Here is a 54,792-nt window from a genome sequence, read left to right as displayed (position 1 = left end):
CCCTGCTGTACGGCTTCGGGGCGCCCGTGGAGGTCACGCTGCCGGACCGCCGGGACCTCTACGACGGGAAGATCGAGGCCTGACCCCGCCGGTGGTGGTGCGGACCATCGGCAAATGGTCCGGACGTGTCATGCGCGGTGCGTGCCGCCGTCCCTACGCTGGGGGACCGCTGGGAGACCGACGCCGGCAGGAAGAGGTGGATGCGCGTGGCCCCGCCCGGTACAGCGACCGTGCCCACGGACACGGAGTGCGTCGCCCTCGCCGAGATAGAACTCTGCGGCGAACTCATCATCGCCGCCTCGGCCGCCGACGGGGAGCGGCTCAGCGCCGACCGGATAGACGAGGTGCTGAGGGTGGCGGCGGGGAAGCGGGCCGCCCGCGACGGCGCCCGCTGAACGAAGGCCCCCGGGCGCGGGGACCCGTACGGGGGGCATCCGTACGGGAGGGGGCGTGGGGGAGGGGACGTACGGGAGGACCCCCGTACGGGAGAGCCCGGTGCCGTGCGCGGGGCCCTCCCGGACGGCTCAGGTGCGCAGCATGCGGGCGATGGCCTTCGTGGCCTCCTCGACCTTGGCGTCGATGTCGTCGCCGCCCCTGGCCGCCGCGTCCGCGACGCAGTGCCGCAGGTGCTCCTCCAGGAGCTGGAGCGCGAAGGACTGGAGCGCCTTCGTGGAGGCGGAGACCTGCGTGAGTATGTCGATGCAGTAGACGTCCTCGTCCACCATCCGCTGGAGGCCCCGGATCTGGCCCTCGATCCGGCGCAGGCGCTTGAGGTGTTCGTCCTTCTGGTGGTGGTAGCCGTGCACGCCGTGCCCGTGGTCGGCCGTCCCGGCGGCCTCGGGGGTGACCTGGTCCGTCTCGGTCGTCGTCATCGCGTCCTCCCGTTGTGCTGCCGTCGTCCGGGGATCCGGAAGGGATCCGGAGAGGGGATGCATACCCCTCGCGGGTATATGGTACCGATCCTCGCCGCACCGGGCGGGGGTCCGTGCGGTTCACTGTGCCTGATGGGCGACACTGAGAGGACGCCGGTTAGCCGTGGCCGGATGATGCGCCTAGCATCAGCCTGACCCAACCCAGCACCCCGAGGACCTCACGTGCGATTTCGTCTGACCCCCAGGGAGACGAGCTTCTACGACATGTTCGCCGCGTCCGCGGACAACATCGTCACGGGCTCGAAACTCCTGATGGAACTGCTCGGAGCGGAACATTCCGCCCGGGCCGAGATCGCGGAGCGGATGCGGGCAGCGGAACACGCCGGTGACGACGCCACCCACGCGATCTTCCACCAGCTGAACTCCTCCTTCATCACGCCGTTCGACCGCGAGGACATCTACTCCCTCGCCTCGTCGCTCGACGACATCATGGACTTCATGGAGGAGGCCGTCGACCTGGTCGTCCTCTACAACGTCGAGGAGCTCCCCAAGGGCGTCGAGCAGCAGATCGAGGTCCTGGCCCGGGCGGCGGAGCTGACCGCCGAGGCCATGCCGAACCTGCGGACGATGTCCAACCTCACCGAGTACTGGATCGAGGTCAACCGGCTGGAGAACCAGGCGGACCAGATCCACCGCAAGCTGCTCGCCCAGCTCTTCAACGGCAAGTACGACGCCATCGAGGTGCTGAAGCTCAAGCAGATCGTGGATGTGCTGGAGGAGGCGGCCGACGCCTTCGAGCACGTGGCGAACACGGTGGAGACCATCGCGGTCAAGGAGTCCTGAGGCTTCGTGGACACCTTCGCCCTGATCGTGACCATCGGTGTCGCGCTCGGATTCACGTACACGAACGGCTTTCACGACTCCGCCAACGCCATCGCCACCTCGGTGTCGACCCGGGCGCTGACCCCCCGGGCGGCGCTCGCGATGGCGGCGGTGATGAACCTCGCGGGCGCCTTCATGGGCAGCGGGGTCGCCAAGACCGTCAGCGAGGGGCTCATCGCGACCCCGACCGGCGACAAGGGGATGGGGATCCTCTTCGCCGCCCTCGTCGGCGCGATCATCTGGAACCTGGTCACCTGGTACTTCGGCCTGCCGTCCTCCTCCTCGCACGCCCTCTTCGGCGGCATGGTGGGCGCGGCCCTGGCCGGCGGCACCGAGGTGATCTGGGGAGGCGTGCTCGACAAGGTCGTCATCCCGATGTTCGTCTCGCCGGTGATCGGCCTGATCGCGGGCTACCTGGTCATGTGCGTGATCCTCTGGCTGTTCCGCAAGTCCAACCCGCACAAGGCCAAGCGCGGCTTCCGCATCGCGCAGACGGTGTCGGCGGCCGGCATGGCGCTCGGCCACGGCCTGCAGGACGCGCAGAAGACGATGGGCATCGTGGTGATGGCCCTGGTCATCGCCGACGTGCAGGACGCCGGCGACGACATCCCGGTGTGGGTGAAGATCGCCTGCGCCATGATGCTCTCCCTCGGCACGTACGCGGGCGGCTGGCGCATCATGCGGACGCTCGGCCGGAAGATCATCGAGCTGGACCCGCCGCAGGGCTTCGCGGCGGAGACCACGGGCGCGTCGATCATGTTCGGTTCGGCGTTCCTGTTCCACGCGCCGATCTCGACCACGCACGTCATCACCTCCGCGATCATGGGCGTGGGCGCGACGAAGCGCGTCAACGCGGTCCGGTGGGGCGTCGCCAAGAACATCATCCTCGGCTGGTTCATCACGATGCCGGCGGCGGCGCTGGTCGCCGCGGTGAGCTACTACGTGGTGCGGCTGGTCTTCGGCTGACGGACGGCCGTACGGAAAAGGGCCCGGTTCCCCTCGCGGGGAGCCGGGCCCTTCGTCGTGCGGTGGCACCGCCATGCAGCACCGCAGGACGGCCACGCGGCGCAGCCGCGTGGGGTCTGGGTTATCCGAAGCGGCCGGAGATGTAGTCCTCGGTCGCCTGGACGCTCGGGTTGGAGAAGATGCGCTCGGTGTCGTCCAGCTCGATCAGCTTGCCGGGCTGGCCGACGGCCGCCAGGTTGAAGAAGGCCGTGCGGTCCGAGACGCGGGCGGCCTGCTGCATGTTGTGCGTCACGATGACGATCGTGAAGCGCTCCTTCAGCTCGCCGATCAGGTCCTCGATCGCGAGGGTCGAGATCGGGTCGAGGGCCGAGCAGGGCTCGTCCATCAGCAGGACGTCGGGCTCGACCGCGATGGCGCGGGCGATGCACAGACGCTGCTGCTGGCCGCCGGAGAGGCCGGAGCCCGGCTTGTTGAGGCGGTCCTTGACCTCGTTCCAGAGGTTGGCGCCCTTGAGGGACTTCTCGACGACGTCGCTCAGCTCGGACTTCTTGTAGCTGCCGTTGAGGCGCAGGCCCGCCGCCACGTTGTCGAAGATCGACATGGTGGGGAAGGGGTTCGGGCGCTGGAAGACCATGCCGACCGTGCGGCGCACGGCGACCGGGTCGACGTTCGCCCCGTACAGGTTCTCGTCGTCCAGCAGCACCTTGCCCTCGACGCGGCCGCCGGGGGTGACCTCGTGCATGCGGTTCAGGGTGCGCAGGAAGGTGGACTTGCCGCAGCCGGACGGGCCGATGAAGGCCGTCACGGAGCGGGGCTCGACGGTCATCGAGATGTCGTCGATCGCCTTGTGGGCGCCGTAGTAGGCGGAGAGGCCGCTGACGTCGATGCGCTTGGCCATGTGAATCACTTCCAATTGCCGCTGGTCAGCGGGCGGTCTTCGGGGCCTTCCAGCGGGCGATGCCGCGGGCCACCAGGTTGAGGATCATGACGAAGGCGATCAGGACGAGCGCGGCGCCCCAGGCGCGGGCCACGGCGGCGTCGGTGCCGACCGAGTACTGCTCGTACACGTAGAGCGGCAGGGAGGACTGGGCGCCTTCGAAGGGGTTCGGGTTGATGAGCTTCGTGCCGAACACCAGGAGCAGGACGGGGGCCGTCTCGCCGGTGATGCGGGCGACCGCGAGCATGACGCCCGTGGTGATGCCGCCGATCGCGGTGGGCAGGACCACCTTCAGGATCGTGCGCCACTTGGGGATGCCGAGGGCGAGGGACGCCTCGCGCAGCTCGTTCGGGACGAGCTTGAGCATCTCCTCGGTGGAGCGGACCACGACCGGCACCATCAGGATGGCGAGGGCCATCGCGCCGGCGAAGCCGGAGGGGCCGAAGCCCAGCATCAGGTTCCAGGTGGCGAGGACGAAGAGGCCCGCGACGATCGACGGGATGCCCGTCATGACGTCCACGAAGAAGGTGACGGCCTGGGCGAGCTTCCCGCCGCCGTACTCCACGAGGTAGACCGCGGTCAGGAGGCCGATCGGGGCGGCGATCAGGGTCGCGATGCCGACCTGCTCGACGGTGCCGAGCAGCGCGTGGTAGACGCCGCCGCCGGCCTCGGCGTCGAGGACGCCGTTCATCGAGTGGCTGAGGAAGTAGCCGTCGAGGACGGCGGCGCCCTTGCTGATCGTGACCCAGGCGAGGGAGAGCAGCGGGACGACGGCGAGGACGAAGCAGACCCAGACGAGGCTGGTGGCGACGCGGTCCTTGGCCTGCCGGCCGCCCTCGACCTTGGTGGTCAGGGCGTAGGTCACGAGGACGAAGAGCAGGGCGGAGACCAGGCCCCACTGGATCTTGCTGTGCCAGCCGGCGGCGAGGCCGATGCCGGTCCCGCCGACGACCGAGCCGGCGGCGACGGCCGCCGGGGTCCAGCGGGGCAGCCGGGCGTGGGAGAGGGATCCGCTGCGCGGGACCACCGCGAGCGGGCGTTCCTGAATGGCGTGGCTCATGCCGCTGCCCCCGAGTACTCCTTGCGGCGGCCGATGATCCAGCGGGCCGCGCCGTTGACGAGCAGGGTGATGGCGAAGAGGACGAGACCGGACGCGATGAGGGCGTCCCGGCCGTACTCGTCGGCCTCGTTGAACTTGGCGGCGATGTTCTGGGCGAAGGTGCCGCCGCCCGGGTCGAGCAGGTGGCCCGAGACGAGGAAGCTGGGGGAGAGGACCACGGCGACGGCCATGGTCTCGCCGAGCGCGCGGCCGAGGCCCAGCATGGAGGCGGAGATGATGCCGGAGCGGCCGAAGGGCAGCACCGACATGCGGATGACCTCCCAGCGCGTGGCGCCGAGGGCGAGGGCGGCCTCCTCGTGCATCTTCGGGACCTGGAGGAAGACCTCGCGGGTCACGTTGGTGATGATCGGGAGGATCATGATCGCCAGGAGGATGCCCACGGTGAAGAGGTTGCGGGCGACGCCGTCCTGGGACTTGTCGAAGACGTACGTCCAGCCGAGGTACTGGTCGAGCCACTTGTTGAGGCCGGCCAGGTACGGGACGAGGAAGATCGCGCCCCAGAGGCCGTAGATGATGCTGGGCACGGCGGCGAGCAGGTCGACGACGTACGCGAGCGGCTTGGCCAGCCGGCGCGGGGCGTAGTGCGAGATGAACAGGGCGATGCCGATCGCGACCGGCACGGCGATGACCATCGCGACGACCGACGAGACGAGGGTGCCGAAGGCGAGGACGGCGATGCCGAAGACCGGCGGGTTGCCGGCCGGGTTCCACTCGAAGGTGGTGAAGAAGTTCGTGCTGTCCTTCGAGACGGCGAGGACGGCGCGGTAGCTGAGGAAGACCGCGATCGCGGCCATGACGACGAGGAGGGTGATGCCGGAGCCTCGGGAGAGACCGCTGAAGACGCGGTCCCCGGGGCGGGTGGCGCCCTTGGCGTCCCGGCTCCTCTTGAGCTCTGGTGTGGTGGTGGCCATCTGCTTCTCCGGTCTGCGGGGCCGGTACGGACGTACCGGCTCCTGGCGGCGGTGCACCGGATGCCGGGTCCGGTCCTCCGGAGCGGGAGGACCGGACCCGGCCGGGATCAGGACAGGGTGGGGACGATCGCGCGGACCTTGGCGGCGATCTCGGCAGGCATCGGGGCGTAGTCGGCGTCGGTGAGGACCTTCTGGCCCTCCTCGCTGATCGCGTAGTTCAGGAACGCCTTCAGGGTCGGCAGGGTCTCCGCCTTGTTGCCCTTGTCGCAGGCGATCTCGTAGGTGACGAGGACCAGCGGGTAGGCGCCCTCGGCCTTCGTCGCGTAGTCGAGGGAGAGGGCGACGTCGTTGCCGGTGCCCTTGACCTTGGCGGCGGCGATGGCCTTGGAGGCGTTCTCCGTGGTGGCGGCGACCGGGGCGGAGGCGCCGGTGGCGATGCTGACCGTGGAGATCTTGCTGGCGGAGGCGAAGGAGAGCTCGAAGTAGCCGATGGAGCCCTCGGCGTCCTTGACGGCGGCGGCGAGGCCGGAGGAGCCGTTGGCGGCCTGGCCGCCCTGGGCGGGCCACGACTTCGTCTTCGGGTCGTGCTTCCAGTCGGCCGGGGCGGCGGTCGAGAGGTACTTGCCGAGGTTCTGGGTGGTGCCCGACTCGTCCGAGCGGTGGAACGCCTGGATGGTGGAGTCGGGGAGCTTGGCGCCCGGGTTCAGCTTGGCGATCGCCGGGTCGTTCCACTTGGTGATCTTGTTGTCGAAGATCTTGGCGATGGTGGAGGCGTCCAGGACGAGGTTGTCCACGCCCTCCAGCTTGTAGCCGATGGCGATGGGGCCGCCGACCATGGGCAGGTTGACGCCCTTGCCGCCCTTGCAGATCTTCTGGGACTCGGCGACCTCTTCGTCCTTCAGGGCGGAGTCGGAGCCCGCGAGGGCGACCTGGCCCTGGTTGAACTTGGTGATGCCGCCGCCGGAGCCGATGCCCTGGTAGTTGATCTCGACGCCGGAGCAGGCGGCCTGGAAGTTCTTGACCCACAGGTCCATCGCGCCCTTCTGGGCGGAGGAGCCGGCGGCGAGGAGCTGGCCCTTGGCGCCCGCGCAGGCGATGTTGGAGGCGGCGGCCGAGGCGGAGGACTTGGCGCCGTCGCCCTTGGCCGGGGTCTCCGTGTTGTTGTCCGAGCCACACGCCGAGAGGACCAGGGCGCCGGAGACGACGAGGGCACCGATCGCGGAGGCGCGAAGCCCGTTCTTGCGCGAAAGCTTCACTTTCGGGTGTTCCTTCCAGAAGCCGCCCTGTCGCGGACCGTGTGTCCCGAACGTTCTGTGGCGGCGTGTGTCGGTTGGGCGGGTGCTTCACTCTGCGCCGAGCACCTCGTAAGGCCGAAATTAGGCAGAACAGGTGACGTGGTCTGCGGGGAAGGGTGAACGGGAAGTGAACCGTGCCGTAAGCCCGGGTGCGGGGCTCCGGGCGGGCTGCGCCGGGCGGGACCGCGGGCCCGGACGGCCGGGGACGGCGTGTTCCCGGGCCGGGCCCCGGCCCGGGGACGGACGGTGGTCCTCCTGGGCCGTTGGCCGGGAAACGCCGGTGGCCCCGGGGCGCGGGTCCGCCGCCGGGGCCGGGATCGGGGCAGGGACCCCGCCGGTCAGGTGACCGCGGCGGCCGTTCTGCGCCAGGCGCGCTGGAAGGCGAAGCGGGACGCCTCCACCTCGTGGCGCTGGTCGGCGTGGAGGACGCCGAGCGCGTAGGCCGTCGCCGGGGCGATGCGGGGCGTGCGGGCGGCGGTGGCGGCGGCCGTCGCGGCCTCGGCTGCGTCCCGGTGCCGGTCCAGGGCGCGGGCCGCCTCGTACAGGACGGGGTCCGGTTCGCCGCCCGTGCGCAGGGCCTCGGCGGCGTACCGGTGGAGGCGGAGCAGGAGCCGGGTGTGGTGCCAGGGCGCGTCCTGGGACTCGCCGGCGGCGAGGGCGAGGGCCTCGGCGTTGTACGGGTGGGCCGCCCGGTGCAGCGGGAGGGCGGCGACCGCGTCCAGGAGGCGCCGTTCGGCGACCCCGGCGGAGGCGTCCAGGACCTCGGCGGCGGGCGCGGTGGCGGCGGGCCCGAGCGGCACCTCGGAGGCGAGGAGGGCGACGGCGTCCGCGACCGCGTGGAAGCGGGAGGAGCCGAGTGCCTGGAGGGCCGTCGAGTGGGCGCGCGTACGGGCCAGGGTGAGCCGGCGTTCGAGCAGGGCCCCGGCGCGGGCCGCGCCCACCGAGAGCCCGGCCGGTTCGCCGCCCCGGGCGGCGGGGACGGGCCCGCCGCCCGGGGCGTTCGACAGGCGGGACAGCGCGTCCACCAGCCTGACCAGCCGGGAGGTGCATGCCTGCTCCACGGCCAGGGTCCCGGAGAGCCAGGCCAGCTCGGTGCGGAGCTGGTCGGCCCAGGCGGCGTCGAGCAGCGGCCGGAAGGTGTGGAGGGTGGCGCCGATCCGGCGGGCGGCGGCCCGCAGCGCCCGGGCCGCCTCCTCCGCCCCGGCCGTGTCGGAGCCGCTCTCGCCGTGCAGGCGCAGGCCGCGGAGGAAGTCCGCGGCGCGGGCGTGGAGGTACGGGGCCAGGACCTCGCCCGCCGTGACGTCCTGCGTGTGGTCAGGGTTGTGCACGCCTGCGCCTCCGCGCGTCGATGAGCATCTCCTGGACGTGCCGCAGGGGCCGGCCCTCGGGGTCGGTCGCGTGCCGCGTCCAGTTGCCGTCCGGGCCGAGGTGCCAGGAGGAGGTGGTGTCGGACATGCCGGTCTCCAGGAACCGGATGAGGGCCGCCCGGTGCGCCGGGTCGGAGACCCGGACCAGGGCCTCGATCCGGCGGTCCAGGTTGCGGTGCATCATGTCGGCGCTGCCGAACCAGACTTCGGGCTCGCCGCCGTTGCAGAAGGCGAAGACCCGGGAGTGCTCCAGGAAGCGGCCGAGGACCGAGCGGACCCGGATGTTCTCGGAGAGGCCCGGGACCCCGGGGCGCACGGCGCAGATGCCGCGGACCCAGATGTCGACGGGGACGCCGGCCCGCGAGGCCCGGTAGCAGGCGTCGATGACCGCCTCGTCCACCATCGAGTTCACCTTGATCCGCACGTACGCGGGCCGTCCGGAGCGGTGGTGGGCGATCTCCTTGGTGATCCGGGAGACCAGCCCGTCCCGCAGCGACTTGGGGGCGGTCAGCAGCCGCCGGTAGGTCTCGCGGCGGGAGTAGCCGGAGAGCCGGTTGAACAGGTCGGAGAGGTCCGCGCCGACCTGCGGGTCGGCGGTGAGCAGGCCGAGGTCCTCGTAGAGCCGGGCCGTCTTGGGGTGGTAGTTGCCGGTGCCGACGTGCGAGTACCGGCGCAGGAGTTCGCCCTCCTGACGGACCACCAGGGAGAGCTTGCAGTGGGTCTTGAGGCCGACGAGGCCGTAGACGACGTGGCAGCCGGCCTCCTCCAGCTTGCGCGCCCACTTGATGTTGGCCTGCTCGTCGAAGCGGGCCTTGATCTCGACGAGGACGAGGACCTGCTTGCCGGACTCGGCGGCGTCGATGAGGGCGTCCACTATCGGGGAGTCGCCGGAGGTCCGGTACAGCGTCTGCTTGATCGCCAGGACGTCCGGGTCGGCCGCCGCCTGCTCCAGGAACGCCTGGACGGAGGTGGAGAACGAGTCGTACGGGTGGTGCAGGAGGACGTCCCGCTCGCGCAGCGCGGCGAAGACGTCGGGCGCGGACGCGGACTCGACCTCGGCGAGGTCGCGGTGGGTGCCGGCGACGAACGTCGGGTACTTCAGCTCGGGCCGGTCCTGTCCGGCGATCCTGAAGAGCCCGGTCAGGTCGAGGAGGCCGGGCAGCGGGTAGACCTCGGCGTCGGAGACCTTCAGCTCGCGGACGAGCAGGTCGAGGACGTACGGGTCGATGGACTCCTCGACCTCCAGGCGGACGGGGGGCCCGAAGCGCCGCCGCATCAGCTCCTTCTCCAGGGCCTGGAGGAGGTTCTCGGCGTCGTCCTCCTCGACCTCCAGGTCCTCGTTCCTGGTCACCCGGAACATGTGGTGCGCCAGCACCTCCATGCCCGGGAACAGCTCCTCCAGGTGGGCGGCTATGACGTCCTCCAGGGGGACGTACCGCTGCGGGGACGCCTCCAGGAAGCGGGAGAGCAGTGGGGGGACCTTCACGCGCGCGAAGTGGCGGTGGCCGCTGACCGGGTTGCGGACGACGACGGCGAGGTTGAGCGAGAGCCCCGAGATGTACGGGAAGGGGTGCGCGGGGTCCACGGCCAGCGGGGTGAGGACGGGGAAGATCTGCTGGCGGAACAGGGTGAACAGCCGGGCCTGTTCCTTCTCGGTGAGTTCGGGCCAGCGGATCAGGTGGATGCCCTCGTCGGCCAGGGCCGGGGCCACGTCCTGCTGGTAGCAGGCGGCGTGCCGGGCCATGAGCTCGCGCGAGCGGGTCCAGATGAGGTCGAGCACCTCGCGGGGCTGGAGGCCGGAGGCGGAGCGGGTGGCGACGCCGGTGGCGATGCGGCGCTTGAGGCCGGCGACCCGGACCATGAAGAACTCGTCCAGGTTCGAGGCGAAGATCGCGAGGAAGTTCGCCCGTTCGAGGAGGGGGGTCGTGGGGTCCTCGGCGAGTTCGAGGACGCGTTCGTTGAACGCGAGCCAGCTGCGCTCCCGGTCGAGGAAGCGGCCCTGCGGCAGCTCGTCGCCCAGGGGGGCGTCGTCCTCGTAGGCGTGGGGGCCCGCGTCCGTGCCGGAGTCGGGGCCGTTCGCGACGGCCTCGCCGGCCGTCCGGGGGCGGTGCGCGGCCATGGAACCGAGCGGGGGTGCGGCGGGCGGGGACGACGGCGTGGCGGAGGGCTGGACCGGGACCTCTGCGGGCTGCTGGCTCATGACCCCATTCTTCCGCGCGGGAGGCGGCTCGGGCGCGCCGGGACGGGCCGCGCCGGGGCGGGCCGCGGGGGAGGGCAGCCTCCCCTTGGGAAGGCCGGACACGGAGCGCTTCATTGCGTGAGCGTCGCAAGCGCGTCTGAATGGCCGGTAACGACGACATGACGTCCGGGAATCGGGGGCGGGGCCGTGCGGGCCCCGCCCCGGCCTCTTCCGCTCCCCTTTCACTGATCAAGCGGTGAAAGAGGGGAAAGAAGAGGGGGCGGTGCCAACCGCCCCCGGAAAACCGGTGTTACGACTCCGTGCGGTACATCAGGTCCACCTCGTGCGTGGCGAAGCCGAGCCCCTCGTACACCCGCACCGCCGCCGAGTTGTCCCCGTCCACGTACAGCATGGCCGTCGGCAGCCCCTGTGCCGCCAGGTGCCGCAGGCCGATCGCGGTGAGCGCCTTGCCGAGTCCGCCGCCCTGGGCCTCGGGCAGGATGCCGACCACGTACACCTCGCCGAGCCGCTCCTCGGCGTGCGTCTTCGTCCAGTGGAAGCCGATCAGCCGGCCGTCCTTCTCCGCGAGGAAGAAGCCCTTCGGGTCGAACCACGGCTCGGCGGTGCGGTCGTCCAGGTCCCGCCGGGTGAGCGAGCCCTGCTCGGGGTGGTGGGCGAAGGCGGCGGCGTTGACGGCGAGCCAGGCCGCCTCGTCCTGGCCGGGGACGAAGGTGCGGACGGTCACCCCCTCGGGCAGCACCGGCTCCGGCAGGCCGAGCGGGACCAGGGGCCGCCGCAGCTGGCGCAGCTCGCGGAAGAGGGTCAGGCCGAGGACCTGGGCCAGGTGGCGGGCGGCCGGCTTGCCGCCGTGCGCCCAGACGCGCAGCCGCTTGCCGGAGGCGTCGAGCAGGGCGGTGCCGAGCGCCCGGCCGTGCCCGCGTCCGCGCCGGTCGGGGTGGACGACCAGCTCGGCGGCCGGGGCCTCGATCGGGTCGGTCTCCTCCAGCTGGGCGTAGCCGTAGAGCCGGGGGCCGGCGGTCAGCAGGAAGTGCCGCACCCCCTCGCGCCCGCCGTTGCGCAGGTAGAGCCGCCCCTGTTCGGACACGGCGTGCAGGCCGTCGGCGCGGTCCGCGGCCTCCAGGAGCTCCTGTACGTCCCGGACCTGCCCGGGGGTGAGCTCGTCGTACGTGTGGATCTGCCGTCCGGGTTCGAGGCCCGGTGCCGCGTCGGAAGTCATGGGAACGAGCCTACGGCGACACTTCGTCAGCCGACGGCAACTGTCTTGTAACCGGCCACCCCCTGTTGCGCTACGCGCGTTGACTCTAGGCTGCACGCGCAACGGGGAAGCAGATCAACGCCGCGAAACGGGGCAAGGGGACGAGTGGGAGAGATGGCAGCGACACCGAGGAAGAACAAGACGGCACGGCGCTTTCTGGCCGCCGGGGCGGGGCTCGCGACGGTCGGGGCGCTCGTCGCCGCGATGCCGTCGTCGGCCGGTGCCGCCGGGGGAGAGGCCGCCGCCGGGTACGGGAACGGCAAGGGCTGGGGCCGGATGGTCGACGTCCAGCTGCTCTCCTTCAACGACCTCCACGGCAACCTGGAGCCGCCGGCCGGGTCGTCCGGCCAGGTCGTCCGGGCCAAGGAGGACGGCACCACCGAGAAGATCGACGCGGGCGGTGTCGAGTACCTGGCCACGCACCTGCGCCAGGCGCGCGAGGGGAACCGCTACTCCGTCACGGCGGCGGCCGGCGACCTCATCGGCGGCTCCCCGCTGCTGTCCGGGCTCTTCCACGACGAGCCGACCATCGGGGCCCTGAACAAGCTGGACCTGGACGTCACCTCGGTCGGCAACCACGAGTTCGACGAGGGCGCCGTCGAGCTGGCCCGCATGCAGAACGGCGGCTGCCACCCGACCGCCGGCTGCTTCGTCGAGGGCGAGAAGTTCAAGGGCGCCGACTTCCCGTACCTCGCCGCGAACGTGACGCGGGAGAAGACGGGCAAGCCGCTGCTCGACCCGTACTTCGTCTGGGAGAAGGACGGCGTCCGGATCGGCTTCATCGGCGTGACCCTGGAGGGCACCCCGAACATCGTCACCGCCGAGGGCGTCAAGGGCCTGAAGTTCGGCGACGAGGTCGAGACGATCAACAAGTACGCGAAGGTCCTGGAGCGCCAGGGCGTCAAGTCCATCGTCGCCCTGGTCCACGAGGGCGGCGCGCCGGCCTCGTCCTCGTACAACTACGACTGCGACAGCCCCGGTCCGGGCGACGGGATCTCCGGTCCGATCACCGAGATCGCCAAGAACGTCTCGCCGCAGGTCGACGCACTGGTCACCGGCCACACGCACCAGGCGTACGTGTGCACGATCCCGGACCCGGCGGGCAAGCCGCGCCTGGTCACCTCGGCGTCCTCGTTCGGCAAGGTGTACACGGACACGACGCTGACGTACGACCGCGCCACCAAGGACATCGTGCGCACGGCCGTCGCCTCCGCCAACCACGTCGTCACCCGCGACGTGCCGAAGGCCGCGGACATGACGAAGCTGATCCAGGACTGGACGGCGCTCGCGGCCCCGGTCTCCAACCGTCCCCAGGGCTTCATCGCCGCCGACATCAACGGCCGCGGTTCCACGGCGTACGAGAAGCCGCTCGGCGACGTGATCGCCGACGCGCAGCTGGAGGGACTGGCCCCGGCGGACAAGGGCGGCGCGCAGCTGGCCCTGATGAACCCGGGCGGCATCCGGTCCGACCTGGTGTACAAGGCGTCCGGCACCGAGGGCGACGGTGTGGTGACGTACGGCGAGTCCTTCACCGTGCAGCCCTTCACCAACATGATGAACGTGGTCGACCTGACCGGCGCGAACCTGATCGCCGCCCTGAAGCAGCAGGTCAGCGGGGCGAACCTGAACTCCGTCAAGATCCTCCAGGTCTCGAAGGGCCTCACGTACACGCTCGACCTCACCAGGACGGGCGCGGACCGCGTCGTCGAGGGCACGATCCGGCTGAACGGTGAGCCGATCGACCCGTCGAAGACCTACCGGGTCGCGATGAACGAGTTCCTCGCGGGCGGCGGCGACGGCTTCCCGGCCCTGGCCACCGGCACGAACAAGCTGGTCGGCGCCTCGGACCTCGACGTCTTCAACGCCTACCTGGCGACCCGCTCGTCGGCGGCGGCGCCGCTGCCGGTGCCGGCCGCGAACCGCATCACCGTCATCAAGTAATCCGTACGGGAGGGGCGGCGAACCGTTTCGGCGGGGCGTCGCCCCTTTCGCTTTTTTCGGCGTTTGCGTTTCTTTCGTTTTGGCCGGATGCTGGAGGAAGTCGCGAAGGAGGCACGTATGAACAGCAGGGTGGAAGACACCGTGCTCCTGCCGGAGCACCGTGCGGAGGTCGCGGAGCTGCGCGATTGGCTGGCCGGGACGCCGAGCGCGCCCGAGCGCGCTCTTCTGCGCGGCCCCGACGGCAGCGTGAGGGCCCTGCCGCCCGAGGTGTACGAGGCCCTGCTCGTCGTCGTCCGTGCGCTGTCCGAGGGGAAGGCCGTCTCCGTCGTCCCCCGGGAGACCACTCTCACCACCCAGCAGGCCGCGGACATGCTCGGCGTGAGCCGGCCGACCGTGGTCAAGCTGCTGGATCAGGGGGACATCCCCTTCACGCGGCCAGGCAGGCACCGACGGGTGCTCCTGACGGACGTCCTCGCCTACAGAGACCGGCGCCGCTCCCGCAGGCGGCGCGGTCTGGACGAACTGGTCGAACTGACCGAGGACGCCGGACTGTACGGCGATTGATCACGTGGGAGTGAAGTGCAGCGCGTTGTTCTGGACACCTGTGTCCTGTTCCCGAACTACCTCAGGGACACCCTGCTGAGGCTCACCGAGGAGGAGCTCTACGAGCCGCTCTGGTCGGCCGGCATCCTCGACGAGCTCCGGCGCAACATCGCGGAAAGGGTGGGGGACGACAAGGCCGCGCGTCTTGTCACCGGCATGGAGGACGCCTTTCCCGACAGCGCGGTGACGGGGTACGGCGCGCTCGTGCCCGTGATGACGAACGATCCCAAGGACCGGCACGTTCTCGCCGCGGCCGTGCACGGGCAGGCGCACGCGGTCGTGACGCTGAACCTGTCCGACTTCCCGCCGGAGTCGGCCGCCCCGTACGGCATCGACGTCCTGTCCCCCGACGACTTCCTGCTCGACATGCTCGACCTCGCGCCGGTCGCCGTCCTGTCGGTGCTCCGGGCGCAAGCCGCCCGCTACCGGCGCGAACCGCGTGATCTGCACGGCCTGCTCGACCGGCTCGCCGCCGGAGGGGCACCGCAGTTCGCGGAGGAAACGCGGCGCAGGGTGTGACGCGGGGCGTCGCCCCTCCGCCGTTCCGGGGTGGCGCCCCTTTCCGTTTCCCCGTGCCGCACCCTGGCCATGGTTGAAGTGGACCTGTCATAGTGCGGTGCCATGGACCGACGACGATTCCTCGTGGGAACCGCGGCCGCCGGGGCCGCCCTGCTCGTCGGGGCGCCCGCCGCCTCGGCCGTGGACGTACGGGCGTGGATGGCCGCGCACGGGGACGGGACCGAGCTGAGCCGGCTCACCATCCCCGGCACGCACGACTCCGGCGCCCGGTTCGGCGGCCCCTGGAGCGAGTGCCAGAACACCACGATCGCCCAGCAGCTGGACAGCGGCGTCCGGTTCCTGGACGTGCGGTGCCGGGTGACCGGCGGGTCGTTCGCGATCCACCACGGGTCCTCGTACCAGAACATGATGTTCGGGGACGTGCTGGCCGCCTGCTGGGACTTCCTCGCCGCGCACCCCTCCGAGACCGTCCTCATGCGGGTCAAGCAGGAGTACTCCGAGGAGTCCGACGCCGCCTTCCGGGCCGTCTTCGACGACTACCTGGACCGCCGCGGCTGGCGCCCCCTCTTCCGCATCGGGGACCGGCTGCCGCTCCTGGGCGAGGCCCGCGGGAAGGTCGTCCTCATCGCCGACAACGGCGGTCTCCCGGGCCTCAAGTGGTGGGACGGGGAGCAGATCGCCCTCCAGGACGACTGGAACGCGCTGCCCGACGCCAAGTACCCCAGGATCCAGGACCACTTCCGCGCCGCCGTCGCCCGGCCCGGAAAGCTCTACGTCAACTTCGTCAGCACCTCCGCGTACCTCCCGCCCCGCTGGAACTCCGACCGGCTCAACCCCCTCGTCCACGGCTTCCTCGACGGTGCCGAGCTGGCCGGCCGGACCGGGCTCGGGATCGTCCCCCTGGACTTCCCGAACACCCGGTCAGGGCTGGTCGAGGCCCTCCTCCGGCACAACTGAGGCGCCGCCCGGCGGCGGCGTCGGCGCCCCCGGCAGCCGGACCGTCGCCACCGTGCCGCCGCCCTCCGCCGGGGCCAGCGCGACCGTGCCGCCCGCCTGCCGGACCGTGCGCGCCACGATCGACAGGCCCAGGCCGGACCCGGGCAGGCTGCGGGCCGACGGCGAGCGCCAGAAGCGCTCGAAGACGTGCGGCAGCTCGTCGGGCGGGATGCCGGGCCCGTGGTCGCGGACCGTCAGCTCGCCCCGCATCAGGGTCACCTCGACCGTGCCCCGGGGCGGCGAGAACTTCACCGCGTTGTCCAGGACGTTCACCAGGGCCCGTTCGAGCGTCGCCCCCTCCGCCCGCACGTACCAGGGCGCCAGGTCCGTGACGAAGACCAGCTCCGGGCCCCGCAGCCGCACCCGGTCCAGGGCCGCGCGCAGGATCGTGTGCAGCGGGACCACCTCCAGGGGCCCCGGCCGCACCGCGTCCGGCCGGGCCAGCTCCTGGAGGTCGCCGATCAGCGACGCCAGCTCCGTCATCTGCGCCTTCACCGACGCCATCAGCGCCCGCCGGTCCTCCGGCGGGATCGCCCGGCCCGTCTCCTCGCTGCGCGCGAGGAGTTCGACGTTCGTCCGGAGCGAGGTCAGCGGCGTCCGCAGCTCGTGCCCCGCGTCCGCGATCAGCCGCGCCTGCCGGTCCCGGGAGGTCGCGAGCGCCGCCGTCATCGCGTTGAACGAGCGCGACAGGCGGGCGATCTCGTCCTCGCCCTCCACGGGGATGCGGACGGTCAGGTCCTCGGTCGCCGCCACGTGCTCGACCGCCCCGGTCAGCCGGTCCACCGGCGCCAGGCCCGTCCGCGCCACCCACAGGCCGGCCGCGCCCGCGCCGACGACCCCGATCCCGGAGACCAGGAGCAGCACCCAGCGCAGCGTGGACATCGAGTTGTCGATCTCGGAGAGCGGCCGGGCGAGGGAGACCGCGATCCCGGGCGTGCTCTCCTGCGGATAGGTGTAGACGCGCATCTCGCGTCCGCCGGCGTCCTTCACCGTGTGCAGGACGTCCGCCAGGCGCCCCTGCGCCACCGCGAGGTCGCCGCTGCCGACGGGGATCGCCGCCTCTCCCGAGGTGCACACGCTCCCGTCGGCGAGGATCACCCGCACCGTGTACGAGCCCGCCACCGACGGCGGCGCGGTGCCCTGGCGGCAGAACGACAGGATGTTCTGCGCCCCGCCCGGGTCGAGCCGGGTGGAGCTCAGCGAGGAGTCCAGTTCGGCCTCCAGCTGCTCCCGCGTCACGAACCAGCACGCCAGCGACACCGCCGCCACCGCCACCGCCACCGCGACGGCGGTGAGCAGGGCGAGCCGGGACCGCAGCGGCCGGGAGCGGAACCAGGCCAGGGGGGCGAAGCGGGCGCCGGAGGGCTTCGGGTGCGGCGGCCGCGCCGGAGGAACCGCCGTCACTCCCCGCCCCCTCCGCGCAGCACGTACCCCACGCCCCGCACCGTGTGCACCAGGCGCGGCTCGCCGCCCGCCTCCGTCTTGCGCCGCAGGTACATCACGTACACGTCCAGGGAGTTCGAACTCGGCTCGAAGTCGAAGCCCCACACCGCCTTGAGGATCTGCTCCCGGGTCAGCACCTGGCGCGGGTGCGCCAGGAACATCTCCAGGAGCGTGAACTCGGTCCGCGTCAGCTCCACGCTCCGGCCGCCCCGGGTCACCTCGCGGGTGACGAGGTCCATCCGCAGGTCCTCGAAGGACAGCGCGTCCTCCCCGGCCGGGGAGGCGGCCGCCGACGCGTACGAGCTGCGGCGCAGCAGGGCCCGGATGCGGGCGAACAGCTCGTCAAGGTCGAAGGGCTTCACGAGGTAGTCGTCCGCGCCCGCGTCGAGCCCGGTGACCCGGTCGCCCACGGCGTCGCGGGCGGTGAGCATCAGGATCGGCACGGTCGACCCCGACGCCCTGATCCGGCGGGCCGCCGTGAGCCCGTCCATGCGGGGCATCTGGACGTCGAGGACGACGAGGTCGGGGGCGTACGACTCCACGGCGGCGAGCGCGTCCAGGCCGTCCACGGCCTCCCGCGTCCCGTACCCCTCGAAGGCGAGGCTGCGGCGCAGGGCCTCCCGCACGGCGGGCTCGTCGTCCACGACGAGGACGCGCTCGCCCCCGTCCCGCTGTCCCGTCACGTGTCCGGTCGTGTGTCCCGTCATGGGGGCAGCGTCCCACGCGTTCAGCCGGCACCGCCCGCGCGCAGCCCCGCCAGGTCGGCCTTGACCGTGTCGACCGGGATCGCGAACCCCAGGCCGACGCTCCCGGCCGTGGAACCGCTCGGGGAACCGGGCGCGTACATGGCCGAGTTGATCCCGATGATCTCGCCGTCCATGTTGATCAGCGCGCCGCCGGAGTTCCCCGGGTTGAGCGAGGCGTCGGTCTGGAGCGCCTTGTACGTCGTCTTCGACGCCCCGGTGTCGCCGTTGAACCGCTGTCCGCCGAACTCGAACGGCCAGCCCTGCCGGGAGTCGTACCCCTGTCCCTGGTCCCGGCCCTCGTCCTTCGCCACGGTCACGTCCCGGTCCAGGGCGGAGACGATGCCGCTGGTGACGGTTCCGGTCAGGCCCTCGGGGGAGCCGATCGCCACCACCTGGTCACCCACCCGCACGTCCTTCGAGTTCCCGAGCGCGGCGGCCCTCAGGCCGGAGGCGTCCTTCACCCTGATCAGCGCCAGGTCCTTGCCGGGGTCGGTGCCGACGACCTCGGCCGGTCGGGTGCGGCCGTCGCCGAGGCGCACGGTGACCGACGAGGCGCCCGCGATCACGTGGTTGTTGGTGACGATCTCGCCGCCGGAGGTGATGACCACGCCCGAGCCGGTGGACCCGCCGGAGCCCGAGTCCGCGGAGATCTCCACGATGGACGGGGAGACGGCGGCGGCGACCCCGGCGACCGTGCCCGTGCCGCGCGCCGCCACGTTCGTGCCGGCCACGGGGGCGGAGGCCGCGACGGGCGCTCCGTCGGAGGCCAGCCGCCCGACCAGCGTCGCCGTGCCGCCGCCGACCGCCGCGGCGGCGACGGCGACGGCCACGAGGAGCCCCGTGCCGCGCCCCGCCCGGCGGCGGGGGCCCGGGGCGGGGGAGGTGGCGGCGGAGGGTCCGGTGCCGTACGGCGGCGTCGGCCCGTACGGCACCGGCGCGTACGGCGGCCTCGGCGGGTGGGCGGGCTGCGGCTGCTGCTCGTGGTGGTCCGTCATGGGAACGACTCTCGGAGCCGTCCATGAGAATGGTCTGAGGACCGGCTGAGAAGCCCGACAGAAGACTGTATGCCCGATATAAGGACCGATACGGGGAGGCCGGGGCAAGGGCCTCGGCCCCTGTCGCTCCGCCCGGGAGACCGGGAGACCGGGGGCGCGGGGACACCGGCCCCCTGTCGCGTCCGCCCGGGGAGGCCGGGCGCGGGCCCGTCAGCCTCCGTCGCACCCGCAGGAGCGCCGCACGATCAGGGCCGACGGGAAGAGCCTCACCCGCTCGCGGCGCGAACCCGTCACCCGCAGCGAGTCGTCCAGGACCAGGTCCACCGCCGCCCGGGCCATCGCCGGACGGTCCGAGAAGACCGTGGTCAGCGGCGGATCGGTGAGCGCCGCCTCCTTCACGTCGTCGAAGCCCGCCACCGCCAGCTCCGCGGGCACCTCGATCCGCAGCTCGCGCGCCGCCCGGAGCACGCCGAACGCCTGGTCGTCGGTGGAGCAGAAGATGGCCGGGGGCCGGTCGGGACCGGCGAGCAGGTCGAGGGCGATCCGGTAGGCGTCGTAGCGGTTGTACGGGGCCTCGAAGAGCCGGCCCTCGACGGAGCGGCCCGCCTCCAGCATGGCGCGCCGCCAGCCCTCGACGTGGTCCGCGACCGGGTCGCCGATCGCCGGGGTGGTCGGGACGCCGCCGAGGCACGCCACGTACGGGTGGCCGTGCTCCAGGAGGTGCCGGGTGGCGAGCTGGGCGCCGCCGATGTCGTCGGTGACCACGGCCACGTCGTCGATCGCCTCGGGCCGCTCGTGCAGCAGCACCACGCGCGCGTCCCACGCCTCGATCTCGCTCGCGGCCTGCTCGCTCATGCCCTGGCTGACCAGGATCAGTCCGGAGACCCGCATGCCGAGGAAGGCGCGCAGGTAGTGGATCTCGCGCTCGGTCCGGTAGTCGGAGTTGCCGACGAGGACCATCTTGCCGCGCTCGGCCGCGGCCTGTTCGACCGCGTGCGCCATCTCCGCGAAGAAGGGCTGGCGGGCGTCCGGGACGATCATGCCTATGAGGTCGGTGCGCCGGGAGGCCATCGCCTGGGCCACCCGGTCGGGGCGGTAGCCCAGCTCCTTGATGGCGGCGAGGACACGCTCGCGCGTGGCCGGGGCGACCGGCCGGGGTCCGTTGTTGATGACGTAGCTCACGACCGCGGTCGAAGTACCCGCCAGTCGAGCTACGTCATCCCGCGTCACCTTGGCCACGCGCGGAAGTCTACGCGGGGGGACCTACCTGCCGGCAGGCCGTACGGTGGCGCCCGTCACGTTCCCGTCCTCCAGGGGGGTGATGTCCTCCGTGGCTCCCTTGACGGGGGCGTCCGCGCGGCCCCCCTTTCCGGCGCGGCCGGCCGCACGGGCCTCCTCCGCCGCCCGCTCCACCTTCTCGGGCGCGACGAAGCGGTAGCCGACGTTCCGGACGGTGCCGATCAGGGACTCGTGCTCGGGACCGAGCTTCGCCCGCAGCCGCCGCACGTGGACGTCGACCGTACGGGTGCCGCCGAAGTAGTCGTACCCCCACACCTCCTGGAGGAGCTGCGCGCGTGTGAAGACCCGGCCCGGGTGCTGGGCGAGGTACTTGAGCAGCTCGAACTCCTTGAAGGTCAGGTCCAGGACCCGGCCCTTCAGCTTCGCGCTGTACGTCGCCTCGTCCACCGACAGGTCGCCGTTGCGGATCTCCATGGGGGAGTCGTCGGAGACGATCTGCCGCCGGCCCGTCGCGAGCCGCAGCCGCGCCTCGACCTCGGCCGGTCCCGCCGTGTCGAGGAGCACGTCGTCGACGCCCCAGTCGGCGGTGACGGCCGCGAGGCCGCCCTCCGTGACGACCAGGATCAGCGGACAGCCGGGCCCGGTGGAGCGCAGCAGCTGGCAGAGCGAGCGGATCTGGGGGAGGTCGCGCCGGCCGTCGACGAGGATCACGTCCGCGCCGGGGGTGTCCACGAGGGCCGGGCCCTCGGCCGGGGCCACCCGGACGTGGTGCAGCAGCAGACCGAGTGCGGGAAGCACCTCGGCCGACGGCTGGAGGGCGTTGGTGAGAAGGAGCAGAGAACTCATCGCCCACCACCTGCCCGGATCGTCGTCGTGCAGTCGTGCTCGGTTCGCTCGCCCATAAGGTCGGTTCCTCCTCGGTCCCTGCGAGGTCGTCGTGGCACTGCTTCGTACGGCTCGCGCGCTGCTGGTCGCCGGTTGCTCCCACGCCCTGAGAGCTTCTGTTCACCCCTCCGTAACAACGACCCGAAAACGCAAAAGGACCCGGCGGCTGCGTCGCCCGGTCCTCTGTCCAGCAGGATAACCCACATGTCTTCCGGGCGGGGGGCGGACGTCACGCGGAGGATGTCTTCCCGCTCACTTCCGGTCCCCGGACCGGCCCGCGCGCGCATGGCCCATCATGGGGAGCGGCGCGCACACGAACGAAGGGAGCGCCGCTGTGGCAGCGGGAACCATCCGCTACTGGGCCGCGGCCAAGGCCGCCGCCGGTGTCGCCGAGGAGCCGTACGCCGCCGAGCACCTGGCCGAGGCCCTGGACGCGGCCCGCGCGAAGCACCCGGGCGAGTTCGTCCGGGTGCTCCTGCGGTGCTCGTTCCTGGTCGACGGCGATCCGGTGGGCACCCGGAGCCATGAGACGGTACGGCTTGCCGAGGGCGGCACGGTCGAGGTGCTCCCCCCGTTCGCAGGAGGGTGAACCCCAGAGCATGAGCAACGACCAGCACGACGACCCGTACGCGCACGGGCAGCAGGGCCCCGACGTCGCACAGACGTGGGAGGGCCAGACCTGGGACACCCAGTACCAGCCGGCGGTCCGGCCCCGGCCGCAGCACCCGGAGCCGGCGCCGTCCCCGTACGACACGGGGCACGGGGCCCCTCGGGAGGGGTACGCGCCGCAGCCTTACGGGGCCGAGTCGTACGGGGCCCAGCCTTACGGGACCGAGTCGTACGGGTCCCAGTCGTACGGAGGCCAGGTCCACGATCCGCAGCCGTACGGAGCCCAGGGCCACGACCCGCAGGCGTACGGGCAGCACACCTACGGGCAGCAGCCCCCCGCCCCGCAGGCGTCCGCCCCGCAGGGGGAGGCCCCGTACGGGTCGGCCCCGCAGGCGTACGAGCCGTACGCGGGCGCGTACCAGCCTCAGCCCCAGCCCCAGCCGGTCGCGGTCCCGGCCGCCGCCTCCGCCCCGGACCCCGCCGTCGTCCCGGCCCCGGACCCCGCCGCCGTTCCCGCCCCGGCCCCGGGGCTCGCGGGGGCGTCCGCCCCCGTGGCCGATGCCGGGCCCGCCTACTCCTCGCCCACCACCTCCGGGAACACCCGGATCACCGACGCCCAGCGCGCCCGGGCCGAGGGCCGGTCGCCGGTCATCGAGCCCGGGATGCGGCCGGCCGCGCTGACCGCCGTGCTCGGCCTGCTGCTGGCCGGCGGCGCCGCCCTCGGCCCGTACGGACTCCTCCTCCCGCTGGTTCTGCTCCAGGGCCTCACCGCCGCCGGCTGGTTCCGGCTCAACGGCATGTGGCCCGCCCGGCAGGGCATCGCCCTCGCCTTCGCCGGCGGCCTCGCCGCCGACGCGGCCCTGCTCGTCACCGGCCGGGAGCACACGGCCGCCGCGGTCCTGGGCACGCTCGGCGTCTGGGTGCTGCTCTGCCTCGTCCTCCAGTTGCGCAGCCACGCCGACCCGGACGAGCGGATGTACGGCCTGACGGCGACGGTCACCTCGGCGGCGCTGACCGTCATGGCGGCCGGACACCTCGGTGCCGTGCCGGACGCGGTGGCCGTGGGCGGGGCAGCGGTCGCCGCCGCCGTCCTGGCCAAGGCCCTTCCGCTGCCCGGACCGGTGTCGTTCGCCGCCGCGCTGCTCGCGTCGGCGGGTGCCGGGTTCGCGGCCGGCGCCCTCACGGGCACGGGGGCGCCGGGGGCGCTGCTCGGTCTCGGCGCCGGGGTCTGCGCGCTGATCGGCCTGCGGGTCGCCAGTTACGACTACCCGTCCCGTTTCGTCCACATGACGGCGGGCGTCGCGCTGCCGCTGACCGCCGCCGTGCCCGCCGTGTACCTGCTCGGCCGCGTCCTGGTCTGAGACCCTGAGGTCACCCGGAGAGCGTCCGGGTGCGGGAACCAACCGGCCCCCCGGCACGTCGATCTTCGTGTCGGGGGGCCGAAATCTTCACGGGGGGTCGTACAGCCCATGCGAGCACTGCGGATTCTGCTGGTCCTGGCCGTCGTCCTCGGCGGGATCTTCGTCGGGGTGGACCGCCTGGCCGTGGCGTACGCGGAGTCGGAGGCGGCGGGCCGGGTGAAGCTCTCCGGCGCGCGGAGCGAGTCGATCGAGGTCGACATCAAGGGCTTCCCCTTCCTCACGCAGGTCGCGGCCAAGCGGCTCGACGAGGTCGACGTGCGGGCGACCGGCATCCAGGCGCAGGCGGGCGACCGGAAGATCCGGGTCGGCGAGCTGGACGTCACCCTGCGGGACGTGACGGTGACCGGCGACTGGACGGGCGCGAGGGCGGGCTCCGCGCACGGCACCGCCCTCATCTCGTACGCGGACCTCACCGCCGCCTCCGAGCGCGAGGCCACCGTCGCCTACGGCGGCGACGGCAAGGTGAAGGTCACCGGCAGCGTGAAGGTCCTGGGCCGCTCCCTGACCCGTACGGTCCTCTCGACGGTGTCCGTGGTGAACGGCGACACGATCCGGTTCCACGCCGACGAGGTGCCCGGCGAGGGCATCCCGGGCGTGGAGGACCTGGTCCGCACCCGCACCGACTTCGAGAGCACGCTGCGCGTGCTGCCGGGCATGAAGGTGGAGAAGGTCGAGCCGCGCCCGGAGGGCCTGGCGGTCGCCGTGACGGGCACGGACATGGCCCTGGCGGGCTGACCCGCCGCGCGTCCCTCTCCGCCGGGCCCCTTCCGTCCGGCCCCTTCCGTCCGGCCCCTTCCGTCCGGCCCCTTCCGTCCGGCCCCTCTGCCCGGCTCCTCCGTCCGGCCCGTGCGCTCTCGCGCGCCCCCGGCCGGCCACATGTTGAGACGACACCGTCCGGCCCGCAGAAACAAGAGGTGGACACCCCCGCGCGGAGGGGTCCGGAACCGCTCGGCCCGGGGACCGAATCCCACATCTCGGACGATCGAGTCTCAAAATGCGACACACCGGTGACACGGCCGCCTGTCCGTCCCTACGATCGAGGGCATGAAGCGACAGGCGGACCTCACGGAGCGGCGGGCAGTGGACCTGTGCCGCGTCGCCGCCATGCTCTGTCGCCCCTTCTGAGCGGGACGCCGACCCCGCCCTTCCTCACGGCCCGCCGACCGACGTCGGGGCCACCCCTGTGGAGCCGTACGCCGTCGTCCGCACGGTCCGACGCGCAGCCGCACCACTCGCACCGCACCGCCGCACACTGCCCCGGAGGAGAACAACATGGCTCGCAGCGACGTCCTGGTCGACGCGGACTGGGTCGAGGCCAACCTCGACAACCCGCAGGTCGCCCTCGTCGAGGTGGACGAGGACACCTCGGCCTACGAGAAGAACCACATCCGCAACGCCATCCGGATCGACTGGACCAAGGACCTCCAGGACCCGGTGCGCCGCGACTTCATCGACCAGGAGGGCTTCGAGAAGCTCCTCTCGGCCAAGGGCATCGCGAACGACACCACGGTCGTCCTCTACGGCGGCAACAACAACTGGTTCGCCTCCTACGCCTACTGGTACTTCAAGCTCTACGGCCACCAGGACGTGAAGCTCCTCGACGGCGGCCGCAAGAAGTGGGAGCTGGACTCCCGCGACCTGGTCGACGGCTCCGAGGTCCCGAACCGCCCGGCCACCGCCTACAAGGCCAAGCCCCAGGACGCCTCGATCCGCGCCTTCCGCGACGACGTCGTGGCCGCGATCGGCACCCAGAACCTGGTCGACGTCCGCTCGCCCGACGAGTTCTCCGGCAAGCTGCTCGCCCCGGCGCACCTCCCGCAGGAGCAGTCGCAGCGCCCCGGCCACGTGCCGAGCGCCCGCAACATCCCGTGGTCGAAGAACGCCAACGACGACGGCACCTTCAAGTCGGACGACGAGCTGAAGGCCCTCTACGAGGCCGAGCGGGTCGACCTGGCGAAGGACACCGTCGCCTACTGCCGCATCGGCGAGCGCTCCGCGCTCACGTGGTTCGTCCTGCACGAGCTGCTCGGCGTCCCGAACGTCAAGAACTACGACGGCTCGTGGACCGAGTACGGCTCCCTCGTGGGCGTGCCGATCGAGCTCGGCCCCGCCAAGTAACCCCTCCGGACCTCCCTTCACCCGGACCCCTCGACCGTAAGGACGGAAACACCATGTGCGGAGCGCAGCCCGGCGGCCCCGACGCCTCGACGATCAAGCCCGGCGAGACCACCATCCAGGGCTTCGTGACCAAGGACGGCGAGCCCGTCACCGGTTACGTCCGCCTCCTGGACTCGACCGGCGAGTTCACGGCCGAGGTCCCGACCTCCGCCACCGGACAGTTCCGCTTCTACGCGGCCGAGGGCACCTGGACCGTCCGCGCCCTGGTCCCGGGCGGCACCGCCGACCGCCAGGTCGTGGCGCAGAAGGGCGGCCTGGCGGAGGTCGCCATCGCGGTCTGATCCGCTGACACCGTCCCCCGCGCCGACCGGCGCCGGGGACGCCCGCGGGCCTCGCGGCGCCGGGCCGGCCACCGGAAGGGCCGGGACGGCGCGAAGCCCCGCACACCGGCCGGAGGGCCGTGCTTCCTGGGGGGTTGGACGCCGTTCCCGGACGTGAGGCACGGCCCTCCGGTCCGTCCGCGCGCGCCCTGCCGCGCGCGGACCGCCGGACGTACGCTGAGGGTGTGTACGCACGCCGCCGGCACGTCTACTTCTGGCTGATGGCCGCCTGCCTGGTCCTCTTCGTGGGCGCCTGGGCCGTCGTACGCCTCTTCTCGACGCCGGCCGCCGTCGCCATGTGCGTCGTCGCCATGGTCATCCCCCCGGTCGCCGCGGTGGTCGCCAACCGCCGGGGCCCCGAGGACCGCTGGTGGGACGACCCCTCCGGGGACCCGAAGTCGGACGAGTGGTGGGACGAACTGGACGGCCGGAAGCGCCGGGGGCGCTAGGACCAGACTCTCCCGACACGGCTCGGAGCGCGTGCCGGACCGCGTCGGACGGCGGCCCTCCGCCCGCGTCGTTCGCGGACGGTGAGGTGACAGGCCAGGAGCAGGGCGAGGGTCGGTCCGACGATCACGGCCAGCGGCGTCGCACCCCCGGCCAGGCACGCCACGAGCGTCACCGCCTGGGCGGCCGCGGCGCGCCCGAGCGCCGTGCGCGGCGGCAGGGCCCCGATGAGCGCCCGCCCGAGCTCGTGGCACACCCAGGCGTTCACCGCGGCCCCCGCGATCCCGCAGGCGATCGAGAAGGCCACGGTCCGGGCCTCGGCGGCAGCCCCCGCGCCCTCCAGGTCGTCGGGACCGAGCCCGCCGGCGAGCAGGGGGACGACGAGGAAGCAGAACAGCGCCAGCGCGACCGTCTGCCCGGCCATGAGCACCAGGGCCCCGATCAGGGAAGCACGGTGACCGGTTCTCACGACTCTCCTCGAAGCGGGTGGACGCCGTCCGTCCGGAGCCTGCTCCGGTCCGGTGCGGCGTCCGTACGGGTGTGCCGGGGCCGTGCCTCAGTAGACGAGTGCCTGCGTCCCGTCCGCCATCGCCTCCTGGACGAAGACCTGCGCGCCGGCGATGCGGACGCCGTCCAGGACGTCCCGCTCCGTGATCTCGCGGCGGGCCGCGCACTGGGTGCAGAGCGTCACGCGTCCGGCCGCCAGGATCGAGTCGATCAGGTCCGGAAGCGGCGCCGCGTGCGGGAGGTCGAACTCGGCGGCCCGGCCCGGGAGGGCGAACCAGGAGGACTCCCCGGTCAGCCAGAGCGACACCTCGACGCCGCTGGCGACGGCGACGGCGGCCACCGTGAAGGCCTGCGAGCAGCGTTCGGGGGCATCGGCCCCCGCGGTCACCTTGATCACGAGCTTCTTCGCCATGCGCCGAACTGTAATGCGAAGCACCACCACCTCGTGCGTCCCTCGCGTGCCGGCCGGCGGCGGTGTCGCGTACACCGCCGTCACGATCGACCGCGCCGACCGGACCGCCCCCGCCCCTTCACCGAGGTCAACTTCACCGAGGGCGACGAGGGCGACGAGGGCGACGAGGGCGAGACCCACCACGCCGACGTGCGTGCCCTGCTGCTGCCCGCCCCCGTCGGCGCGACGCCCGGCCCGAAGGCCCTGCCGGACGGGGCGCGGGGCGCCGACCCGGAGGACTTCGCGGACGACGTCGACGTACCCGGCACGAGCCCGTGCGGCTTCCGGGAGGAAAAGTCGTACGGACCCGAGCAGACCCGCTGGGCCCACGTCCGGGCCGGGGACGCCCTCGCGCCGATCACCCGGACCCGCCGGGGGCGAGGCGCTCGCCGTGCCGTTCCGGCAGACGGTGACCCCGCGGAACCAGCTGCTCGGCCGACCGCCCCGCGCGAGACCCACCTCGCCGAGAGGGCCGGGCCCCGGCGCACTAAGCTGGGGTCCGGCCCGTTCCGCCTTCACACCTCAGTCGAGGAGCACCCCGTGATCGTTTTCTTCGAAGCTCTGCTGGTCCTGGTCTGCGTCGGCGTGCTCGCCTTCGCGGGGCTGACCGTGAAGAAGCTGTACCAGGGCCAGCGGTAATCCCCTCTAGAGAACGCCAGAGCTGCTCATGATCGAGATCCCGTCCGACCTCAATCCGGACCTCGTCCCCCTCGCGTTCCTGCTCGGTACGTGGGAGGGCGCGGGCGTCTCCGACTTCCCCGGCGCGGAGAAGTGCAACTTCGGCCAGTCCGTGACCTTCAGCCACGACGGCCGGGACTTCCTGGAGTACCACTCGCACTCCTGGGTCCTGGACGAGAAGGGCGAGAAGGTCCGCCCGCTGGAGAGCGAGAGCGGCTACTGGCGGATCGACAAGGACCGCAAGGTCGAGGTCGTCATGGTCCGTGACCAGGGCGTCGTGGAGATCTGGTACGGCGAGCTGGCCGACCAGAAGCCGCAGATCGACCTGGCCACCGACGCCGTCGCCCGGACGGCCGCCTCGGGCCCGTACAGCGGCGGCAAGCGGCTGTACGGCTACGTCAAGAGCGACCTGATGTGGGTGGGCGAGAAGGCGACCCCCGAGGTCCCGCTGCGGCCGTACATGTCGGCGCACCTGAAGAAGGTCGTCACGCCGGAGGAGGTCGCGGAGATGGCCCGCAACCTGCCGGACATGCCGGACGACGGCATCGCCTTCTTCCGTTAGGAACGGCCGGAGGCATGGGTCGGCGCGCCGCGCCCTCCTACACTGGGGGGCGTGGTGAGCACCGACTGGAAGAGCGACCTGCGGCAGCGCGGCTACCGGCTGACGCCCCAGCGCCAGCTTGTCCTGGAGGCCGTCGACGCGCTGGAGCACGCGACGCCCGACGACATCCTCTGCGAGGTCCGCAGGACCGCCTCCGGAGTGAACATCTCCACCGTGTACCGGACCCTGGAGCTCCTGGAGGAGCTGGGGCTCGTCAGCCACGCGCACCTGGGGCACGGCGCCCCGACGTACCACCTCGCCGACCGGCACCACCACCTCCACCTGGTCTGCCGGGACTGCTCCGGGGTGATCGAGGCGGACGTCGAGGTGGCCGCCGAGTTCACCGGGAAGCTCCGCGAGACCTTCGGCTTCGAGACGGACATGAAGCACTTCGCGATCTTCGGCCGGTGCGGTGAGTGCGCGCGGAAAGCCCCGGAGTCCCCGGACGGCGGGAAGCCCCCGGCGGGCGAGTAGGGCCCCGGCGGGCGGGGACAGGGCCCCGGCGGGCCGGGACCCGGACGGCCTCCCGATCCCCGTGGCCGGGCGATTCGTGGACACCGGGCCGTAGGCTTTCCCGTATGCAGCGACATTCAACGACCAGCCCTCTGCTGTCCCTTCCCGGCGCCGTCGCCGCCGAAGGCCGCGACGAAGGTGTCGCCGCGCACTACGGCGACCTGTTCCGGGAGCAGCGCGCCCTCTCCGAAGGAGAGGGTTTCGTCGACCTCTCGCACCGCGGCGTCGTCACCGTCTCCGGCGACGACCGGCTGAGCTGGCTGCACCTGCTGCTCACCCAGCACATGACCGACCTGCCGCCCGGCCGGGCGACCGAGGCGCTGATCCTCTCCGCCCACGGGCACATCGAGCACGCCCTGTACCTCGTGGACGACGGCGAGACGGTGTGGGCGCACGTCGAGCCGGGCACGCAGGGCGAGCTGATCGCCTACCTGGAGTCGATGAAGTTCTTCTACCGGGTCGAGGTCGCCGACCGCACGGAGGACGTCGCCGTCGTCCACCTCCCGGCCGGCTCCATCGCCGGGACGCCCGAGGGCGTCGCCGTACGGGAGACCCCGTACGGCCGCGACCTGTTCCTGCCCCGGGCCGGCCTGGAGGACTTCGCCGCGTCGCACGGTCCGGCCGCCGGGCTCCTCGCGTACGAGGCGCTGCGGGTCGAGGCGCACCGGCCGCGGCTCGGTCTGGAGACCGACCACCGGACCATCCCGCACGAGATCGGCCTCATCGGCAGCGCCGTCCACCTCCAGAAGGGCTGCTACCGGGGCCAGGAGACCGTCGCCCGGGTGCAGAACCTGGGGAAGCCGCCGCGCCGCCTGGTCTTCCTGCACCTGGACGGCAGCGAGGTGCTGCTCCCGGCGCACGGCGCCCCGGTGCGGCTCGCGGCCGACGGGGAGGAGGGACGGCAGCTCGGCTTCGTGACGACCGCCGTCCGCCACCACGAACTGGGCCCGATCGCCCTGGCCCTGGTGAAGCGGAACGTCCCGGTGGACGCCCCGCTGGTCGTCGGGACGACGGCGGCCGCGCAGGAGGTCGTGGTCGAACCGTAGGGGTCCCGGGGGCGGGCGGCGTGGAGCCTTAGGGGTCCCGGGGCCCGGCGGCGTGAGCCGTAGGGGGCCCGTCGTCGGGCCGTAGGGCCCCCGGGCTCCGGTCCCCTACGGGGTCAGACCTCGATCAGCACCGTGAACGGGCCGTGGTTCGTGAGCGAGACGCGCATGTCCGCTCCGAAGCGGCCCGTCTCCACGTGCGCGCCCAGCTCGCGCAGCCGGCGCACCACCTCGTCCACGAGGGGCTCGGCGACCGGGCCGGGCGCGGCCGCGTTCCAGGTGGGGCGGCGGCCCTTGCGGGCGTCCCCGTAGAGCGTGAACTGGGAGACGACGAGCAGCGGCGCGTTCACGTCGGAGCACGACTTCTCGTCGTCCAGCACCCGGACGGACCAGAGCTTTCTGGCCAATTGGGCGGCCTTCTCGGGGGTGTCGTCGTGGGTCACCCCCACCAGGACGCACAGCCCCTCGCCCTTGATCTCACCGACCGTCTCCCCTGCGACGACGACGCTCGCGCCGTCGACCCTCTGCACCACTGCTCGCATGCGCATCAACCTACCGACCTGAATGCGTGCGGGGCCGAACGGGTGCAGAGCGCCTGCACGGGCGGGTGCGGGAGTGGCACCATGCCTGTCAGGCGGTGCGGCTCCGCACCGGTCGAGGGGACGAATCTCATGAGTGCACCTGGCACCGGTCCGACGCCGTCCGGTTCCGTACCGCTGAGGCGATCCGGTGGTTCCGCCGCGACGCGGCCGCCCGTGCAGCGGACCTCCGAGCCCGCCCTGCCGGACCGGGAGCGGCCGGACCTCGCCGCGCTGCGGCTGCCCGAACTGCGCGCGCTGCGCCGGGACGCCCAGAACGACGAGGCCGACCTGAGCTACGTACGGCGGATGCTCCAGGGCCGGATCGACATCCTGCGGGCCGAGCTGGCGCGCCGGACCGACCCGGAGGCGCCGGTCCTCGACCGGCTCTCCGAGATCCTGGCCGACCTGCCGTCCCGGCACCGCAGCTCGGCCCGGCACGTGACGCTGTCGACGCCGCGCGGGGAGAAGTACCGCCGGCTCGCGGACGGGATGCTGTCCGAGGTCGAGCTGTCGGACCTGTCGGCCCGCACGGACGACGAGCTGCACGCGGCGATGGGACGGCTCGCGGGGTACGAGCAGCAGGTCTCCCGGCGCCGCCAGCACCTCCAGCGCACGGCCGACGACTGCGGCGCGGAGATCGCCCGCCGCTACCGCGAGGGGGAGGCGCAGGTCGACGACCTGCTGGCCTGAACGCCGACGGGGCCTGAGCGCCGACGGGGCCCGGGAAACGGCGGGACCCGGACGGCGGCGGGACCCGGGGAAGCGGCGGGACCCGGACGGCGGCGGGACCCGGGGAAGCGGCGGGACCCGGGAAACGGCAGGCCCGGGAGACCCCGCGGGCCCCGGAAAACCCGGATGCGGGCCCGCGAGGGCCCCGCATAGGGTCGCGGGATGACTGTCGACGTACGCCCGGTGACGGAGTCCGAGGTTCCCGACTGGCTGCGGGCCCTGCGCACCGGCTTCCTCCGCCCGCCCGTCGTACCGGACGAGGACGTGACCGACCGGCTTCCCCATCTGGACCTGGAGCGGACGCTCGGGGCCTTCGACCGGGACCGCGTCGTCGCCACCTTCCGCTCGTTCCCGCAGGAGGTCAGCACGGTCGGCGGCGGCAGCCTCGCGGCCGACGCGATCACCCAGGTGACCGTCTCCCCGACGCACCGGCGCCGGGGCCTGCTCGGCCGCATGATGGACGCCGACCTCGCCGCCGCGCGGGAGCGGGGCGACGCGATCGCGACGCTGATCTCCGCCGAGTACCCGATCTACGGCCGGTTCGGCTTCGGCCCGGCGAGCTGGACCACCGAGTGGAGCGTGGACCTGCGGCGGGCCGGGCTCGATCCGCGCCGTTCGGGGCGCCCCGGGGACGGCGGCCGCGTCGACCTGAGCGACGGCGACGAGATCCGCAAGATCGGGCCCGGCCTGCACCGCCGGCTCGCCGGGGTCCGGGCGGGCGTCACCAGCCGCTCCGAGCGCGACTGGACGCGGGAGACCGGACTCGGGTTCCAGCTCGACCCGTGGACGGAGCCCTTCTACGCGGTGTACCGCTCGGAGTCCGGCGAGGCCGAGGGGTACGTCGCGTACCGCTCCGACGACAAGTGGGACGACGGCAAGCAGCCGGTGAACACCGCGACCGTGCGGGACCTGATCGCCGTCACCCCGGCCGCCGAGCGGGCCCTGTGGCTCTACCTCTGCTCGATCGACTGGATCACCACCGTCCGCTCCGGCCACCGCGCGCCCGACGACCCGCTGCCGGACCTCCTGCCCGACCCGCGCGCGGCGAGGACGGTGACCCACACGGACATGCTGTGGGTCCGGGTCCTGGACGTGGCCCGGGTCCTGGAGAGCAGGACGTACCCGGTGGCGGCGGGCCTCGTCCTGGACGTGCGGGACGAGGGCGGCCCGGCGGGCGGGCGCTTCCGCCTCGACGCCTCCCCGGAGGGCGCCACCTGCGTCCGTACGGACGCGTCCGCCGACCTCGTCCTCGACGTCGCGGACGTGGGGTCGCTGGCGTTCGGCGACGCGTCGGCGGTACGGCTGGCCCGGCTCGGGCGCGTCGAGGAGCCGGTGCCCGGCGCGGCGGCCCGCGCGGACCTGCTGTTCCGCACCCCGCTGCGGCCGTTCTCGCCCGACATCTTCTGAGCCGTCCGGGGGTCGGCGGGGGTCGGCGGGATACGGGCGGGACGGACCGCGCCCGTACGGCGCGGGTCCGGCGTCCCGGCCGTCAGCGCGGCCCCCGGGGGAGGCCGTTCCCGCCCCCGGTGGACCGGTTCAGGGTTTCCACCGCGACCCGGGCGCGTTCACCGGCGCCCGGGGGAGCGGCGAGGGTGATGCCCGCGTCCGTGAGGATGCCGAGGTCCAGCTCCCAGTCGTACCGGGAGCGGTGTTCCCAGACCTCGAAGGCGACGTCGACGTGCTCGCGGGCCTGCGCCTCGCTCATCCCGGTGACCTTCCGCAGGTGGGCGAGGGCCCGGTCCTCCAGGCCGCGCACCTGGGCGAGGCCGAAGTGCGTGACCGTGTGGCAGTCGGTGCACAGGCAGATGAGCCGCCCGAGCGTCTGGACGCGGGTGGTCCCGTCGAACGTCCAGCGCTCGTGGGCCTCCAGCCACCGCCGGGCCTCGCGGTCCTCGCCCGCCCCGCACGCCTCGCAGCGCCGCCCGGCCCGGCCGGTGATCATCCGGCGCAGCCGCTCCCAGTCGGCCGGCGCGACGCAGGACCGGACGTTGGTGAACCAGCAGGTGCGCGGCACGAGGTCCACGAACAGGCCGTCGCCGAGGCCCCGGTCCTCCCCGGGCAGCAGCTCGGGCACGTCGGCGGCGCCGTTCCACCGGGCCAGGGCCTCCATGCCCGGCCGGGGCGCGTACCACCGCCTGGCCGCCGGGTCCCAGCGGGCGCCGCAGCGCTTGGCCTCGTCCTTCTCGGCGTACGGAACGTCCAGCCAGACGCGTTCGGCCGCCATGCCCACCCCTCTCTCCGTCCGGTCTCCGCTCCGGCCCGCCCCGCGACGTCACCCGTTCTTGACGGGCCGGGTGAGGACCTTGGCGACGCACGCGGGGAGCGCGGCGCCCTCCTCGTGGGCACGGGCCCGGTAAGCGCTGGGCGTCTCCCCGACGAGCGCGGTGAAACGGGAGCTGAACGACCCGAGCGAGGTGCAGCCCACCTCGAAGCAGACCTCGGTCACGCTCAGGTCGCCCCGCCGCAGCAACGCCTTGGCCCGCTCGACGCGGCGGGTCATCAGATAGCCGTACGGGGTCTCCCCGAAGGCCGCGCGGAAACTCCGGGCGAAGTGCCCGGTCGACATCAGGGCCGCCCGCGCCAGGGCCGGAACGTCCAGCGGCGACGCGTAGTCGCGGTCCATGGTGTCCCGAGCCCGCCGCAGCCGTACCAGGTCCTCCAGATTCACCTTTCCAGGATGACACGGGGCGGGCCCCTGGGAGGGGGTTCCGTGGTGCCGGACGGGACCGGCGAGGACGTGGCCGGGCGCCGGGTCCCGGGACCAGGCGCCCCCTCAGCGCAGGGCGATCCGCGCGAGGACCGGCAGGTGGTCGCTGCCGGTGGGCGGCAGGGTGCGGACGTGGGCGACGGTCGCCGAACGGGTCATGACCTGGTCGATGCGGGCCACCGGGAAGGCAGTCGGGAAACTGAGGGCGAAGCCGCGTTCGGCCGTGTTCAGGCGGGAGGTCAGCGGGGCGAGACCACGGTCCTCGGCCGTGCCGTTGAGGTCGCCGAGCAGGACCACCGTCCCCCGCTCCTCGGCGGCGACGGCCTTCCCGAGCAGGACGGCGCTCTCGTCGCGCAGGGCGGACGCCAGGCCGGTCGCCCGGACCCGGACCGAGGGCAGGTGCGCGACGTACACCGCGATGTCGCCGCGCGGGCCGCCGACCACGGCCCGCAGTCCCCGGTCCCAGGTGCCGGTGATCCCCCGGGGCCGGATGTCCACCGGGCCGACCTCCGTGAGCGGGCGCTTCGACCAGAGCCCGACCGTGCCCCGGACCGCGTGGTACGGATACGCGGCTGCGAGGGTCTCCTCGTAGACGGACAGCGCCGGGGGCACCAGCTCCTGCAACGCGACGAGGTCGGGGCCCGCGTCCGCCAGGGCCCGGGCCGTGCCCGCCGGGTCGGGGTTCTCGTCGCTCACGTTGTGCTGCGCCACGAGCAGGTCGTACGGCCCCGGCTCCGCCTCCGGACCGGGCAGCAGCAGCCCGCCGAACGCGTGCGTCCAGGCCGCCGCCGGCAGCAGCAGGGCCACCAGCGCGGTCGCGGAACGGCGCAGCAGCGCCAGGACGAGCAGCACCGCGACCACCGCGCCGAGCCAGGGCAGGAACGACTCCAGCAGGCTCCCCACCCGTAGGGGGGAGGTGGGCACCACCCGGTGGAATACCAGCAGCCCGGCCGTCACCACCGCGCACCCGGCGAGCACCCGCCCCCGCGTCCACACCCCCGCCGGCCCCTCGCAACCCCGCCTCCACGCCCACGTTGGCGTCCTCGTCCGGTCGCTGCGCCCCCGGGCCCGCGTCCATGCCGCTTCCCGGTCACCGCGCTTTTGTTTTCGCGTCCACGCAGCTTCCCGGTCACCGCGCCTCCGGGCCCGTGTCCACCGCCGCACCGTCGCCCTCGTCCCACCGCTCATCCGCGCTCCCCTTCCCGGCTCCTCCGCCATGGTGCCGGGCCGACACGGCGGCCGTCCCACCGGCACCGGCGCCGCTGCCGGTGGGACGGGCTTTTTCGCCCGGTGCGGTCCCTTTCGATCCGGGCGGGGCCTTTCACCTGGGCCGGTCGCTTTCGTTCGGGGCGGGGCCGGTGCACGCGGTCGTCGCACGGCCACCGGAAAGCCGTGGCGGGGGGACCCGGCCCCGTCGTAGGGTCGGCCGGCATGACCGGCAGCCACCGCGACCCGCACGCCTTCCCCGAACTCGGCACGGGTGTACCCGGGTTGACCCTGTGCGGGCTCACCGCCGACCGGGCCGACGCGTACGAGGCGCTCGTCGCCCGCAACCGCGAACACCTCACCTGGTACGGCGACTACCGGGAGACGGTCGCGGCGACCCGCGAGGCGCTGCGCGCCGAACTGCTCGCCGACCCCCACCCGTCCCTCCGCTGCGGCATCCTCCTCCACGGCGCCCTCGTCGGCCGCGTGGAACTCGTGGCCGTGAACCCGCCCCGGTACGGCTTCGGTTACTGGCTCGACCACGGGGCGACGGGACACGGGTACGCCACGGCGGCCTGCCGCGCGCTGCTCGCGTACGGAGCCACCGCGCGGGGCGTCACCGACGTGTTCGCGGGCGTCACCCACGGGAACGAGAGGAGCGTCGCCGTGCTGACCCGCCTCGGCTTCGAGGCGGTCGAGGTCTTCGGGACCTACACCCGGTACCACCGGTTGTCCCGTCTCGCTGGAGGTTGACCAGTCTCATTGAAGATCGACTGCCGCAGTGTTGTCCCGACGTAGCGCGATCGAGGCATCCCTGGCGGTTTTGTGGCGTGGACGCCTTCACCGAGCAAGGGTTTCGCGACGCGATCGCCGCAGCGGAATCGCCGGACTGGCCCGTAAGGGCAGCCGCAGGGCGGCATCTGGCGGGGGCCCCGCAGATCGAGAGCGTCGCCGGTGTCCTGCACCGTCTGTTGCTGGACGCTCAGGACACCGGGGTGACCTCGGATACCGCGGTGGCTCTTTCGGCCCGGAGAGATCTGGCCGGTCTGCGCGCGGTGCTCGCTGCCCGTGCAGTGGCCTCGGACCAGGGAACCGCCGATCAGCTCGCTGCGGAACTGGACTGTGATCCGCGCTGGGTGACCGGACAGGACGGCGACGAGATGATCGCGCACCTTCAGGCGCTGGCAGAGGGTGGAGCCCCTGATGTCCGCAGCGAAGCCCGGTTGCGCCTTGCGTGCCTGTGCTGACCGGAAGGCGCTGGTCAACCTTCAGCGGGGCCGGCCGACCTTCAGCGAGACAGGACACCGGCCCCTCGCGGTTTGTCCGGTCTCGCTCAATCCGAGGTATCGCGCTGAGAGTCCGAGGTCATCTGCGTAGGGGCAGCGGCGACCAGCAGTGCGGCGAACACGAGGGGAGCGGCCGTCTGGTATCCCATCCAGACTTCACCCCCGGCACCGCTGCCCTGCCGCGCCATCAGGAAGCCGGTCAGGGTCGTCAGCACCCAGCCGCTGTCGTAGGCAATCATGAGCTGCGTGTAGGTGCGCATCGACCGGCTGCGCGTGTATCTGATTTCGATGCCGCCACCGATCAGCAGGGCCACGCCTGAGACGACCATCAGCCAGGCCGACGTGCCGAGCAACCGGCCGAGTGGGGCAGCGCCGGCGATGTAGACAGCGGCGAGCAACACCTTGAAGGCGCCGTCGGCGATGGCGCCCACCGTCTGACGGGTCACCCGCGGTGCCACGGCCTGGGCCATGAGCGTCCTCCTCAACGTTCCGGCTGGTTTCGTAACAAGATTACGGTAATAATCAAACTATGAGAATGACGAGAGCGGAGGCCAAGGAACGCAACCGCCGCGCCTTGCTGGACGCTGCGTTCCAGGTCGTGTCCCGGGACGGATACAGGGCCAGGCTTGATGAGATCGCCGAACGCGCCGACCTGACCACCGGCGCCATCTATTCACTGTTCGGAAGCAAGAACGGCCTGGTGATCGCCCTGGTCGCCGACTACCTGCGGCCGTACTACGAGGAGATCGAGCAGGCGGTTCCTGCTGGACTTGATCTTCTGGAAGCAGTCGACGCCTTCGCCCGGTACTACCGGCGCAGTTGTGACGCCCCGGACGCACTGTCTGGCCTGTCGCTCCAGATCACCTTGCTGGACATGGCCCTGCATGACCCAGAGCTGGGGGCCCGGCTCGCCGCGTCCATCCGGTCGCAGGAGAAGCATCTGGTTGCGCTGTTCACCGGAAGGTCGTACGACGGAAGCGTCGTGACGTCGCAACAGGCGCAACGCCTGACCACCGCGCTCAGGGCGCTGCTCGTCGGCCTCGGCCAGGGCGTCCCTCTCGGTCTTGCCCCTGGTGCCGACGAGCAGTACTTCGCCGACACTGCCCGGGCGCTGGCATCCGGGATGTCCCTCATCGATCACGACACGGATGCCTCGTGACGGCCGGTCAGGAAGAGGCGTCTTCGGGTTCACCGTCGTGAGTCGGATCTGCGACGACTTCCACCAGGCCGACAAGGCCGTTGCGGAGCCACGGGAGCGTGATGCCTCGGGGGCGGTGGTCCAGGCGGAAGGCTTGCTCGAACAGCCGCCCCCACTCGGCGCGCTGACCAGCCGTAACGACCGTAGAAAACAGAGCGAACCGCTGCCTCGGGTCGACCGAGACACCGCACCGAATGCCCGAGATTGAGCGAGACGTGCGACCGGATGCCTCATGAAGACCGGGACTGCCTCAACTTCGCAGAGACGGGACAGGCGCCGGCGTGCGCGGGCGGCGGTGTGACTGGGCACGATGGTTGTCACCTGGGAGTCGTCCCGACGTCAGCCCCCGCGACAGTGTGAGCGGGATTGTTGTCACCGGAAGTGCAGGACTTTTGTCACGCTGGGATCGTTTGCGGTCTTGTTGTCACCAGTACCGAAGATCGCCTACGGCGTGCGCCGGGCTTGGCTTCCCTGGAGACGTGGCGGAGGTTCAAGGATCTGGCGGGGTACACGTCCGGACGGCTGACGGTGCGGCGTATGAGCCCCTGTGGTCGCATGCGTGCAGGTGGGACGATCTACTTGTGCCGGTTTCCCTCTGCTCGGGGCGTCATGCGCTCGACCTTGACGAGGGCTGGACGCGACGGTGGACGGCTATCTGGCGGTATGCCGGGGGCGAGGTTACGAGCGCGGTGGCTGATCTGGCAGCCGTTCCGGTCACCAAGCTGGGGCCGATGCGGGGCTTCACCTGGCGGCGCGATCAGCGCCATCGTCCCGGTCTGGAGTACATGGTCAGCACCGGCCGCCTGCACGGCTTCGAAAGCTTGGAGGAAGCCGGGCTGCTGCTGGTCCTGGATTTCGCTGGCGACGTGGTCGAGGTCCTCTCGCAGCCGCTTCGGCTGAAGTTCCGTACAGCCGACGAATGGCGCAGGCACACCCCCGACTTCCTTATGGTCAGCCGCCTGGGCATCTGGTTGATCGACGTCCGTCCTGCTGATCTGATCGGTGATGAGGACCAGGAGTCCTTTGCAGCAGCGGCCGAGGCTGCGTTGGCCTGCGGTTGGCACTACATGGTGGCTGCATGGTGGAAGCCGTACGTGCTGATGGCGGTGGACGCGATGTCGGCCGGGCGTCGGCCGCTCGCGGACCCTCTGGGTGTTGGGCCGGGCCTGCTCGCCGGAGCCAGTGCGGCCAGGACCTTTGGGGAGATCGCGATGGAAAGCATGTTTGAGCCGGTTGCCCGGGCCCATCTGCTGCACCTGCTGTGGCACCGCCGCGTCGGCATCGATCTGGGCCGGCCTCTCGGGGACCGTTCCACGGTCGTCCTCGGATCGGAGTCGTCGTGAGTACCGCTCGCGCGCTGGACCTGTCCGTAGGTGCCGACGTGGTGCTCGATGACGTCGAGTGGATCGTCGAGCGGCGTGAACCTCATCTCGGACGGGTCCAGTTGGTGGGGCCCGAAGGTTCACGGCAGCGCTTGACGTTCCGATTCTTGGCCAACCACCAGCACTGCCGTCCTTCGTCCCGCACGACGGGCTGGGGTGCGGGCCGTGGTCGGCAGCCCGCATCGGTGGGGGACCTGAAGCCGGACAGACGCCGGCTGGCCGAACTACGCGTGGCCCATCTGCTGGAAGTAAAGACAGGGTTTCGCAGCGGCGATCCCCTGCGGCCAGGGTCGGGGGAGCCGAAGCGCGAGTACGACCCGGAGACGACCACGCTGACCGAACGACGCTTGGCGAAGGTCGCCGAACTCAAAGCCCTGAACCGTGAGGAAGCGAAGCTGCTGGGCCTCGCGGAGGTGGGCTACAGCACGCTGATCCGCTGGGAGAAGAACCGCAGCCGCTTCGGGCTGATCGGCTGCGCGGACGACCGATGGCTGCGGGAGAGCGGCGGGCATCCGAGCATCAGCGAGGAGGTCCGGGAGGCGATCTTCGCGGTGCGGGCGGAGACGCTGCACCGCTCCCGGGTGGACGGCCGCACCCGCGAGGCCATGATCCACCAGTACGTACGGGAGACCTTCGGTCCGAACACCGCGGTCCCGGGCTATCACACGCTGCTGAGGGTCTGGAAGGAGTGGTTCGGCCCGAGCGGGGCACGTCAGCGCTATGAACGCTCGGCCCAGCTGCCCACCAAGGCCGGTCATGTGGTGGTCCACCGCCCCGGGCAGGTGGTGGCGCTGGACAGCACGGTGCTGCCCGTCATGGCCCGTGAGGGCGTGTTCGGTGATCCTGTGAAGGTCCATCTGACTCTCGCCATGGATGTCTACACGCACTCGCTGTGCGCCTTCCGTCTCACGCTCGTCTCCGACACCTCGGTGGACGTGGCGATGCTGCTGCGGGACGTGATGTTGCCGCTGCCGATGCGGGCGGACTGGGGCGAGGAGATGGAGTGGCCCTATCCGGGGCTGCCTGCCGCAGTGGTCGCCGAGTTCGCCGGGCACGAGGTCGCCGGGTTGCCGTTCTTCGCCCCGGAGACCGTGACCACCGACCACGGGTCGGTCTACCGCAACCACCATCTCGTCGACGTTCAGCGCGTGCTCGGCTGCAACATCCTTCCCTCCAGGGTTCTGCGTCCCACGGACAAGCAGGTGGTGGAGAGGGCCTTCGGCAGCATCCGGCCTCTGCTGTTCGAGCACCTGTTGGGCTACACCGGGGTCGATGTCGCCGATCGTGGGGCCGACCCGGAGGGCGACGCGACGTGGACCATCGAGCAGATGGAGCACGTGATCGCGACGTGGATCGTGAAGGTGTGGCAACAGCGCCGCCTGGGCGAGTACGCGCCGAGCTGGGATCCGGGCGGCGACCACAGTCCGAACTCGCTCTTCGTGGCCTCGTTCGCCCAAGGCGGCTTCGCGATGGAGATCCCCTTGCCCGAGCTCTACTACCAGCTGCTGCCGCAGCACTCGGTGACGAAGATCCACGGCCGCCGCGGGGTGAAGATCCGTGGACTCTGGTACGACGGCCCGGCACTGGACCCCTACCGTGACCAGCGATCTACTCGTGGCGGCAGACGCAAAGGGCAGTGGATCGTCCACTGCGAGCCCCGTGACCGCCGCACCGTGTTCTTCCAGGACCCGCTCACCCATGTATGGCACCCGCTGCGCTGGACCGGCCTCCCGCCGGAGGGCAGGACGCCGGCCTTCGGCGACGCACGGGTGCGCGACCTCTTGCAGCGGGCACAGAAGGCGGGACTGAAACCGAAGACGGACGCCGAACTCCTGCCGCTTCTCCTCGACATGATCGGCCTGCACACACCGGTCGCGCACTGGCCGACGCGCCTGAAGAAGTCCCAGCGCACCGAATACGCCCGCGACGTCATCCAGGCCAACACCGCTGCCGCCGACCGTCCGGCTCCGCAGGCCGAGCAGGAGCCTGCCGCCCAGGCGGCAGGAGACACCGTCGTCCACCTGCACTGGCCGGAGCAGGCACGCAGGGCCGAGGAGAGCCTGGACGCCGAGCGTCGCCGACGCAGAGAAGAAGCCGGGTCGACCCGGCCCGCTCTGCCGCCCCCGCTGGGCGCCAGCTACCGCAAGAGGAACTTGTTCATTCTGCCTGATGGGGATGAGAGCGACGAGGTTGAGCCGGGCGGAAGTTCGCTCCCGCCCGGAGGGGAATGACGTGGTCGATGGCCAGAGCGGACCGCAGGACGGTGTGGTCCCGTTCCTCCGGATCGGTCCCTCGCTGAACCGGGTCACCCATGAGGGATACCAGCAGTGGCGGCGAACACGAGGAGCCTTCATTCCGGCGACGAGACTGACGCTGGACCAGTACCGGATCATGAGTCCGCGCAAGCGTGGGCTGCACGACCTGCACAGGGCGGCAACCCATGTGAACCTGCGGATGCAGGAAACTCCGATGAGCGCACAGGTCACCGCGCTGATGCGGGCCAGACTCCAGAACAACGCGCTGAAGCAGACACCCGGTACCCGCGACGGACTGATGATCAACGGTGGCGGATATCAGGGGAAGACGGAGACAGCTTGCGAGACCGCCGCCGAGTTCGAGGACTTCTGGCGCGACCTGCACCACCAGATCAACCCGAACGCGATTTTCGGCACCCGGGATCTCTTCCTGCCGGTGGCCTACTGTCAAACGCCGGTCAAGGCCACGCCGAAGGGACTGTGCGAGGCGATCCTGGACTTCTATGGAGCTCCGCACGCCAAGACCCTGCGCGGGCTGATCCGCAACGTTCGAGAGTCCCTGCATGCGCACTGCACCACAGCGCTGCTGCTTGACGACATCACCCGGCTGAAGATGCACCGGGAAGACGACCAGGACACCCTCGACCTCATCCGGGACCTGATGAGCCTGAACGTCACGCTCGTCCTCATCGGCGTCAACATCCCCGGCTCCGGGCTGCTGCGGGAAGGCCGTCACGACCCGCGCACCGGGCAGACGGTGCTGTCGCCCGTCAGACAAGGCAGAAGCCACAACGACGAGGCGGCCACCCAGACCGAACGTCGCTTCGACATGATCAACCTCGACCCGTTCCACTACGACACCCCCGACGGCATCGCCGCCTGGGTCAACCACCTCGCCGGCATCGAAGACCAGTTGCGGCTCTTCCGGGCCGCGCCGGGCATGCTCACCGACGGCACGATGCCCGAGTACCTGTTCCGCCGTACCGAGGGGATCGTCGGGCTGCTGAAACGCCTCATCGAGGACGGTTGCACCAAGGCCATGGAGAACGGCCAGGAGAACCTGACCATCGACCTGCTCCAAGAGATCCCCATCAATCTAGGCAACGTCCCCGGGCGGGACCCGGGCGCCGGCGAGGTCCCCGTGCTGAAGGACGAGGGAAGAGGAGCCACGCCCAAGCGCCGCAGACGCGGCCGGAACACCGTCTTCGACGACCATGGCGGCCGTCCCGCCGCCGACGCCTGATGGCAGGCCGACTACGCTCCCTGCCCCGGAGCCTGGACCCGCTGGAGGACGAATCGATCCACGGCTACCTTCTCCGACTCGCGCACCTGTTTGACGCCGCACCCTTGGAGATCGCCGTCCGAACAGGGCTCGTCGTTCAGGGACGCGGCCGTAACGGCATTCCCGTTCGCCTTCTGCACGACTTGGACGAACCGCGGCTCGACACGTTCGCCTGCGTCACTCGCCTCACGCATGACGAGGTCCGAGGGTTGCTGACCGCTTCGCTGGGCGAGCGCTACGGTCCGCTGAACGCTCGTCTGTTGGCCGAGTTCCGTACGTCCACGAGTATGGTCCACAACAACCGCTGGATTCTCACCAGGGCCACCCGGTACTGCCCGCGATGCCTCTCCGGTGACGGAACCGAGATCGAAGAGCGTCATGGCGGGTGTTGGCGCCGGTCCTGGAGGTTGCCTCCCGTCTTCGCCTGTCTACGTCATCAGCGGCCGCTGATGTATGGCTGCCCCCGCTGTGGTCAGGACATCAACGCAGCCCGCGCCAGCAGCCTGATCGCCCGAGCCTCCGAGGCGGGCCTCCACCCTGCTCAGTGCAGAGCCACCATCCCTGGCACACGGGCGATCTGCGGTGCGCGCCTGGCCGACGGTGAGGCGGACCGACGCCCCCACACTCCCTCCACGGTCGCTGCGTTACTGAGGCTCCAGTACCACTTCGACAGACTCTTGGACCCCGACGGACCGAAATCGGTGGGCAGCTTCGGATGGCAGGTTCCTACGGCCCAGCACTTCATCGACCTCCGTGCTCTGAGCGCGTTGATCTTCATGGCCTGGCCCTGTGCCAGGGAACTCGCAGAAACGGAGGCTCTGGCCGTGCTGGTCGACGGGGAGGCAGAGAGGAGGCACGACGAGTTCGCCAAGTGCCGGGCCGAGGCTGGACGGCGGCGCCAAGCATCACACCACTACAGCGACCCGGCGGCGGATCCTACCGTCGCCGGCGCGGTGCTCGGCATCGCCGCACAGTTGCTGTCGGCCCCAGACGAGAACGAGACCCACGAGGTGATGGCACCCATCATCGACAGGGACAAGGAGCGGAATTTCTGGATGAGTTACCAGTTCCGCAGCTTCAGTGGGTCCTCCTACCCGCTCCAAGCTATCCTTCTGACCTCGCGCCGGGACCGTGGCGCGCTCCAACGGATGGAACAGCGGATCGAGAGCAAGGGCTTCAGCCGTCTCACGGGAGCCGAGCAGTTCACACGCTGAGCCGTCACTCACGCCTGCCGCGGAGCGCGAACGCGAGACGGAAGCGGAAGCCTTCGCTCTGTAGCCGTACACGGGGTTGTCATGGCTTCCGCCGGTGACCGGCACCCGGTCACCGATCGGCCAGAGCCTATGCCTCGTGTCAGTTGGTCTTCGTGTTGGTCAGATGGGGGCCGACATAACCAACGATCACCTGTCTGGTGACACCCTTCGTGTCGTCCAGGAAGTAGATCCTTGGTGAGGTGCTTCCCTTGGAGTCGAGTTTCAGGTGGGCCTGCATTTCCGTGCGTCCGGAGGAGTCCACCTCCAAGGGGACGGCGAAGATCCTCTCCGCGCCCCACCTGTTCATCGTCGTGTCGGACTCGACGGTGGCCAGCTGCTTGAGCGGCCAGTTCACCGCACCTGGACGGTCTGATGTGCAGTGCTGGTAGAAGCCGCCGTTGAACCCCTCCTTGGCTGCATGCGCGTAGGAGTCCAGCGCCCTCAGGGCGTTCCATGCTTTCGCCGCCCACACACGGGCTCGCTCCGCGTCATCCAGTTCCAGGGCTCTGCCCTTATCAGCCGTGACCTGAATGCCTTCGAAGGTGTCCAGCCGCTCCCACAGCTCCTCGAATGAGTCTGGAACGCCAGGCGGCTGCTCCACGACGACGGTGTCGTCGTAACGGCCTTCCTCGCGAAGCCGACGTCGCAGGATGTCTGCCTCCGCCCGCGCCCGCTCGACGTCGTCCAGCGCTCGCAGGGCCTCCTCCATATCCTCGTCCGCCCGTTGCACAGCCGCGTGCAACTGCTCCTCCAGGGAGGTTGTGGTCCGGGCTGACAGATCGGCAGTGAGTGCTGCCTCCCTCAACTCCTCGTCAGCCTGGGCCAGTAGCGCCTTGAGATCCTCGACGTCCTTGCGTATCCCCGTCAGCTCTTCGGAGGGTCGTACGGATGCCAGAGCTGCCTGCCGCTCCGCGCGGTGACGTTGGCCCGCGTCATCCGGGAACGAGAGTGTGCGCAGAGCCTCGGGCAATGGGGCCTCGGTAGAAAGCCGCTGGACAGTACGTGCGAGACCGAACCACGCCCGATCCTGGGGATCGCTCATCCGAGCCACGGTCAGGAACCGGTGACGCGAGGCATCCTTCGACCAGGCCGGATCCACCTCGGTCAGAAATGTGCGTACGGCTCCGGGGGCGACGCGGTGGTACTCGCCGATCGCCGCGCGGAACCCATCGACGGCTTCGGCGTCCGTAAGTACATACAGCGAGGCCGCACCGGCGCATTGCCGCATCGCTTGTCCCAGTCGCTTCGACCACAGCGTATTGGGACGGAGAGGCTGGGCCGCCACGATTACCGGCATGCGTCGTGTCGGGTCACAGAGCACGTCGATCAAGGCGTCGATGCCCTCCGCATCCACGCCCTGGGGCTCTAGTGTCAACCTCGCCGGCCCATCCGTGGGCTTCAGTTCCTGGACGAGATCGCGAACGAGCCCCGGTCTGGCGGGAGCTAGTGGCGTATCCCCGTTGGGGAATACTTCCAGGCCGACCGTGAGCAATGCGGAGCGGTCCTCGAACGCGACAGCCGTGATGGTCGTCCGCCACGTTGCCTCGGTCCTGTCCTCGCGCAACTGGAGGCGTATCGCCTGTTCGGCGCCGTCGGGAAGGTAGGCCGCGTGGTTGGTCAACACCGAGACCTCATCGAGGTGGTGATGCCCGGAGGTGAGCGGGGCGCTGCCGAACTTTCCAGTAAGCCACTGCGCACTGATGCGGCGAACTACTTGGAAGGGGTTCTCTGCGCTCGGAACGGTGAGGATCGTTCGGTGCGCGAGCGGATTGCTGTTCAGGTCCATGACGGCTCTTCACGTGAGTGCTCAGCAAGGGGCGCTGCGATGGTCTACGTGTGGGGCGGCGGTCTTCTCGTTCGGTAGTCCGGCGAGAAACGGGACCCCTGTGTACGGCAGCGCCCTGACGATCCAAGACGTCATTGCCGAACCGGGCGGCGACCGCCTACCACGAGCGGCACCGTTCCCAGGGCAGGAAGGCGCCGCTCGTGGTCGTGCTATCGGCTACAGAGCGGCAGGAGCCTTCTTGTACCAGCTGGTGATGATGCCCACCAGGTGGACGATGTTCTGGGTCCGCATGATGGGCGCGGCGGCGTTCGGTTCGAAGTCCGCATTCGCCTCAGTGGTGCGCCAGATGCTGTTCTCGGCGACCGGCGCGGCCATGTGCGGGTCGAGGCGCCTGAAGAACTCGGTGATGTCGTCGAGCTCCACCGGGTTGTCGCCCGCGCGCAGCTCGCGGAACACCCCACCCAGGACGCGCAGCATGCCGACCGAGCCGAGCAACGAGTTCCGGCGGAGCTTCTGCGACATGGTCAGCTCGTCAGCCTGGCGATCCGCCTCAGGGTCGTCCTCGGTGATGGCGGCGAGGTCGGTGAAGGCGTTGGAGATGATGTCGAGGAAGTCCTTGACCTGCTCGATGACCTCGCCGTCGGTCAGGGTCTGCTCGGCCTTCTTGCTGATCCGGCCGCCAGCGCCGGCGATGACGGCGCGGGTGATGTCTGCAACGTGCTTGGCGCCCATCAGGTTGGGGTTCTTCAGGGTCATGCGGTCCTGCTCGGCGTCGACCCGCCCCTTGAGCAGCGGGTGGTCGATGACGTCGGACAGCGTGCGGTTGGCGACCTTGTAGCTGTCGAAGCGGGCGCGGACGGCGCTGCTGATGCCCTTGGCGTTGTCGGCGACGTCTACGAACATCTGCTGGGCCTTGATCGGGTCCGGCTCCACGTAGATGTCCAGGCCGACGTACTCGGCCTTCAGCCGGTTCATCTGGCCGATGAGCCTCTCGCGTTCGGCCTGAAGCTTGGCGGACTTCTCCGGGCTGACCTTGCGCGCCATTTCACGGTCGATGCCGGAGATGGCGTCGGTGATCCGCTGCTTCTCGATGGAGACACCGAGCACGCGGTGCTGGCCGTCGATGGTGCGCAGAGAGGAGATACCGCCGATCGCCCACGGGACCGTGAGGTAGCCGACAGCGCCGTGCTCGTCCACCTTCTCGAAGGTGCAGCCTCCGCCGTCGCGGGCCAAAAGGGCGGGGGCGACCCAGTCCTTCTTGGTGTCCAGGTACTCGCCGAAGTGCTTGGCGTGGAGGCGGTCGACCTTGCGGTTGTCCTTGTCGACGTTGTTCGGGTCGGGGACGGGGAGGATGGTGGGGAGATCGAGGAGGGGAACGCGCGTGCTGTACACGTCGCGGCCTCCCTGGGGCGTTTTGATCGCCAGATACGTGCTGGAGTCCTGCGGCTTGGACAGGCGCAGCGGGTCAACGTTGATGCTCACTACAAGCCCCTATCGAGTCGTCCACCATTTTGTGTCGAGCTTCAGTTTCTAGAGAATAGCACGCAGCGTACTGCATCGAAGAATAAGTTCTTAATTCCCATGTTAAGTTGAACATGTGGCCTTGTAAGGTCTAGTTTCTCTTCGTAGGGTGCTCCCTCCGCTCCGGTGGGATGCGTCCACCGCGCGCAGGCGCCTTGGCGCGGCGGCGGTTCCCCTCACCGGTCAGGCAGGCCCCGACGAAAGTGGACATCTTCATGACGAACCAGGCGCTCGCGGCGGTCAGCGATGTCCCGGCCGCCGAGAACTCCACGATGGTTCCCGCGCAGGCGCCCGCCGAGCCCCCGGCTCCCCCGGCGGGGGCGGCCGACGAGGCTGGACCGGACCCCTGGAAGCGACCTGGGTACGCGTGGCGCTGGCCCTCCACCCTGGAGGTGTCCCGCTGCGTCGCGGGGCTCACCCTTGCCGCCACTGTGTGCGGCTACGTACCGGAAGGTCCGGCCACAGTCGCGGCGGGGGTGATGATCGCCGTGCACTCGGGGACCGAACTGGTCGCCGCCTGCTTCCGCCGTGCCCGCCGCTAGCCGTGCTGCGGCGTATCACGGCCGCCGCGTCGGCAATGTCCTTGAAGCGAGCGGCCATTCGATCTGCCGCGGCTCGGTTCGCCAGTGGGACATCATGAGGCGATGCGCCCGTTGCCCCGCAGCCTCGACCCACTGCTCGACGAGACGCTGATCGGCTACATCCTCCGCCTCGCGCACCGCCTCGGGACGTCCCCCGGGGCAGTCGCCATCCGTACTGGCCTGACTGGTCATCGCAAGGGGAACGCGCTTGGGGTCCCCATGAGGTTGCTACACGACCTGGAATCCGAGCAGATCCAAGCCTTCGCCCGGACCACCCGACTCGCTCCAGAAGAGGTCAGCCGTTTGCTGACCTCCTCGCTCGGCGAGCGATACGGGCCGCTGAACGAGAAGTTCACTCCGCGTAAGAGTGTGGCGAGGATGGTCAACGACAATGCGTGGCTGCTGACCCGCACGCCTCGTTACTGCCCCCAATGCCTCACCGGGGATGGAGGTGAGATCCAGCAGCTCCACGGCGGGGCTTGGCGACGTTCCTGGCGCCTTCCTCCAATCTTTGCCTGTCCTCGGCACCGCCGCCTGCTGCGGACCCACTGCCCCGACTGTCGCCAACCGGTCCACATGGTCGAGATGAACAGCATCATCGCCCGCCCCTGGGACGAGGGCCTGCACCCCACCCAATGCCGGACAACCACAGCTCCTCGTACCGTTGGCCGCCTCCAGCCGGCCTGTGGCGCACAGCTCGCGGAGCCAGCCGAGGCTGGTCCCGAGGTCACTCGTGACCCGCAGACGCTGGAGCATCTCCTCGGCCTTCAGCGCCGGCTCATGAGACTCCTCGACCACGCCGGTCCGGCCGTGACCCCGAGCGTCGGCTGGCTGATTCCCGCCGCCGACTACTTCGCCGATCTGAGAGCGCTGCTCGGCCTCGTGTTTCTCTCCTGGCCCGCGGCTCGCTCCTTCGCCGCGACCCCGGCGCTCGCGGAGGCCCTTGACGGGGAAGCCGAGGAGCGCCTTGCCCGAGCAGCGGCCCTTCGCGACAGGCCCGGGAAGAAGCACAGCTCGCGTCCCTTCACCGACCCACCGCTGGAGCCGTTTCTCATGGGCGCGGTGCTCGGAATTGCCGAGCGGCTGCTTGACGCCCCGGACGAGGAACAGGCGCGGGAGCTCATGCTGCCGCTCATTCACCAGGCCAGCCGCGTCGATCAAGCCTTGTCGATCTATCTCCGGCGCGAGGCGTGGGTCTCGTTCCCGCTGCGGATCGTCAGCATGAACCGCTCCAAGAGCATGATGGCGATGGGCGACATCATCGCCCGCGGGCCGACCCCCAAGGACGGTGGCAGTGGGGCACGCTCGGAGGGGTATCGACGACGCGAGCCTTGGTGACAGTTGCCCTGCTCAAGTGACAACCGTCGTGCTCAGTCACAGGCGGCCCGCACGACACGGCGACACTATTGCAAGCACTCGCTTGCAATAGTTAGCAAAGGCTGGCATAGTCGGAGCATGGCATCGCTCAACGTCGGCAATCTCGGTGAGTACCTCCGCGAGCAGCGGAGGAGCGCGCAGTTGTCCCTGCGGCAGCTCGCCGAGGCCGCCGGGGTGTCGAACCCGTACCTGAGCCAGATCGAGCGGGGGCTGCGGAAGCCCAGCGCCGAAGTGCTGCAGCAGGTCGCCAAGGCGCTGCGGATCTCCGCCGAGACGCTCTACGTGCGGGCCGGAATCCTCGACGAGAAGGAGCGGGAGGAGCTGGAGACGCGGGCCGTCATCCTGGCCGATCCCTCGATCAACGAGCGGCAGAAGCAGGTGCTGCTCCAGATCTACGACTCGTTCCGCAAGGAGAACGCCGCCGAGAGCACCGCCGGGACCGCCGGAGACGTTTCCGGAGCGGACCCCGGGACGGGCTCCGAAGAGGCTCCCGCGCCCGCCGCGGCGCCCGATGCCGAAGAACCGCCTTCGCGCTAGTACGCCACATCCGGGAGGACCATCAGCATGGCCATCATCGACGAACTGCGCACCCCCCTCTACTTCGCCGCCGGCACCGCCGATCTCGCCGTGCGGCAGGCCCGGAAGGTTCCCGGCCTGATCGAGCAGATCGCGGCCGAGGCGCCCTCGCGCATCGAGGCCGTCCGGAAGACCGACCCGAAGGCCGTGCAGGAGAAGGTGACCGCCCAGGCCAAGGAAGCCCAGGCCACCGCCCGCACGAAGCTCGCCGAGGTCGTCGGCGGCTTCGACGCCGACTTCAAGAAGATCGGCGAGACCGCCCAGGACCTCGCCCTGCGCGGAGTCGGCGTCGCCGCCGAGTACGCCGTCAAGGCGCGCGAGAAGTACGAGGAGGTCGCCGCCCACGGCGAGGAGGCCGTCCGCGCCTGGCGCGGCGAGGCCGCCGAGGAGATCACCGAGATCGCCATCGTCGTCGAGCCCGACCCGGAGCCGAAGGCCCCTGCGGCCGGGAAGGCCGTCGTGGTCGAGGAGACCCCCGGGGACGAGAAGGCCGTGGAGGCCGCAGGGGCCGGGAAGACGGAGAAGGCCGGTACGGGGACCGGGGCGAAGACCGGAGCGGCCAGGACGGTCGGGACGATCATCGCCGAGGCCGAGGCCGAGGCCGGGGACGGAACCGCTTCCGGCGCCGGGAAGGCGCCCGCGAAGAAGCCCGCCGCCCGCAAGGCGTCCGCCGGTAAGGCGCCCGTCACCGCCGAGAAGGAGTAGGGCGGGTTCCGAAGCGGGTAGCCGGGAAGCCGGACCGGGTACCTTGGCCGTGAGGCGCTCTCTCCACCCTCCCCTTAGGCGGTGCCCAGCATGTTGCGCGCGGGATTCGATTCCCTTCTCTCCCTGGTGACGTTCCTCGTCTTCACCGGATTCGCCGTCGCGGCGCTCGTCTTCGCCGCCATGGCGCGCGAGGACGCCTACCGCGCGGCGGAGAAGCAGACGAAGAAGTTCTGGCTGGTCATCCTCGGCGTCAACCTCGTCCTGAACCTGCTCCTGCCGATGCTGTTCCTGCAGATCGCCGGGGTGATCGCCGCCATCGTCTTCATGGTGGACGTGCGCCCGGCGCTCGCGCAGGTCTCGGGGGGCGGCCGCCGGGGCGGCGGTTCCAGCAGCGACGGACCGTACGGCCCCTACAACGGCGGCCGGTAGCGGCGCGGGACGGTGGCCGGCGAGGGCCCGGGGATCACCCCCGGGCCTTCTCCCTTTCCAGGGCCAGGACGGCCACGTCGTCCGTCAGCTCGCCGCCGTTCAGGGAGCGGACCTCCGTGACGGCCGCCTCCAGGAGCTCCTCGCCCCGCAGCCCCGCCGCCAGCTGCCGGTTCATCATCCCGACCATCCCCTCCTGGCCGAGCCGCGGCGATCCGGGCCCCGCCGAACGGCCCTCGATCAGGCCGTCCGTGTAGAGGAACAGGCTCCACGCCCCGCCCAGCTCCACCTGGAGGCGCGGCCAGCGCGCGAGGGGCAGCAGCCCCAGGGCCGGACCGCCGTCCTCGTACGGGAGGAGCCGTGCCGCCTGCCCCCGCCGGGCGATCAGGGGCGAGGGGTGGCCGGCCAGGCACAGGCCCGCCCGGCGTCCGTCGGGCGCGATGTCCACGGTGCAGAGGGTCGCGAAGATCTCCTCGCTCTCCCGCTCGTGCTCCAGGACCCGTTGCAGGGTCGAGAGGAGTTCGTCCCCGCACAGGCCCGCGAAGGTCAGGGCCCGCCAGGCGATCCGCAGTTCGACGCCGAGCGCCGCCTCGTCGGGTCCGTGCCCGCACACGTCGCCGATCATGGCGTGGACGGTGCCGTCCGGGGTGCGGACGACGTCGTAGAAGTCGCCGCCGAGCAGCGCGCGGGACCGGCCCGGCCGGTAGTGGGCCGCGAACCGCAGGTCGGAGCCGTCCAGGAGTGGCGTCGGGAGCAGGCCGCGCTCCAGCCGGGCGTTCTCCTGGGCCCGCAGCCGGGACTCGGCCAGCTTCACCTGGACGGCGTCGGCCCGTTTGCGCTCCACCGCGTACCGGATGGCCCGGCTGAGCAGCCGCCCGTCCAGCTCCTCGCGGAAGAGGTGGTCCTGGGCTCCGACCCGTACCGCCTCGGCCGCCAGGTCCGCGTCGGCCGAGGCCGCGAGGGCGAGGACGGCGTGGTGCGGGGCCAGGCGCAGGATGTGGCGGAGCGGGGCGAGCGGGTCGTCCCCGGCGGCCCGGGGAGCGGGCAGGGAGAGGTCCACCAGGACGCAGTGGACGTCGTCGGTGAGGAGCCGCTCGGCCTCGGTGAGGTTGCGGGCGGTACGGATGCGCACGCGGGTGCCGGCGGCGTCCGCCGCGTCGAGCAGCTCGGGTACGGCGAGGGCGCCCGCCGGGTCGTCCTCGACGACCAGGAGGGTGAGGTCGGTGCGGTCGGTGCCGGTGACTGTGCCTGTCATGAGGTGGCGTCCATGGCGCTGGCGTCCGTAACGGTGGCGTCGCCGGGACCCGCGGCGGCGGAGACGTGTTTCCGGCGCGGTACGGGTACGGGCATCGATCCGGGTTCCTTTCCCTCCCCCGGGGGTGCGCGGAGCGCCGGGTGGCGCCCCGCCCGTCCCGGACCCTAGCGGTAGGGGGGCGTGCGGCGGAACGGTGATCGCCCGCGAGGGCGCGCGCGAGGCTTGGCATATGCCGCGGAAGGGGAGGTAGTCGCCCGTGCGCCGCTCCGGCGGGCGACGGCGGCCATGAGAAACGTCACGCCGGACGGACGACGCCCAGGATCTCCATCGAGCCCGCGCCCGCCAGGGTCACGTTCCGGCCGGGGCGCGGCGCGTGCACCATCATCCCGTTCCCGACGTACATCCCGATGTGGCTCGCGTCCGCGAAGTAGACGATCAGGTCGCCCGGCCGCATGTCCCGGACGTCCACGCGCGGCAGCAGCCGCCACTGCTCCTGCGAGGTGCGCGGGATGGGGCGGCCCGCGACGCCCCAGGCGCTCTGGGTCAGGCCGGAGCAGTCGAACGACGAGGGGCCCTCGTCGCCCCATCCGTACGGCTTGCCGATCTGGGCCGTCGCGAACGCGACCGCCCTCGCGCCCTCCGGGGTCGCCCCCGCCTTCGGGCCGGCGAGGACGCCGGTGCCGAGCCAGCGCGTCTGGGCCTGCTTCTGCGCCAGTTCCTCCAGGAACCGCAGCCGCTCCCGCTCCTCGGCGGCGAGCGTGGCCTCCAGTCTCCTGGCCGCGTCGATCTTGCCGTTGATCTCCTTCTTCGCCCGGTCCTGGCGGTCGCGGTTGGCCTCCAGCCTGGACCAGTTGTCGCTCGCCTCCCGGGCGTAGACGTCCAGCGCGGCCTGGGTGCGGGTCATGTCGGCGAGGAGGTCCGTGGTGGCCTTCGCGCCGGCCTGGAGGCGTCCCGCGTTGTCGAGGAAGAGCTGCGGGTCGTTGGTGAGGACGAACCGCGCGCCGTCGGGGAGGCCGCCGTTGCGGTACTGGGCGCGGGCGGCGGCACCGGCCCGGTTCCTGAGGTCCTCGATCTTCGCGCGCCCCTCGGCGAGCATCCGGTCGACCCGGACGATCTCGGCGGACTGCTCCCTGGCCTTCTCCTCGGCGAGGTTGTACGCGTCGGTGGCGAGGGCGGCCTGCCGGTACAGGTCGTTCATCTCCGCGCGCACCTGTTCCAGGCTCTTCTTCGGCGGCGGCGGGGGGAGGGGCGCGGCGGAGGCCCGGAGGGTCAGCGCGGGAGAGGCCAGCACGGCCAGGGCACAGACCACGGTGATCGCGGCGCTGGCGCGTCGGCGTCGGTTCACGAACTCCCCCTCGGACGTCACGTGGCACGAGACCGGCTTACCGCCGGTAACTTGATGGTGACGTGGTGATGCTGCCATGCGAAACCGGCAAGTAACAAGTAACGGGGGCGGGCGGGGCCCGCCGGACCCGTGTGCGTCCTGCCGGACCCGCTCCCCCCACACAAGGGACGAGCGTGACGGGCGAGGCGTTCCCCTCGTACGGAGAATGCGGCAGGAACGGGGGAGGAATCGGGGCCGGCCGCCCGGTGACGTCCGTGTTGTCCCTTACGGGGTGCCGCGTCGCCCTCGCCGCCGCCGTGTCGTCCCCGCCCGTCCCCGCGGCCCCCGAGGGGGCCTCACCCCCGGGGCGCCAGCGCCTCCCACCGCACGGTCACCTCGCCCTGCCGCCACCGTCGCGGCCCGTCCGTCACGGGCCAGTCCGCCGCCAGATCGCGGACGGAGCGGATCCACCGCTGGCGCGCGCCGAGGGAGGCGTACGGGGCGGCCGCCGCCCACGCCCGGTCGAAGTCCCGCAGGAAGGCGTGCACCGGCTCGCCCGGCACGTTCCGGTGGATCAGCGCCTTCGGCAGCCGTTCCGCCAGGTCCGAGGGCCGGTCGAGCGAACCGAGCCGGGTCGCGAAGGTCACCGTGCGCGGCCCGCCCGGACCGAGCGCCACCCACACGTGCCGGCGCCCGATCTCGTCGCAGGTGCCCTCCACGAGCAGCCCGTCCGGAGCGAGCCGTCCGCACAGGCGCTCCCAGACGGCCGCGACCTGCTCCTCGTCGTACTGACGCAGCACGTTCGCCGCCCGGATCAGGGCGGCCCGGCCGGGGACGGGCACCTCGAAGCCGCCGTGCACGAAGGAGAGACCGTCGTGCTCGTACGGCCTGGCGGCCTCGACCCGGGCGGGCTCGATCTCGACGCCGTACAGGAGTGCGCGGGGGTCGGCGGTGCGCAGCCGGGCGAGCAGTTCGACGGCGGTCCAGGGGGCGGCCCCGTACCCGAGGTCGACGGCGAGCGGCGGCCCGGGGGAGCGGCGCAGGGCGGGGCCGTGGACGGCGGCGATCCAGCGGTCCATGCGGCGCAGCCGGTTGGGGTTGGTGGTCCCGCGGGTCGGCGTGCCGACGGGGCGGGTGGTGCGCGGGGCCATGCCACGAGCGTAAGGGGTGGGGGAGGGGTGCCGGAGGGGCGAGGGGGCCGGGTGGTGCGGGGCGGGGGAGAGGTGCCGGAGGGCCGAGGGGGCCGGGCGGCGCGGGGTGGGGGAGCGAGGGGCCCCGGGGTTCACGGCAACGAATTGGCAAAAGGCCCCCACCAGCGGAAATGAAAGGGAGCGTTCCGGTGTTCTCGCCGCTGGAAGGCGCACCGTGCCCTCCGCCCGCCCTGCGGACCCAGTCCAGCCCGTCCAGACCCAGTTCAGTTCA

At 71.5% G+C, this 54,792-nt stretch carries 57 protein-coding genes (1 of these 57 only partly in view); 32 read left to right on the top strand and 25 right to left on the bottom strand.

Annotated features, from left to right (window positions below; genetic code table 11):
* Both ACZ6AQ_RS05975 and ACZ6AQ_RS05970 read left to right on the top strand, forming a co-directional pair.
* Window positions 1-83 carry the end of an SCO4651 family lipoprotein gene (locus ACZ6AQ_RS05975; RefSeq protein WP_468757819.1) on the top strand. It extends 757 nt beyond the left edge of the window, so only the last 83 of its 840 coding nucleotides appear in the window; the start codon falls outside the window, past its left edge; its stop codon occupies window positions 81-83.
* A gap of 117 nt (window positions 84-200) precedes the next feature.
* Window positions 201-395: a hypothetical protein gene (locus tag ACZ6AQ_RS05970; RefSeq protein WP_468757817.1), complete on the top strand. Its 195-nt coding sequence runs from the start codon at window positions 201-203 to the stop codon at window positions 393-395.
* A gap of 129 nt (window positions 396-524) precedes the next feature.
* On the opposite strand, the gene ACZ6AQ_RS05965 is transcribed toward ACZ6AQ_RS05970, so the two are convergent.
* On the bottom strand, window positions 525-872 hold the full coding sequence (locus ACZ6AQ_RS05965) for a metal-sensitive transcriptional regulator (protein ID WP_388688747.1): 348 nt from the start codon (window positions 870-872) through the stop codon (window positions 525-527).
* A gap of 222 nt (window positions 873-1,094) precedes the next feature.
* Between ACZ6AQ_RS05965 and ACZ6AQ_RS05960 the strand changes: the two genes are divergently transcribed.
* Window positions 1,095-1,715, top strand: coding sequence for a DUF47 domain-containing protein (locus tag ACZ6AQ_RS05960; protein ID WP_388688745.1), 621 nt, complete (start codon window positions 1,095-1,097; stop codon window positions 1,713-1,715).
* A 6-nt stretch (window positions 1,716-1,721) separates the two neighbouring features.
* On the top strand, window positions 1,722-2,720 hold the full coding sequence (locus tag ACZ6AQ_RS05955; protein ID WP_468757816.1) for an inorganic phosphate transporter: 999 nt from the start codon (window positions 1,722-1,724) through the stop codon (window positions 2,718-2,720).
* 121 nt (window positions 2,721-2,841) lie between these two features.
* Here ACZ6AQ_RS05955 and pstB read toward each other — a convergent pair whose 3' ends face one another.
* The 7 genes from pstB to mshD all read right to left on the bottom strand — a co-directional run bounded on the left by pstB (window position 2,842) and on the right by mshD (window position 11,766).
* The gene (pstB, locus tag ACZ6AQ_RS05950; RefSeq protein ID WP_388688741.1) at window positions 2,842-3,618 is read right to left on the bottom strand and encodes a phosphate ABC transporter ATP-binding protein PstB; all 777 of its coding nucleotides are present in this window, start codon (window positions 3,616-3,618) and stop codon (window positions 2,842-2,844) included.
* Window positions 3,619-3,643: 25 nt separating this feature from the next.
* Entirely contained in the window at window positions 3,644-4,717 is a 1,074-nt protein-coding gene (pstA, locus tag ACZ6AQ_RS05945) for a phosphate ABC transporter permease PstA (RefSeq protein WP_468757814.1), read from the bottom strand.
* A complete protein-coding gene (gene pstC, locus ACZ6AQ_RS05940; protein WP_468757812.1) occupies window positions 4,714-5,688 on the bottom strand; it encodes a phosphate ABC transporter permease subunit PstC in 975 nt (324 codons plus the stop codon). Before pstC ends, pstA begins: the two co-directional genes overlap by 4 nt.
* Before the next feature lie 107 nt (window positions 5,689-5,795).
* Window positions 5,796-6,944 (bottom strand): phosphate ABC transporter substrate-binding protein PstS, encoded by a 1,149-nt coding sequence (gene pstS, locus ACZ6AQ_RS05935; RefSeq protein WP_468757810.1) that lies wholly within the window; start codon window positions 6,942-6,944, stop codon window positions 5,796-5,798.
* A gap of 377 nt (window positions 6,945-7,321) precedes the next feature.
* Window positions 7,322-8,311 carry a CHAD domain-containing protein gene (locus ACZ6AQ_RS05930; RefSeq protein ID WP_468757808.1) on the bottom strand — a complete coding sequence of 330 codons (990 nt, stop codon included), beginning with the start codon at window positions 8,309-8,311 and terminating at the stop codon, window positions 7,322-7,324.
* Complete coding sequence (locus ACZ6AQ_RS05925) at window positions 8,298-10,550, bottom strand: RNA degradosome polyphosphate kinase (RefSeq protein ID WP_468757806.1); 2,253 nt, start codon at window positions 10,548-10,550, stop codon at window positions 8,298-8,300. Before ACZ6AQ_RS05925 ends, ACZ6AQ_RS05930 begins: the two co-directional genes overlap by 14 nt.
* A gap of 289 nt (window positions 10,551-10,839) precedes the next feature.
* Window positions 10,840-11,766 (bottom strand): mycothiol synthase, encoded by a 927-nt coding sequence (mshD, locus tag ACZ6AQ_RS05920; RefSeq protein WP_468757805.1) that lies wholly within the window; start codon window positions 11,764-11,766, stop codon window positions 10,840-10,842.
* A gap of 153 nt (window positions 11,767-11,919) precedes the next feature.
* Here mshD and ACZ6AQ_RS05915 point away from each other — a divergent pair, with 153 nt between their 5' ends.
* The 4 genes from ACZ6AQ_RS05915 to ACZ6AQ_RS05900 all read left to right on the top strand — a co-directional run bounded on the left by ACZ6AQ_RS05915 (window position 11,920) and on the right by ACZ6AQ_RS05900 (window position 15,825).
* On the top strand, window positions 11,920-13,746 hold the full coding sequence (locus ACZ6AQ_RS05915) for a bifunctional metallophosphatase/5'-nucleotidase (RefSeq protein WP_468757804.1): 1,827 nt from the start codon (window positions 11,920-11,922) through the stop codon (window positions 13,744-13,746).
* A 117-nt stretch (window positions 13,747-13,863) separates the two neighbouring features.
* On the top strand, window positions 13,864-14,310 hold the full coding sequence (locus tag ACZ6AQ_RS05910) for a helix-turn-helix domain-containing protein (RefSeq protein WP_468757803.1): 447 nt from the start codon (window positions 13,864-13,866) through the stop codon (window positions 14,308-14,310).
* Window positions 14,311-14,325: 15 nt separating this feature from the next.
* Window positions 14,326-14,868 (top strand): PIN domain-containing protein, encoded by a 543-nt coding sequence (locus tag ACZ6AQ_RS05905; RefSeq protein ID WP_468757802.1) that lies wholly within the window; start codon window positions 14,326-14,328, stop codon window positions 14,866-14,868.
* Between the two features lie 102 nt (window positions 14,869-14,970).
* Entirely contained in the window at window positions 14,971-15,825 is an 855-nt protein-coding gene (locus tag ACZ6AQ_RS05900; RefSeq protein WP_468757800.1) for a phosphatidylinositol-specific phospholipase C, read from the top strand.
* Here ACZ6AQ_RS05900 and ACZ6AQ_RS05895 read toward each other — a convergent pair.
* From ACZ6AQ_RS05895 to ACZ6AQ_RS05875, 5 genes are all read right to left on the bottom strand, one after another.
* Window positions 15,790-17,268, bottom strand: coding sequence for a HAMP domain-containing sensor histidine kinase (locus ACZ6AQ_RS05895; protein ID WP_468757799.1), 1,479 nt, complete (start codon window positions 17,266-17,268; stop codon window positions 15,790-15,792). The two genes, ACZ6AQ_RS05900 and ACZ6AQ_RS05895, sit on opposite strands and share 36 nt — an antisense overlap.
* Window positions 17,265-18,014: a response regulator transcription factor gene (locus ACZ6AQ_RS05890; protein WP_468757797.1), complete on the bottom strand. Its 750-nt coding sequence runs from the start codon at window positions 18,012-18,014 to the stop codon at window positions 17,265-17,267. The genes ACZ6AQ_RS05895 and ACZ6AQ_RS05890 overlap by 4 nt, the downstream gene beginning before the upstream one ends.
* A 20-nt stretch (window positions 18,015-18,034) precedes the next feature.
* Window positions 18,035-19,048, bottom strand: a complete 1,014-nt coding sequence (locus ACZ6AQ_RS05885) for a S1C family serine protease (protein WP_468757796.1) — start codon at window positions 19,046-19,048, stop codon at window positions 18,035-18,037.
* Window positions 19,049-19,258: 210 nt separating this feature from the next.
* Window positions 19,259-20,287, bottom strand: a complete 1,029-nt coding sequence (locus tag ACZ6AQ_RS05880) for a LacI family DNA-binding transcriptional regulator (RefSeq protein WP_468757794.1) — start codon at window positions 20,285-20,287, stop codon at window positions 19,259-19,261.
* 24 nt (window positions 20,288-20,311) lie between these two features.
* Window positions 20,312-21,133, bottom strand: coding sequence for a response regulator transcription factor (locus ACZ6AQ_RS05875; RefSeq protein WP_468757792.1), 822 nt, complete (start codon window positions 21,131-21,133; stop codon window positions 20,312-20,314).
* 373 nt (window positions 21,134-21,506) lie between these two features.
* On the opposite strand from ACZ6AQ_RS05875, the gene ACZ6AQ_RS05870 reads away from it, so the two are divergent.
* From ACZ6AQ_RS05870 to ACZ6AQ_RS05845, 6 genes are all read left to right on the top strand, one after another.
* Window positions 21,507-21,761 (top strand): MoaD/ThiS family protein, encoded by a 255-nt coding sequence (locus ACZ6AQ_RS05870; protein WP_468757791.1) that lies wholly within the window; start codon window positions 21,507-21,509, stop codon window positions 21,759-21,761.
* Between the two features lie 10 nt (window positions 21,762-21,771).
* The gene (locus ACZ6AQ_RS05865; RefSeq protein ID WP_468757789.1) at window positions 21,772-23,142 is read left to right on the top strand and encodes a hypothetical protein; all 1,371 of its coding nucleotides are present in this window, start codon (window positions 21,772-21,774) and stop codon (window positions 23,140-23,142) included.
* A gap of 108 nt (window positions 23,143-23,250) precedes the next feature.
* Entirely contained in the window at window positions 23,251-23,937 is a 687-nt protein-coding gene (locus tag ACZ6AQ_RS05860) for an LmeA family phospholipid-binding protein (RefSeq protein ID WP_468757788.1), read from the top strand.
* Window positions 23,938-24,474: 537 nt separating this feature from the next.
* Window positions 24,475-25,320, top strand: a complete 846-nt coding sequence (locus tag ACZ6AQ_RS05855; RefSeq protein ID WP_388688714.1) for a sulfurtransferase — start codon at window positions 24,475-24,477, stop codon at window positions 25,318-25,320.
* Window positions 25,321-25,373: 53 nt separating this feature from the next.
* Window positions 25,374-25,661 carry a DUF1416 domain-containing protein gene (locus tag ACZ6AQ_RS05850; protein ID WP_017242395.1) on the top strand — a complete coding sequence of 96 codons (288 nt, stop codon included), beginning with the start codon at window positions 25,374-25,376 and terminating at the stop codon, window positions 25,659-25,661.
* A gap of 224 nt (window positions 25,662-25,885) precedes the next feature.
* Window positions 25,886-26,149, top strand: a complete 264-nt coding sequence (locus ACZ6AQ_RS05845; protein ID WP_468757786.1) for a DUF3099 domain-containing protein — start codon at window positions 25,886-25,888, stop codon at window positions 26,147-26,149.
* Here ACZ6AQ_RS05845 and ACZ6AQ_RS05840 read toward each other — a convergent pair.
* On the bottom strand, window positions 26,146-26,616 hold the full coding sequence (locus tag ACZ6AQ_RS05840; protein ID WP_468757785.1) for a hypothetical protein: 471 nt from the start codon (window positions 26,614-26,616) through the stop codon (window positions 26,146-26,148). The two genes, ACZ6AQ_RS05845 and ACZ6AQ_RS05840, sit on opposite strands and share 4 nt — an antisense overlap.
* 87 nt (window positions 26,617-26,703) lie before the next feature.
* The gene (locus ACZ6AQ_RS05835) at window positions 26,704-27,066 is read right to left on the bottom strand and encodes a DsrE family protein (RefSeq protein WP_468757783.1); all 363 of its coding nucleotides are present in this window, start codon (window positions 27,064-27,066) and stop codon (window positions 26,704-26,706) included.
* Between the two features lie 33 nt (window positions 27,067-27,099).
* On the opposite strand from ACZ6AQ_RS05835, the gene ACZ6AQ_RS05830 reads away from it, so the two are divergent.
* The 4 genes from ACZ6AQ_RS05830 to ygfZ all read left to right on the top strand — a co-directional run bounded on the left by ACZ6AQ_RS05830 (window position 27,100) and on the right by ygfZ (window position 29,943).
* Window positions 27,100-27,744, top strand: a complete 645-nt coding sequence (locus ACZ6AQ_RS05830) for a hypothetical protein (protein WP_468757854.1) — start codon at window positions 27,100-27,102, stop codon at window positions 27,742-27,744.
* Window positions 27,745-27,772: 28 nt separating this feature from the next.
* Window positions 27,773-28,345 (top strand): heme-binding beta-barrel domain-containing protein, encoded by a 573-nt coding sequence (locus ACZ6AQ_RS05825; RefSeq protein WP_062753387.1) that lies wholly within the window; start codon window positions 27,773-27,775, stop codon window positions 28,343-28,345.
* A gap of 51 nt (window positions 28,346-28,396) precedes the next feature.
* On the top strand, window positions 28,397-28,858 hold the full coding sequence (locus ACZ6AQ_RS05820; protein ID WP_468757781.1) for a Fur family transcriptional regulator: 462 nt from the start codon (window positions 28,397-28,399) through the stop codon (window positions 28,856-28,858).
* 104 nt (window positions 28,859-28,962) lie between these two features.
* On the top strand, window positions 28,963-29,943 hold the full coding sequence (gene ygfZ / locus ACZ6AQ_RS05815) for a CAF17-like 4Fe-4S cluster assembly/insertion protein YgfZ (protein WP_468757780.1): 981 nt from the start codon (window positions 28,963-28,965) through the stop codon (window positions 29,941-29,943).
* Window positions 29,944-30,056: 113 nt separating this feature from the next.
* On the opposite strand, the gene dtd is transcribed toward ygfZ, so the two are convergent.
* Complete coding sequence (gene dtd, locus ACZ6AQ_RS05810) at window positions 30,057-30,482, bottom strand: D-aminoacyl-tRNA deacylase (RefSeq protein ID WP_388688703.1); 426 nt, start codon at window positions 30,480-30,482, stop codon at window positions 30,057-30,059.
* Between the two features lie 129 nt (window positions 30,483-30,611).
* On the opposite strand from dtd, the gene ACZ6AQ_RS05805 reads away from it, so the two are divergent.
* On the top strand, window positions 30,612-31,211 hold the full coding sequence (locus ACZ6AQ_RS05805; protein WP_468757778.1) for an RsiG family protein: 600 nt from the start codon (window positions 30,612-30,614) through the stop codon (window positions 31,209-31,211).
* A gap of 201 nt (window positions 31,212-31,412) precedes the next feature.
* Window positions 31,413-32,657, top strand: coding sequence for a GNAT family N-acetyltransferase (locus ACZ6AQ_RS05800; protein ID WP_468757777.1), 1,245 nt, complete (start codon window positions 31,413-31,415; stop codon window positions 32,655-32,657).
* Window positions 32,658-32,739: 82 nt separating this feature from the next.
* Here the strand turns inward: ACZ6AQ_RS05800 and ACZ6AQ_RS05795 are convergent, their stop codons facing one another.
* The 3 genes from ACZ6AQ_RS05795 to ACZ6AQ_RS05785 form a co-directional block, all read right to left on the bottom strand.
* On the bottom strand, window positions 32,740-33,474 hold the full coding sequence (locus ACZ6AQ_RS05795; protein WP_468757775.1) for a DUF5710 domain-containing protein: 735 nt from the start codon (window positions 33,472-33,474) through the stop codon (window positions 32,740-32,742).
* 48 nt (window positions 33,475-33,522) lie between these two features.
* Entirely contained in the window at window positions 33,523-33,918 is a 396-nt protein-coding gene (locus ACZ6AQ_RS05790) for a helix-turn-helix domain-containing protein (protein WP_468757773.1), read from the bottom strand.
* A 105-nt stretch (window positions 33,919-34,023) separates the two neighbouring features.
* Entirely contained in the window at window positions 34,024-34,953 is a 930-nt protein-coding gene (locus ACZ6AQ_RS05785; RefSeq protein ID WP_468757772.1) for an endonuclease/exonuclease/phosphatase family protein, read from the bottom strand.
* Window positions 34,954-35,388: 435 nt separating this feature from the next.
* On the opposite strand from ACZ6AQ_RS05785, the gene ACZ6AQ_RS05780 reads away from it, so the two are divergent.
* Complete coding sequence (locus tag ACZ6AQ_RS05780; RefSeq protein ID WP_468757771.1) at window positions 35,389-35,916, top strand: GNAT family N-acetyltransferase; 528 nt, start codon at window positions 35,389-35,391, stop codon at window positions 35,914-35,916.
* Between the two features lie 77 nt (window positions 35,917-35,993).
* Entirely contained in the window at window positions 35,994-36,410 is a 417-nt protein-coding gene (locus ACZ6AQ_RS05775; protein ID WP_468757769.1) for a hypothetical protein, read from the top strand.
* 86 nt (window positions 36,411-36,496) lie between these two features.
* Here ACZ6AQ_RS05775 and ACZ6AQ_RS05770 read toward each other — a convergent pair whose 3' ends face one another.
* Window positions 36,497-36,919 (bottom strand): hypothetical protein, encoded by a 423-nt coding sequence (locus ACZ6AQ_RS05770; RefSeq protein WP_468757767.1) that lies wholly within the window; start codon window positions 36,917-36,919, stop codon window positions 36,497-36,499.
* Between the two features lie 65 nt (window positions 36,920-36,984).
* On the opposite strand from ACZ6AQ_RS05770, the gene ACZ6AQ_RS05765 reads away from it, so the two are divergent.
* From ACZ6AQ_RS05765 to ACZ6AQ_RS05745, 5 genes are all read left to right on the top strand, one after another.
* Entirely contained in the window at window positions 36,985-37,608 is a 624-nt protein-coding gene (locus tag ACZ6AQ_RS05765) for a TetR/AcrR family transcriptional regulator (protein ID WP_468757766.1), read from the top strand.
* 728 nt (window positions 37,609-38,336) lie between these two features.
* Window positions 38,337-38,990 (top strand): TnsA-like heteromeric transposase endonuclease subunit, encoded by a 654-nt coding sequence (locus tag ACZ6AQ_RS05760; RefSeq protein WP_468757764.1) that lies wholly within the window; start codon window positions 38,337-38,339, stop codon window positions 38,988-38,990.
* Complete coding sequence (locus tag ACZ6AQ_RS05755; protein WP_468757762.1) at window positions 38,987-41,260, top strand: transposase; 2,274 nt, start codon at window positions 38,987-38,989, stop codon at window positions 41,258-41,260. The genes ACZ6AQ_RS05760 and ACZ6AQ_RS05755 overlap by 4 nt, the downstream gene beginning before the upstream one ends.
* A gap of 1 nt (window position 41,261) precedes the next feature.
* The gene (locus ACZ6AQ_RS05750; protein WP_468757761.1) at window positions 41,262-42,527 is read left to right on the top strand and encodes a TniB family NTP-binding protein; all 1,266 of its coding nucleotides are present in this window, start codon (window positions 41,262-41,264) and stop codon (window positions 42,525-42,527) included.
* Entirely contained in the window at window positions 42,527-43,780 is a 1,254-nt protein-coding gene (locus tag ACZ6AQ_RS05745; RefSeq protein ID WP_468757759.1) for a TniQ family protein, read from the top strand. Before ACZ6AQ_RS05750 ends, ACZ6AQ_RS05745 begins: the two co-directional genes overlap by 1 nt.
* A gap of 139 nt (window positions 43,781-43,919) precedes the next feature.
* Here the strand turns inward: ACZ6AQ_RS05745 and ACZ6AQ_RS05740 are convergent, their stop codons facing one another.
* Together ACZ6AQ_RS05740 and ACZ6AQ_RS05735 are read right to left on the bottom strand one after the other, a co-directional pair.
* Window positions 43,920-45,605, bottom strand: coding sequence for a hypothetical protein (locus ACZ6AQ_RS05740; RefSeq protein WP_468757757.1), 1,686 nt, complete (start codon window positions 45,603-45,605; stop codon window positions 43,920-43,922).
* A 216-nt stretch (window positions 45,606-45,821) separates the two neighbouring features.
* Complete coding sequence (locus ACZ6AQ_RS05735; protein WP_468757755.1) at window positions 45,822-47,087, bottom strand: DNA sulfur modification protein DndB; 1,266 nt, start codon at window positions 47,085-47,087, stop codon at window positions 45,822-45,824.
* A gap of 254 nt (window positions 47,088-47,341) precedes the next feature.
* Here ACZ6AQ_RS05735 and ACZ6AQ_RS05730 point away from each other — a divergent pair, with 254 nt between their 5' ends.
* The 5 genes from ACZ6AQ_RS05730 to ACZ6AQ_RS05710 all read left to right on the top strand — a co-directional run bounded on the left by ACZ6AQ_RS05730 (window position 47,342) and on the right by ACZ6AQ_RS05710 (window position 50,794).
* On the top strand, window positions 47,342-47,668 hold the full coding sequence (locus ACZ6AQ_RS05730) for a hypothetical protein (RefSeq protein ID WP_468757754.1): 327 nt from the start codon (window positions 47,342-47,344) through the stop codon (window positions 47,666-47,668).
* Between the two features lie 102 nt (window positions 47,669-47,770).
* Window positions 47,771-49,045: a TniQ family protein gene (locus tag ACZ6AQ_RS05725; protein WP_468757752.1), complete on the top strand. Its 1,275-nt coding sequence runs from the start codon at window positions 47,771-47,773 to the stop codon at window positions 49,043-49,045.
* Between the two features lie 117 nt (window positions 49,046-49,162).
* Entirely contained in the window at window positions 49,163-49,621 is a 459-nt protein-coding gene (locus ACZ6AQ_RS05720; protein ID WP_468757751.1) for a helix-turn-helix domain-containing protein, read from the top strand.
* Between the two features lie 27 nt (window positions 49,622-49,648).
* Complete coding sequence (locus ACZ6AQ_RS05715) at window positions 49,649-50,365, top strand: hypothetical protein (RefSeq protein WP_468757749.1); 717 nt, start codon at window positions 49,649-49,651, stop codon at window positions 50,363-50,365.
* 90 nt (window positions 50,366-50,455) lie between these two features.
* On the top strand, window positions 50,456-50,794 hold the full coding sequence (locus ACZ6AQ_RS05710; protein ID WP_467393404.1) for a DUF2516 family protein: 339 nt from the start codon (window positions 50,456-50,458) through the stop codon (window positions 50,792-50,794).
* A gap of 34 nt (window positions 50,795-50,828) precedes the next feature.
* Here the strand turns inward: ACZ6AQ_RS05710 and ACZ6AQ_RS05705 are convergent, their stop codons facing one another.
* The 3 genes from ACZ6AQ_RS05705 to ACZ6AQ_RS05695 form a co-directional block, all read right to left on the bottom strand.
* Window positions 50,829-52,046, bottom strand: a complete 1,218-nt coding sequence (locus tag ACZ6AQ_RS05705) for a PP2C family protein-serine/threonine phosphatase (RefSeq protein WP_468757747.1) — start codon at window positions 52,044-52,046, stop codon at window positions 50,829-50,831.
* Window positions 52,047-52,341: 295 nt separating this feature from the next.
* Window positions 52,342-53,391 carry a C40 family peptidase gene (locus tag ACZ6AQ_RS05700; protein ID WP_468757745.1) on the bottom strand — a complete coding sequence of 350 codons (1,050 nt, stop codon included), beginning with the start codon at window positions 53,389-53,391 and terminating at the stop codon, window positions 52,342-52,344.
* Between the two features lie 335 nt (window positions 53,392-53,726).
* Complete coding sequence (locus ACZ6AQ_RS05695; RefSeq protein ID WP_388688687.1) at window positions 53,727-54,521, bottom strand: class I SAM-dependent methyltransferase; 795 nt, start codon at window positions 54,519-54,521, stop codon at window positions 53,727-53,729.
* Between the last annotated feature and the right edge of the window lie 271 nt (window positions 54,522-54,792).

The sequence above is a fragment of the Streptomyces sp. NPDC041191 genome, assembly GCF_055591945.1.
The sequence above is the reverse complement of the archived record's forward strand: the minus strand, read 5'-3'. Positions and strand labels throughout refer to the sequence as shown.

What these genes read in the sequence shown, in the direction of transcription:
- ACZ6AQ_RS05710 (WP_467393404.1), top strand. Translation starts at nt 50,456, where the DNA reads ATGTTGCGCGCGGGATTCGATTCCCTTCTCTCCCTGGTGACGTTCCTC.
- ACZ6AQ_RS05765 (WP_468757766.1), top strand. Translation starts at nt 36,985, where the DNA reads ATGACGAGAGCGGAGGCCAAGGAACGCAACCGCCGCGCCTTGCTGGAC.
- ACZ6AQ_RS05910 (WP_468757803.1), top strand. Translation starts at nt 13,864, where the DNA reads ATGAACAGCAGGGTGGAAGACACCGTGCTCCTGCCGGAGCACCGTGCG.
- mshD (WP_468757805.1), bottom strand. Translation starts at nt 11,766, where the DNA reads ATGACTTCCGACGCGGCACCGGGCCTCGAACCCGGACGGCAGATCCAC.
- ACZ6AQ_RS05730 (WP_468757754.1), top strand. Translation starts at nt 47,342, where the DNA reads ATGACGAACCAGGCGCTCGCGGCGGTCAGCGATGTCCCGGCCGCCGAG.
- ACZ6AQ_RS05865 (WP_468757789.1), top strand. Translation starts at nt 21,772, where the DNA reads ATGAGCAACGACCAGCACGACGACCCGTACGCGCACGGGCAGCAGGGC.
- ACZ6AQ_RS05740 (WP_468757757.1), bottom strand. Translation starts at nt 45,605, where the DNA reads ATGGACCTGAACAGCAATCCGCTCGCGCACCGAACGATCCTCACCGTT.
- pstC (WP_468757812.1), bottom strand. Translation starts at nt 5,688, where the DNA reads ATGGCCACCACCACACCAGAGCTCAAGAGGAGCCGGGACGCCAAGGGC.
- ACZ6AQ_RS05835 (WP_468757783.1), bottom strand. Translation starts at nt 27,066, where the DNA reads ATGGCGAAGAAGCTCGTGATCAAGGTGACCGCGGGGGCCGATGCCCCC.
- ACZ6AQ_RS05890 (WP_468757797.1), bottom strand. Translation starts at nt 18,014, where the DNA reads ATGACGGGACACACGACCGGACACGTGACGGGACAGCGGGACGGGGGC.
- ACZ6AQ_RS05900 (WP_468757800.1), top strand. Translation starts at nt 14,971, where the DNA reads ATGGACCGACGACGATTCCTCGTGGGAACCGCGGCCGCCGGGGCCGCC.
- ACZ6AQ_RS05780 (WP_468757771.1), top strand. Translation starts at nt 35,389, where the DNA reads ATGACCGGCAGCCACCGCGACCCGCACGCCTTCCCCGAACTCGGCACG.
- pstA (WP_468757814.1), bottom strand. Translation starts at nt 4,717, where the DNA reads ATGAGCCACGCCATTCAGGAACGCCCGCTCGCGGTGGTCCCGCGCAGC.
- ACZ6AQ_RS05965 (WP_388688747.1), bottom strand. Translation starts at nt 872, where the DNA reads ATGACGACGACCGAGACGGACCAGGTCACCCCCGAGGCCGCCGGGACG.
- ACZ6AQ_RS05915 (WP_468757804.1), top strand. Translation starts at nt 11,920, where the DNA reads ATGGCAGCGACACCGAGGAAGAACAAGACGGCACGGCGCTTTCTGGCC.
- ACZ6AQ_RS05770 (WP_468757767.1), bottom strand. Translation starts at nt 36,919, where the DNA reads ATGGCCCAGGCCGTGGCACCGCGGGTGACCCGTCAGACGGTGGGCGCC.
- ACZ6AQ_RS05925 (WP_468757806.1), bottom strand. Translation starts at nt 10,550, where the DNA reads ATGAGCCAGCAGCCCGCAGAGGTCCCGGTCCAGCCCTCCGCCACGCCG.
- ACZ6AQ_RS05850 (WP_017242395.1), top strand. Translation starts at nt 25,374, where the DNA reads ATGTGCGGAGCGCAGCCCGGCGGCCCCGACGCCTCGACGATCAAGCCC.
- ACZ6AQ_RS05715 (WP_468757749.1), top strand. Translation starts at nt 49,649, where the DNA reads ATGGCCATCATCGACGAACTGCGCACCCCCCTCTACTTCGCCGCCGGC.
- ygfZ (WP_468757780.1), top strand. Translation starts at nt 28,963, where the DNA reads ATGCAGCGACATTCAACGACCAGCCCTCTGCTGTCCCTTCCCGGCGCC.
- ACZ6AQ_RS05695 (WP_388688687.1), bottom strand. Translation starts at nt 54,521, where the DNA reads ATGGCCCCGCGCACCACCCGCCCCGTCGGCACGCCGACCCGCGGGACC.
- ACZ6AQ_RS05800 (WP_468757777.1), top strand. Translation starts at nt 31,413, where the DNA reads ATGACTGTCGACGTACGCCCGGTGACGGAGTCCGAGGTTCCCGACTGG.
- ACZ6AQ_RS05825 (WP_062753387.1), top strand. Translation starts at nt 27,773, where the DNA reads ATGATCGAGATCCCGTCCGACCTCAATCCGGACCTCGTCCCCCTCGCG.
- ACZ6AQ_RS05970 (WP_468757817.1), top strand. Translation starts at nt 201, where the DNA reads ATGCGCGTGGCCCCGCCCGGTACAGCGACCGTGCCCACGGACACGGAG.
- pstB (WP_388688741.1), bottom strand. Translation starts at nt 3,618, where the DNA reads ATGGCCAAGCGCATCGACGTCAGCGGCCTCTCCGCCTACTACGGCGCC.
- ACZ6AQ_RS05745 (WP_468757759.1), top strand. Translation starts at nt 42,527, where the DNA reads ATGGCAGGCCGACTACGCTCCCTGCCCCGGAGCCTGGACCCGCTGGAG.
- ACZ6AQ_RS05725 (WP_468757752.1), top strand. Translation starts at nt 47,771, where the DNA reads ATGCGCCCGTTGCCCCGCAGCCTCGACCCACTGCTCGACGAGACGCTG.
- ACZ6AQ_RS05855 (WP_388688714.1), top strand. Translation starts at nt 24,475, where the DNA reads ATGGCTCGCAGCGACGTCCTGGTCGACGCGGACTGGGTCGAGGCCAAC.
- ACZ6AQ_RS05885 (WP_468757796.1), bottom strand. Translation starts at nt 19,048, where the DNA reads ATGACGGACCACCACGAGCAGCAGCCGCAGCCCGCCCACCCGCCGAGG.
- ACZ6AQ_RS05795 (WP_468757775.1), bottom strand. Translation starts at nt 33,474, where the DNA reads ATGGCGGCCGAACGCGTCTGGCTGGACGTTCCGTACGCCGAGAAGGAC.
- ACZ6AQ_RS05705 (WP_468757747.1), bottom strand. Translation starts at nt 52,046, where the DNA reads ATGACAGGCACAGTCACCGGCACCGACCGCACCGACCTCACCCTCCTG.
- ACZ6AQ_RS05860 (WP_468757788.1), top strand. Translation starts at nt 23,251, where the DNA reads ATGCGAGCACTGCGGATTCTGCTGGTCCTGGCCGTCGTCCTCGGCGGG.
- ACZ6AQ_RS05805 (WP_468757778.1), top strand. Translation starts at nt 30,612, where the DNA reads ATGAGTGCACCTGGCACCGGTCCGACGCCGTCCGGTTCCGTACCGCTG.
- dtd (WP_388688703.1), bottom strand. Translation starts at nt 30,482, where the DNA reads ATGCGAGCAGTGGTGCAGAGGGTCGACGGCGCGAGCGTCGTCGTCGCA.
- ACZ6AQ_RS05720 (WP_468757751.1), top strand. Translation starts at nt 49,163, where the DNA reads ATGGCATCGCTCAACGTCGGCAATCTCGGTGAGTACCTCCGCGAGCAG.
- ACZ6AQ_RS05875 (WP_468757792.1), bottom strand. Translation starts at nt 21,133, where the DNA reads ATGAGTTCTCTGCTCCTTCTCACCAACGCCCTCCAGCCGTCGGCCGAG.